This window comes from Sphingobium fontiphilum (assembly GCF_014196635.1).
In the GTDB taxonomy this organism is placed as follows: Bacteria; Pseudomonadota; Alphaproteobacteria; order Sphingomonadales; family Sphingomonadaceae; genus Sphingobium; species Sphingobium fontiphilum.
On sequence record NZ_JACIEB010000001.1, the window covers coordinates 513,323 to 570,993 of the forward strand.

Below are 57,671 nucleotides of genomic sequence, written 5' to 3' on the forward strand. Positions count from 1 at the left end.
TGTTCTATACGCGCGCGAACAGGCCGGAGCCAAGGGTCGCACCATCGGGTTCAGCCTGACCACCAACGCCACCCTGCTCACCGATGAAATTATCGCCTTCCTGTCGGAACAGGAAATCGGCGTCACCGTCAGCATGGACGGGCCGCCGGACCTTCAGGACAAGAGGCGCGTCTACAAATCGGGCAAGGGCAGCTATGCGGTCATCGAACCGCGCCTGCGCAAGCTGATCGCGCAGCACCGCACCCGCGCCATCACCGCGCGCGTGACGCTGACCGACGGCGTGACCGACGTCATCCGCATCTATCGCCATCTGAAGGACGATCTGGGCTTTCACGAAGTCGGCTTCGCCCCGGTCACCAATTCGGGCGAGCGCGACTATATGATCGACGACAGCGGCATGGATGACGTGCTGGCCCAGTTTCATGAATTGGCCGACGAATGGCTGGAACATGCGCTGCGCGGCCAGATGCACGGTTTTTCCAATGTCAGCGAAACCATCGGCGAACTGATCCAGGGCGTCAACAAATCGCACCCCTGCGGCGCGGGCCTCGGCCTGCTGGGCGTCAGTCCTTCGGGCGACCTGTCGCCCTGTCACCGTTTCACCGACGCCGACACCCACACGCTCGGCCATATTTCGATCGGCATCGATCAAGACAAGCGGCAGGATTTCCTCTCCCGCGGCCATGTCAGCGCCAAATATGAATGCCAAAGCTGCTGGGCGCGGCCGCTCTGCGCGGGCGGATGCCACCATGAAGCGTTCGTGCGCTATGGCGACACCGGCCACGCCAATCTCCATTATTGCGACTGGATCCGCCAATGGACCGACACCTGCCTGCGCATCTATGGCGCGGTCAGCGTGCAGAACCCCGAATTTCTGGAACGCTTCGCAGCACGAAAGGGCCTGTCATGAAGCATCTTCGCCCCGTCAACAAAAAGGCGGACCGCATCGTCCAGACCGCCGCGCTCATGGAAGAAGATGTCGTCGCGCTGCAGCAGCAGCCACGCCCCCATGTGCCCATGGGCTGCACCCTGTCCTTCTCGCCCGGTTGGGAAGTCGATGCGGGCGGCGGCACGGCGGGCCTGTGCCAGCCGGTCGAACGCGACATTTACGACTGTTACGTCACCTGCTTCTGGCCGGTTCAGGTCGCCGACCATGTGAACTATTCGTCCGACTGGGCCGCCAATTGCGCCGTCGCGACCAAGGACTGGCGCAATCTGGACCTGGTATTCCCCTGATCCATCTCTCCGCGCCACGCCCGATGCCCCTCTTGCGAAAAGAGACCGCCGCATGAAGCCGTTCCGCCTTGCCCTTGCCGCTCTCCTGTCCGCTTGCGCAGCGGCGGCCTCCGCCTCCACCATCGTTCTGGGCGGCTATCCCGACCAGATCCAGTTTGTCGACGATACCGATGGTTCGGTCGACGAGCGGGTCACGCTGGCCAGCGGTCTGCCCACCAACCTGCAAATGTCGGCCGACGGCAAGCGCATCTATGTCACCACCCTGACCCAGAGCGGCATAGAGGTGCTGGATGCGGCCACGCGCAAGGTCATCAACAGCATCAGCCTGAACAGCGGGACAACGCGCTACCGCTTCACAGGCGGCGTCCCCGATCCCACCGGCCGTTATTTCTACATCATGGGCATCCGGATGGACAAGGAGATCGACAGCTACCGTATCAGCAAGCCGCGCTTCATGGTCGTCGACCTCAAGACCAAACAGATCGTCCGCTCCGTCGACGTCGACCCGCAGGATGAAGGGCCGGGCTATCGCACCCGCATGGCCATCTCCCCCGATGGCAAAACGCTCTATATCTTCCAGAAGAAGGTGCTGATCGTCGACACGAGCAATTTCAAGGTGGTCGATCGCATTGACCTCGCCAAACCCGACTTTCCGGGCATGATGGATGTCGGCATCGGCGGCAGCCTGGAAACGCTGCACACGCCCGGGCAATATATCTCGCTGTTCAACTCGCAAGACCCCTATGTCCATAACAAGGTGTTCGGCATCGCGCGTTTCGACCTGTCCGCGCGCAGCTTCACCTTCGCGCCCATCGGCCCCGCGCCCGCCAACATGGCCGGGTTGCAGGTGACGCCGGACGGGAAGGACGGTTACACCGTTGCGGTCAATGGCGACCTGGGCAGCCAGCGTTGCGAATTCTGGCATTTCGACCTCACCACCAACGCCGCGCTGGACAAGGCCGAGTTTCCGTGTCGCCGCCGCTTCTATTTCAGCATGTCGCGCGACGGCAAGAAGCTCTATATCTACGGCGCCGGTTTCGATATCGCCGTTTACGACGCCAAGACTCTGAAGTTGGAGCAGGATTGGGAACTGACCAACGACATCACCATGGCGGGCCTGCTGACCCTTCCATGACCTTGCCCTGGGGCGTAACGATCACCGGCGGTGGGGTGGCCGCCGCCTGTTGCGCCCACCGCCTGCGCATGGCGGGCATGAAGGCGCATTTTGTCGCCCGATCCGCGCCCGGCGTTCCCGCGATCATGCTGAGCGACGCGGCGCGGGCGCTGCTGCGCGATTGCCTCGATCAGCCCTTGCTGTTTGCGGACAATGCCCGCATCGCCCGGCGGATCGTCGCCTGGGGCGGGCAACCGCCGGTAACGCTCGCCCATCATGCCGTCATGCTCGGGCGCAACGACCTCGCCTTCGCGCGCCGGGACGATGATGATGGCGGCCCTGCGCCCTTCTTCACCATCCATGCCGCCCGTCCGGCGCCTGAAATGCAACCCCGGCGGTTCGGCGACCGCACGGGCCATACCGCGCCCGCCCGGCTGCTGATCGCGCAGGATGCCGACGCCTGCTGGGTCGAATCGGTCGAACAGGGCTGGCTGTTCCTGATCCCGGCGGGCGAGGCCACAGCCTGGCTGCTGGGCGTCGGCCAGCCGCTTGAAACGCTGCTCGACCAAAGCCGGCATATCCGGCCCCGCATGGCACTGACAGGCCCTGCGACCAGCTTTGACACCACCCCCCGCATGCTCCGCGCGATGACCGGCCCGGACTGGATCGCCTGCGGGTCGTCCGCCATGGCGTTCGACCCGATTTGCGGCGACGGCACGGCGCTGGCGGCGCGTCAGGCGATATTGGCGTCCGCCATCCTCGTCGCCATGGCGCAGGGCGAGGATGCGGAACCGCTGCTCGCCCATTATCGGGCGATGATGGTCGCCGCCATGCGCCGGCACCTGCGCCTGTCGTCGCAATTTTACGAAAGCGGCGGCGATGGCCCATGGTGGCGGGCGCAACAGGCGGCGATTGCGGATGGCTTTGCCGCCTGCACCGCCCGGCTGGAACGCGAACCGCCGCCCCGCTATGCGCTGGAGGGCTTCCGCCTCGTCCCCCGCGACCTGGCCGCCTGACGCCATGACGCCGCCGCCTCCCGCGCCGCCCGCCCCGATTGCCGACTGGCGCAGCTATCGCCGCCTGCTGCCCTATCTGCGCCCCTATTACCGGCCGCTGGCGCTGGTTCTGCTTATCAGCCTGACCGCCACGGCGCTCAGCCTGACGCAGCCCTATCTGTCGAAACTGATGATCGACCACGCCCTGCTGCGCGGCGACATGGGGGCGTTGGTGGAGATTGCCGGTGCGATGATCCTCGTTTCGCTCGGCGGCTTCGCGCTCAACATGCTCGCCAGCTATCGCTATGTCGCAACTTCGGCGGCGATGCTGTTCGATATTCGCGCATCCCTGCTGCGTCACCTCCAGACGCTCTCGCCCCGTTTCTACGCCGGTTTCCGGCTGGGCGACCTGATGTCGCGGCTGAACAGCGACGTCAGCGACATTCAGCGTGTGACCGCCGATTCCCTGCTGTCGGTGCTCAGCAACGTGCTGATGCTGGCGGGGTGCGTGGTCATGATGTTGTGGCTCGATCCGCTGATGTTCCTGATCGGGGTCGTCGTCATACCCCTGTGCATCCTGCTGTTCCTGCATTTCCAGCGGCGGCTGACGCTGCTCACCCGGGACATGCGCGAACGGGGCGCTGACCTCGGCAGCCTGCTGGTCGATACCGTCATGGGAATGCGCACTGTCGCCTCGCTGCGCGCCGAAACCCATGAACTGAGCCGCTTCCGCACGCGCAACGACGCCTTCGTGTCCTCCATGCTGAAGATGCAGTTGACCTCCTTCATGGCGGGCGCCCTGCCCGGCACATTGCTGACCGCCTCCTCCTCCGCCGTCATCCTCTATGGCGGCGCACAGATTTTCGCGGGCAAGATGACGATCGGCACCCTGGTCGCCTTCATGACCTATCAGTCGCGGCTGTTTTCGCCTATTCAGGTGCTGATGGGGCTGGTCTCCGGCCTTGCTTCCGCCCGCGTGTCGCTGGCGCGAATCTTCGCCCTGTTCGACACCCCGCCGGATGTGGCCGAGCGCGCCGACGCCCTGCCGATTGGCCCGGTCGGACATGGGCTGCGCTTTGAGCGCGTGTCTTTCAGCCATGATCGCCGACCGCTGCTGGTCGACGCAGACCTGTTCATTCCGGCGGGCGCCTTTTGCGCGATATTGGGGCCGAGCGGCATCGGCAAATCGAGCATGGCCGACCTGATCGTCCGTTATCTGGACCCTGACGCCGGCCATATTCTGATCGACGGCATCGACCTGCGCGACATCCGCCTGGACGCTTTGCGGCGCGAGGTCATTCTGGTCGATCAGACGCCCCATTTGTTCAACGACAGCCTGGCCGCCAACATCGCCTTTGCATGGCCCGGCGCCACGGACGGGGACATTGCGCGCGCCGCAGCGTTGGCGGGCCTGCAACCGCTGATCGACCGCCTGCCCGAAGGATTGAACACCCCCACCGGCGAACGCGGCCTCGCCCTCTCCGTCGGGGAACGCCACCGAGTCGCGCTGGCCCGCGCATTGCTGCGACACCCTTCTGTCATCATCCTGGACGAACCGACCGCCGCACTGGACAGCGACACCGAAAGGCTGGTCGCATATGGGCTGCGGCAGGCGCTGCCCGACGCCACCATCATCGTCATCACCCACAAGCCTGCGCTCGCCGACATGGCGGATATGGTCATCACGCTGGGCGAAGGGGCGCTCGCCGTCACTCACCCCCGCAAACCGGCTCTACCCGCCTGATGCGGGACGAGGATAATGGGCCATTACCCGGCCTGACCGGCAAGGGCGCGCGCATCGCGATCATCGACAGCGGCGTGCATGTCGGCCACGACCATATCCGGGCCGAACGGATCGCAGACGGCGTCGCCATCGCCGGCGACGGCAGCATTGAGGGAGGCGGCGAGGCCAGCATCGACCGGCTGGGTCATGGCACGGCCGTGACCGCCGCCATTCAGGAGATAGCGCCCGATGCGCTCTGCCTGCCGGTGCGGGTATTCCATGCCAGCCTGAAAACCACCGGCCTTGCGCTGATCCGCGCGATCGAATGGGCGGTGGATCAACGGGTGGACATCATCAACCTCAGCCTCGGCAGCACCAATGCGGCGCACCGCGATGCCTTTGCACAGGCGGCGCAGCGCGCGCTTCAGGCGGGCGTCGCCATTGTCGCCGCCCATGACGTCGATGGCGCGCCCTGCCTGCCGGGCGCGATTCCCGGGGTGATCGGCGTGGGGCTTGACTGGGATCGTCCCCGCGCGACCTTTGGCCTGTCGGGCGATGGCGAACATTTTCTCGCGTCCGGCTATCCCCGCCCCATCCCCGGCGTGCCGCCGCGCCGCAACCTTTACGGGATCAGCTTCGCGACCGCACAAATGTCGGGCTTTGCCGCCCGCGCGCTGGAGGCGATGGTCGACGACGCAACCGGTCCCGCCCGGGTCGAAGCCCTGCGCGCGATCCTTCTCGCCGCCCTTTCCCGCTGATCGCAACGCCCGAAGGAAAACGCCCGCCACGCAAGGGACGTGGCGGGCGCAGTCGGCATGCTCAGCTTCGGATCAGAATTTCTGGCCGAAACGCATACCGAAAAATTGCGGCTTGATCGTGAAAGTGCGTGACGAACCCGAACAGAAATCGATCGAGCAGAAGGTGTTCCTGGTCAGTTGCCCACGCTTGTCGAACGCGTTCTGGATGAATAAGCTCAGGCTCCAGCTATCCTTCTTCAGTCCGCCGGAAAAATCGAAGCTGACAAAGCCCTTCGTGCTGCCCAGCAGCGCATTGTTGTCGACGTTCAGGTCTTGCGTGGCCCCGGTCTGGTAAAGCGCCGCGCCCTGCAGGAAAGCATCGAGGCTGCCAAGTTCCGTATCGTAACGGATCGAGGTTGTCCCCTTGAACCGGGGCTGGCGCGGCAGCCGGGTGCCGTTCGCGGCGGCGACCTGCGGCGTCGGCGGGCTGGACCCTTCGACATCCTCGCCCAGGGTACAGCTCGACAATTGGGAAATTGTCGACGTCGTCCTGTCCAGCGCGAAGTTGCAGAAATTGCCCTTCAGCTTGCCGTCATTAAAGGCGCCGGAGGAGGATATCGTGATTTTGCCCAGCTTGAGCTTGGCGTCATATTCGATGCCCTTGACCTCGGCCTTGCCCGCATTGCCCGTCATGCCCGCGCCCTGCGCACCGGACACGACCACGCCATATTGGATGTTGTTCCATTTCTCGAGATAGACGGAGGCGTTGAAGCGGAAGATGCCGCCCCAGGTCGTTTTCATGCCCAGTTCGAAGTTGGTCAGCGTCTCCGACTGGAACGGCGCCACGTCCACAGGGCCGAAGTTGCGGATGCGCAGCGGTCGGTTGAACCCGCCGGGGCGGAAACCGGTCGAATAATTGGCATAGACCATCTTGTCGGGCGTGATCTGCCAATCGAGCGCAATCTTGTGCGTTTCACCATCTTCCTTGTAGCGGCCGGTCTGGTCCGCGGCGCGGAAGTTGGTGTTGAGGCACTGGAGCCGTTCTGCGGGCAGTGGCGTCGGGCATCCCATGGTGCCGGTCGGGACATAATAGGATGTGACCTGATTGGCCGCCGATGCCGCCACGCCGGCAAAGCCCTTCACCGCATAATCGGTCCAGAAATAACGGATGCCACCGGTGATCTTGATGCTTGGCGTGATATTATAGTGGCCCTCGGCAAAGATCGCCTTGTCATGGTAGAGCTGGTTCTGCTCGACGAAGTAGAATGCGTCGCCCTTCACCGCCGGGGTTCCATAGATCATCGTACCCAGCGGGTTGCCGTTGGGATTGATGACGTCGCCGGTGTCGAAATAGGGGTTGCCTTCATCGTCATAGGCAATGCCGTACATGGCCGGCACGCCGATCAAGCCATCGGGAACATCGCCCCCGCCCGTCGCCGTGTAGCCGGTGATCGTATCCAGACCACGAATGGCGTAGCTGGTGTTGCTCTCATTCTTCTGGCGTTGATAGAAGCCGCCGACCGTCACGTCGAACGGCCATTCACTGGGCGTTTTGATCCGCAATTCCTGCGTGAATTTGTTGCGGTGCCAATCGGCATGATAAAATTGGGTCGGGTCGATCATTTCACATTGCTGGCTGGCGCCCGAACCCGTGCAATTGTCGAAGAACTGCAGATAGCTCTCATAACCGGCGCCGAAGCCGTCATAGGTCACCGTGTAATAGGTGTAGTCGTTCAGCGTCTTCGTGCGCCGCTTGAAATAGCCGGTCGCGGAAACGACCTCCCAGTCGCCGATATGGCCATGAATGCTCAGCGCCGCCTGATACCAGCGGTCGTCATTCCGGGTCTTGTCATAATCATGGACCTCCAGGTCGCCAACGCGATGATCATAACCGAAATAACCATTGGCGATCTGACGCTGGCCGGTGAATTGCGGCGTGATTTCCCAGCCATCCGCAGGCTGCCACAAAATCTGGATGCGACCGCCAAATTCCTTGATGCTGTTATAGTCGTCCTTTGCGATGTCGCTATTGTCCAGCGCGAAACTGGTGTTGGGATTGTTATCGCCCAGAGTGTAAACGGCCGGAGCACCATTGTTCAGCAGGCCGTTATTGGGCACATTGTCGATATAACCGCCATCGCGCCTGTAATAGCCCATGACGCGCAGCGCCAGCGTGTCGCCCTGCGGTATGTTGATATAGGATTCGAGCTGGCCGCCAAAATCGCCCTTGCCATATTTATTGGCCTCGACGTCATAACCGAATTCGAACGCATCCAGCTTGGGCTTGTTGGTGATGAGGCGAATGGTGCCCGCCAGCGACCCCGCGCCATAGAGCGTCCCCTGCGGCCCGGAGAGCGCCTCGATGCGCTCCAGGTCATAGGCGTGAATATCGGGCACTTCGGTGCCGGTGATCGGGATGTCATCAAGATAAAAGCCGACCGAGGCATAGGCGCCGCCAGCCGGAACGATGCCGCGGAAGAAGGCGGTGTTGCGGCCGGGGCCGATCCCCTCGAACGAGACAGACGGCAGCAGGGCGGCGAAATCGCTCAGCCCCTTGACCTGACGTTCGCCCAGCGTCTCCGCGCCCAGCGCCAGCATCGAAATCGGCACATTCTGGATGCTTTCGGGGCGGCGTGTGGCGGTCACGACGATGTCGCCAAGCCCCTCTTCCGCGCCGGCCTCCTCCGCTGGAGCCGCCGCGCTGGCGGGCTCGGCCGCGCGGGCCGGGCCGGTGGCGCCCAGACCGGCGATGATGGTCGATGAGCTTAGCAGAATGAGAGATCGCCTTGCGAGCGAACGGTGCGACAATTTCATCAATAACCCCCCTTGTTCTGATGCCGAAGCGGCCTTTCCGAACGCCCTCCCCCGAAGGCTGGGATGGTCGTTGCTCTTTATTTTGCGGGCGCGACAAAGGGCTTACCCGCACAAGGCCATGCGCGTGGCTCGCGCTTGCTGGCCGGGCAATCGACACAAACGCAATATGACCTGAATCGGTCATTTATATTCATAAAAACAAGGGCTTATGAAGGATAAGCCGAATCTAGAACATATGTCCGAATTCGGATCATGCCAGCGAATCAACGGTTGTCAATATCATTGTTGCAGTGCAGAACATGACCAACCCTGTCGTGGAGCCCAAGGTTGAAGAACAGCGCCTTTCGCCTGCTTTCCATTCCCGGAAATACCGGCGCCTCGCACCATGGATAATCATGGCATGGCGACCGGCGCTTCCCTCGCCCAATCCCTGATGAAGGCGGCGGGATTGCTGGAATCCGATGCGCCCGCCGCCCTGCGACTGGCCCGCACCATCCTGAAAACGGCGCCCGGCCACCCCCATGCCCGAATGATCGAAGGGCAGGCCTTGCGCAGGACCGGCGACCTTGGCGCCGCGCTTGCGCTGCTGGCCGGACTGGCGCGGGATCAGCCGCGCGTGCCCGCCGTCTGGTGGGAACTGGCTCAGGTGGCGAGCGAGGCGGGCGACTGCCAGCAGGCCGCCAACGCCCTCATCCACCTGACCCGGCAACAGCCGGCCGTCGCTGACGGCTGGTTTCTGCTGGGCCGCGAACTGCGCAGGCTCGGGCGCGAGGAAGAGGCATGGCGCGCCGACCTGTCCGGCGTCCACGCCTCGTCCCGCGATCCCGATCTGCTGAAGGCGGCGGTCGAAATGAACGAAGGCCGGATGGACGAGGCCGAAGCGCTGCTGTCCGCGCGATTGCATCGCAAGCCCGACGACCCGCCCGCCATCCGCCTGCTTGGCGAAATTTACTGGCGTCGCGGCGACATTTCGGACGCGCTCACCCTGGTCGAGCAGGCGGTGGACCTGGCCCCGGGTTTCGACATGGCCCGCGATTTTCTGGTCCGGCTGCTTTTGCAGAGCGGCAAACTGCCCGAAGCCATGCGCCATGCGGACATTCTGTCGCATTCGCCCGTCGGCAATCCCGGCCACGCCCTGTTGCGCGCTTCCGTCCTCGTGCGCCTGGGCGACCAGCAGCAGGCCAGCGACATTTATCGCCGGTTGCTCGATCAACAGCCCGCGCAACCGCAGATCTGGCAAAATCTCGGCCATGCGCTCAAGACCCTGGGCAAACAGGCCGACGCCGTCCACGCCTATCGGCAGGCGGTGCATTATCAGCCGACCATGGGCGAGGCATGGTGGAGCCTCGCCAACCTGAAAACCGTCAGGCTCGACAGCGCCGATATCGCCACGATGGAACAGGCGCTGACGTCGCTGACCGCCAACGCGCCCGACCGGCAGGAGGATATTTTCCACCTGCATTTCTCGCTGGGCAAGGCGCTGGAGGACGCAAGGGACTATGCCGCATCCTTCCGGCATTACGACCTTGGCAATCGCCTGCGCCGGGCCATGGTGCGACACGACGCCGACGTTTTTTCCGCCGAGGTCAGGGCGACCGCCGCCTGTTTCACCGCGCCGTTCATCGCCAGCATGGGCGATGGCGGGTGCCCGGCGCCCGACCCCATCTTCATCGTCGGCCTGCCGCGCGCCGGCTCGACCCTCATCGAACAGATACTGGCCAGCCATAGTCAGGTGGAAGGCACGATGGAACTGCCCGACATGATGATGATCGCCAGCCGCCTTCAGGCGCGGGTGGACGATGGCGAATTTGCCGATTTCGCCGCCATCATAGCCTCACTGACACCGGCGGACCGGCTGCGGCTGGGCGAGGAGTATCTGGAGCGCACCCGCATCCATCGACATAGCGACCGCCCCCGCTTTGTCGACAAAATGCCCAACAACTGGCAGCATGTCGGCCTGATCCGGCTGATCCTGCCCAATGCGAAAATCGTCGATGCCCGGCGGCATCCCCTGTCCTGCTGTTTTTCGGGCTGGAAACAGCATTTTGCGCGGGGCCAGACCTTTTCCTACGACCTTGCCGACATCGGACGCTATTACAGCGACTATGCCGCCCTGATGGCCGCCTATGACGCGGCCGCGCCCGGCGCCGTGCACCGCATATTTTATGAAGCCATGGTCAGCGATACCGAGCGGGAGGTGCGCCGGCTTCTCGATTATCTCGGCCTGCCCTTCGAACCGGCATGTCTGGAATTCTACAAAAATGACCGGGCCGTGCGCACCGCCAGCTCCGAACAGGTGCGCCAGCCCATCTTCACCCAGGGCATGGACCAGTGGCGCCATTATGATCCATGGCTGATGCCGCTACGGCAGGCTTTGGGGGGCCTTGTTTCCACCTATCCGGGCCGCGAGCGGGATGACCCCATTTGACCGCGTGCCGACCCATCGCGCGTGACGATCCCGCGATCGGCTCTCTCCCGCCGATAGTCGGCTGTCGCGAAAATGGGGCGGATTACCGAACCGGGACAGTTCAGCCCCTCGGGCCCAGCCATCTGCGCATCGCCGCGCGCCACCGGGCCGCGCCAGGGAGGCTTCCTTATTCATTTGAAATTATTGTGCATTTGCCGGTTGGGGCTGCGATCGATAATGGCCCGATCACGGCATGGCGCAACCAATAGGTTTCGTTTCGCTACCGCACAAATATTCCATCACGCGCGGTTGAACTGCCCGACGAGATATGCTTGTTACAAAGCATTGGAGATTCGAACGAATAGTGAAAAATCTTCGATGCGGGGATGATGCAAGCCAGGGGGAATGTGACAGTTTTGATGCTGCCAATCACTTGGCTGGAATGTCGCCTTGCTGACCGGCGAAAGTTGCAGGCGGTTTCGGCCGCTGCGCCTTGCGCATCGCGTATATTTATCGGCTCGCCTGCGGCTATTGACCCACTCGAAACATATCGGCGACTGAAATTGGCGGCGCACTGGCTTGCCGCCCTCACCAGATCAACATCGTTCGGGACTATTCGATGAATTCGATGAAGAAAATCACGCTGGTTACCGACATTGCTTTCTGGAGCAATTCATATGGCAGCCATATGCGCATTCAGAATCTGGTGCGGTTTCTGGCGCAACATAATGATCTGACCGTTTTCTTCCTGAAGTCCCTGCCCGGCAACATCAGGGTGCAATTGAACCAGGTCGCGCTGGGCCATATCAAAATGGTCAGTTACAAGCAATATTCAGGTCGCCGGATCCGGTTCCACAAGCGCGTTTCCAACCGCGAATTCTTCAAGAAATTTCCAGCGCCCGACGATTTCGTCTCTTCGTTCAAGGCTTTTTTAAGCGAGAATAAGAGCGAGGCGGTGATCCTCGAATATATTCGCCTGGCTTATCTGCTCGATGGCTGCCCGTCGTCGGTCACCACCATTCTCGACATGCACGATGTCATGTCGGCCCGCACCGTCAGCCTGCGCCGCGCGGGGCTGAAGGCCGGGATCGAGATCAGCCATTCCGACGAACGCGACCTGCTCAACCGCTTCGATCGCGTGATGGCGATCAGCCGGGCGGACGTCAGCACGCTCAAAAGCTATGTGCACGACAACAAGGTCATCTACACCCCGCACTCGGTTCATGTCACCGCCAAGGATGGCAAGCCGATCGGCGACGGCAAGCGGCTGCTGTTTGTCGGCGCCAATTCAGCCCCGAATATCGAGGGACTGCGCTGGTTCCTGGACCAGGTGTGGCCAATGCTGATCGAGGACGGCTACATCCTCGATGTCGTAGGGCATGTCGGCAGTTCCTTCCCGAAAGTGCCCGACGGTGTGGTCAAACATGGCCAGCAGGACGATATGGGCTGGTTCCTGCGCCACGCGGACATCGCCATCAACCCGGTGTTCGTGGGCGGCGGCATCAAGATCAAATGCATCGACACATTGGCGGCAGGCCTGCCCTGCATCACCACGGTGGAAGGCGCAGCCGGCCTGGAAGGGGCGCTCGGCGCCGGTCTGGTCGTCGCCAACAGCCGGCTGGAATTTCTGGGCGCCATCCGCCATTTCGCGGCCAGCGCGGACGCCCGCAGGGTCGCCGCCCGTCTGGCTCCCCGGTTCATCGACAATGAACTGGGCGAGAACGCGGCCTATTCGCCGCTTCAGCGATTTATCGAAACCGGAACGCAGGCGGCGGCATGGGCATGACCTATGCCGGATATGCGCCCGACGCCGCGATTCAAGCTTCAAGAGCAGGTTGATTGACCGTGACAAAGCCAAACATCAAAAGGGTCGTGTTTTCCGGCGACTTCCTGAGGCCAAATGCCGCAGGAACGCGGCCGACCCAGCATAACAATATCCGCTGGCTCCAGAACCTGCTGTCAGCGCCTTTGGCCATGGCCACGGGCCTCCCGCAATCGGTCATCTCCTGGGGCGTCGATTCCGTCGCTGATGGCGGACTGACCACTGCCGACGTGCGCGCTTATTACCGCCATTTCGGCCTTGACCTGTCGTTGCAGAGCTGGGCGCGCATCCACGACCTCCCTTCCCTGCCGCCGCACATAGAGGCGTTGATCGACAGCATGTTCGGCGACAGTCTGGTGGTCGGCTTCGAAATTCCCCCGTCGATCGAAAATTATCTGACGCGGCGCGGCATTCCGCTCATTTCGGCGACCATCCACCCGGTGCGCTTTCTCGACGATATTTTCCTGGCGATTCGGTCGAATATTCCGGCCATTCAGGAAAAGCTGTTCGGCTATCGCATCGACCAGAATTATATCCGCCTGATGGCCGGCATCCAGAGCGCGAGCGCCGCCCGCGCCCAGACTCTGGAGCTCAAGCCCAATTCGGCTCTGCTCATCATGCAGACCTGGTATGACCAGACCCAGATCCGCAACGGCGAATTCGTGTCGTGCGAATATTATCTCGATGAAATCGCCAGGATCGCCAGCGACCATAGCGAGCTGCTGGTGAAGGAGCACCCGCTTGCGCCCAATCCGGCGACGATGCTGATCCAAAGCGTTGTGCCCAATTTGCGGATGGTGACCGGCAACGCCTATGGCTTCCTGGCTTCGCCGGAAGTCACGAAGCTCGTCACCATGAGTTCGTCGGTGGGCGTCGAATCCCCCTATTTCGGCATTCCCAGCCATTTCCTGCTGCGCCAACCAATGGAGCAGCGCATAACCGAAACCGACCCGGTAGAGGGCTTCATTGGTATCGAGGATGCGTTCATGGCGCCGGATTTCTGGCGCAGCACGCTCGCCCCGATTGTCAGTGTCAGCGCCAAGGACAAGCTGACCGTGCCGCGCAAGCCCAATCGTCTGCGCATTGCGTTGCGCAGCTTCTGGAATTTCAATCAGATTGACACCGATATTCCCGTCGCGGAAAAGAAGTAGAGAGGCGTTATGATACCCGAAGACTCCGTCGACCAGAACACAGCCGACATCGAGTCCAGCGCAATGCTTGCCGCTGTGGCCGATGCATGGATCGATTTGAACCGTCCGACATCGGAAAGCGAATATCTTATGACCAATCTTGCCGAGCGTTATGAGAATATGCTGTTGCCGTTTGTGCCGCTCTATCTGGCGCAGGCTGACGGCCAGGGCATTTTCCTGCAACTGCTCATCAAGCAACTGGCGCGGGCGCAGGCTGATATTTTCGCTCTGAAATCGGCGGTTCTGGGCCGCGACCAACTGGTCCTGACCAAGGATTGGGATTATCGCGATCCGCTGCAGGCTTATTCGATCGCGCTGGGCGAAACGACGGAAATTTTCCGCGAATTCAGCTATGACAGCTTCATCCTGCCCATCGACGACAGCGTTCTCAGCCTTGGCTGGTACGACCTTGAAGAGTCGGGCGATACCAGCTGGCGCTGGTCGGGGCCCGGGATCAACAGTTCCCTACTGCTGCCGCGCATGTTTGATTGCAAGGTCCGCATCGATGCAAAGCTGGCCATTTTTGATCGGTCCTGCCTGCCCGAATCAGGGCTGATCTCCGTCAATAACGTGCCGGTCGACTATAGTTTCACGCTGGACGAAGGCAGCGACACCATCGGCGTCGTCAGCTTCGAAGTCGACCTGACCGGCAGCAATTCCGCCTTCTTCATGCTTGGCTTCCATGTAAAGGGCACCATGTCGCCGCAGGAGCGCGGCGACAATGACGACGCCCGGAAATTGGGCATCTGCCTGTTCAAGCTGGCTTTCTCGACGCTCGACGGCGATGCCGCCAAGCCCGTCCTTGGCAAGCTGGTCAAGCCTGCCGAGCCCGAAGCGCCGGTTGAAGAAGATGCGGCGGAAGCATCCGCGGCGGAAGAATCCGCGGGCGAATGACGCCATAAGGCGGGACGGCGCCGGCCGGGCGTCGTCGTTGCTTTGCGGCTGAACCATGGGCCATGCCATCAAAAGACCCGGCTTCCACAAGGAGCCGGGTCTTTTGATATTGGGCATGACTCCCGTCTTGCCCGCTATTTCCGGAAAATGCCCGCCAGTTCGACCGTCAGCGGCGGTTCATCGCGCAAAGTCGCTTCGCGGATCGCGCTGTTCTGCTCGTCGGGTTCAAAACGGGTCCAGCCGCCCCGGCCCAGCTTTTCGAGCGGGCGATAGCGGACTTTATATTGCATCCGCGGCGACCCCTCGACCCAGTAGCCCAGATAGACATAAGGCAGGCCCGCATCCCGCGCCCGCAGGATATGGTCCATGATGATATAGTTGCCCAGCCCCTTGCGCTCGGGCGATTCCGTATCGAAAAAGCTGTAGATCATCGACAGCCCGTCACCCTGCCGGTCGGTCAGGCAGGCGCCGACCAGACGGCCGGGGCGACCGCCCTCGCCACGCTCGCGATATTCGATCACGTTGGTTTCGACCGGGGTCTGCTCGACCATGTCGGCAAAATCCATCTCGTCCATTTCGGTCATGCCGCCGCCGGGGTGGCGCGCGCGCAGATAGCGTTGCAGCAGCGCGAACTGCTCCTCGGTCGACCAGGGTTTGCACGATGTGACGAGCAGATCCTCGTTCCGGCGGATCAGCCTGCGCTGCGTCGCATTGGGACGAAATTCGTCGGCCACCACGCGCACCGAAACACAGGCGGTGCATTCCATGCAGCTTGGACGGTAGGCGACATTCTGGCTGCGACGAAAACCGATACGACCCAGCGCATCGTTCAGTTCAGTCGCGTTGCCGCTCGACAATTCGGTGAACACCTTGCGCTCGCTGCGCCCGGGCAGATAGGGGCATGGCGATGGATTGGTGACGAAGAAACGGGGAAACCGAAAGGGTGCCGTCACGCGCCTGTCTCCCCGATAAAGGCTGAATCCCGCTGCATCATCGCGCGACTATGCCGCCCGCTCGCGCCCGTGAAAAGACCGTTTACCACGAAAGGTAACGCGACAGCAGAAAAGTCCGACCGGACGAGTCGCTGCCGCGTTTAATTTCAGGCCGATTCGATCAGCGACGTTTCATATCCTCCGTCGATCAGCGCGTCGATCAGGCGGGTGAGGTGCGCGCGATCGCGGGTTTCGCACTCGATCTCCGCCACCAGCCCCTTGGCGGGCAGCGATGTGAAAACGCGCTGGTGATAGACTTCGATGATGTTCACCTGCTGCTCGTCAAATATGCGCGCCACATGGAACAGCGACCCCGGCCGATCCTGCAACCGGATGCGCAGCCGCGCCAGCCGCCCCGACCGCGCCAGATCGCGCAGCAGCACATTGGCCAGCAGGCGCGTGTCGATATTGCCGCCGGTCAGCACCAGCCCGACATTGCGCCCGGCAAATTGCTCGCGATGGCTGAGCAGCGCGGCAAGCCCGGCCGCGCCCGCGCCCTCCACAACCGTCTTTTCGATTTGCAGCAGCAGGCTGACCGATTCCTCCAGCCGCCGCTCGCTGACCAGCAGCACATCGTCGGCCAGCCGCTCGACAAAGCGTCGGGTATGTTCGCCCGGCTGCTTGACCGCGATGCCCTCGGCCAGCGTATCGCCGTCGCACGCCAGGGTCTCGCCCTTGATATAATCATACATGGACGGATAAAGTTCGGCCTGCACGCCGATCAGGCGGATGTCGGGCTTCATCGCCCGCGCCGCCGTCGCCATGCCCGAAAACAGGCCGCCGCCACCGATCGGGATGATCAGCGTGTCGATGGCGGGCGCATCCTCCAGCATTTCGATGGCGACCGTGCCCTGCCCCGCCATGATCGCCGGTTCGTCGAACGGGTGGACGAAGGTCAGCCCCTGCTCGACCTCCAGCTCGCGGGCGCGGGCATAGGCATCGTCGAATTTCTCGCCATATTGCACCACGGTCGCGCCATGACCCTCGGTCTGCATGACCTTCACCGTGGGGGTGGTCGTGGGCATCACGATGGTCACGGGCACGCCCAGACGCTTGCCATGATAGGCCAGGCCCTGGGCATGGTTGCCCGCCGACGCGGCGATCACGCCCTTGGCCTTCGCCGCCTCGTCCAGTTGCAACAGCCGGTTGAGCGCGCCACGCTCCTTGTAGGCGGCGGTGAACTGAAGGTTTTCGAACTTCAGCCACACGTTACAGCCCAGCATAGTCGACAGCGTCTGGCTGATCAGCGTCGGCGTATGGACGATGGCGCCCGCAATGCGCAGCCGCGCCGCCAATATGTCGTCGACGGATATGGGCAGCGGCAGGCTGCTCTCGATCTTGCTGAGCGTGTTCATGGCGGCGGCACCTAGCGTAAATTTGGCGACGAAGAAACTGGCACTGGCGGAAAAGTGGCCCTATGGCGAAGGCTCACCTCCTATCCATGCGGGACATATGGCTAATATCGCGTTTATCGGCCTTGGCATCATGGGCGGCCCCGTCGCGGGCCATCTGGCGAAGGCTGGCCACAGCCTGACCGTCTATAACCGTTCCATCGGCAAGGCGAAGGCCTGGATCGAAACCTATGGCGGCATGGTCGCGACCAGCCCGGCCAAGGCGGCGGAGGAGGCCGACATCGTCATCAGTTGCGTCGGCACCGACGACGACCTGTCCGCCGTGACGCTGGGCCGCGACGGCGCCTTTCGCGCGATGAAGCCGGGCAGCCTGTTCATCGACCACACCACCGTGTCGGCGCGCATCGCCCGGCAATTGTTCGTGGAGGGCGAAAGTCGCGGCATCCACAGCGTCGACGCGCCGGTTTCCGGGGGTCAGGCGGGCGCGCAGAACGGCAGGCTGTCGATCATGTGCGGCGGCACGCAGCCGGCGGTGACGGCGGCAAAGATCGTCATGCAGGCCTATGCCGCGCGCATCGTCCATGTCGGCGGCGCGGGCGCGGGCCAGACGACCAAGATGGTGAACCAGATCGCCATCGCCGGCGTGCTTCAGGGCCTGTCCGAAGCGCTGCGCTTCGCCCAGGCGGCCGAGCTTGATCTCGACAAGGTGTTCGAAGCCATATCGGGCGGCGCCGCGCAAAGCTGGCAGATGGACAATCGCTGGAAGACAATGGCCGCCGACCAGTTCGATTTCGGTTTCGCCGTCGACTGGATGCGCAAGGATCTGGGCCTCGCGCTCGAAGAAGCGCGGGCCAACGGATCGACCCTGCCCGTCACCGCCATGGTCGACCAATTCTATGCCGATGTGCAGGCGCTGGGCGGCAACCGGCAGGACACCAGCGCGCTCGTCCGCCGGATCACCCGCGCATGAGGGCCGCGGTGCTGGCGGCCATCTCCGCACTCGCCCTGCCTGTCCCCGCGTTCGCCACGGGCCTCGTGGACAATGTCAACGGCATCACCGTCGGCGCCGACGGCAAGCTGCAACATTTCAACGCCATGCTCATCAGCGACGATGGCAAGGTGGAAAAGCTGGTGCAGGGCAAGGTCGAGGAGCCCGCCCCGCCCAAACGCGCGAAGAAACGGCGCAAGGGCGATCCCGAAGCGCCGCCCGCGCCGCTCTACAGCTTCCGCCTCGACGGTCTGGGCAAAACGCTGATTCCCGGCCTGATCGACGCGCATGGCCATGTCATGGGCCTTGGCCTGTCGCTCATCACGCTCGACCTGTCCGACACGACGTCGCTGGCGCAGGCGCAGGAAAAGATCCGCGCCTATGCGCGGGCCAATTCCGGCCGCAAATGGATTGTCGGCACGGGCTGGAACCAGGAAGTCTGGGGCCTTGGCCGCTTCCCCACCGCCGCCGAACTCGACGCCGCCGTGGGCGACATTCCGGTCTGGCTGGAGCGCGTCGACGGCCATGCCGGCTGGGCGAACAGCGCGGCGCTGAAGGCCGCCGGGATCACCGCCGCCAGCAAGGCGCCAGCGGGCGGCCGCATCGAAATGGCGGGCGGCCAGCCCAGCGGCATCTTCGTCGACAAGGCGATGGACCTCGTCACCCGCGTGGTTCCCCCGCCCGCGCCCAAGGATCGCGACATCGCACTGGAAAAGGCGCAACAGGCGCTGCTCGCCACCGGCATCACCGCCATCGCCGACATGGGGACCAGCATCGACGACTGGCAGGCGTTCCGCCGTTCGGCCGATCGCGGCGCGCTGCGCGTGCGGATCATGGCCTATGCGGCTGGCCTCGACAATCTCATCACCATCGGCGGGCCGGGGCCGACGCCATGGCTTTACGACGATCATCTGCGCCTCAACGGCATGAAGCTGCTGCTCGACGGCGCACTGGGGTCGCGCGGGGCCTGGCTCAAGGCCGATTATGCCGACGCGCCGGGCCAGCGCGGCCTGCCGATGATCGGCGACACCCAGCTTCGCAACCTGATGAGCCGGGCGGCGATGGACAATTTCCAGATCGCCGTCCATGCCATCGGCGACGCGGCCAATGCCGAATTGCTCGGCGCGATCGAGGAACTGGCCGAAACATACGGCGGCGACCGCCGCTGGCGCATCGAACATGCGCAGATCATCGACCCGGCCGACCTGCCCCGCCTCGCCCGCAACGGCATCATCGCCTCCATGCAGCCCGTGCATGAAGCGTCGGACTGGCGCATGGCCACCGCCCGCATGGGCGAGGCGCGGCTGAAGGGCGCCTATGCCTGGCGCTCGATGCTCGACAATCGGGTGCCGCTCGCCTTCGGCTCCGACACTCCGGTGGAAAGCCCCAACCCCTTCCCCGGCATCGCCGTCGCAATGACGCGCGAGGACGCAAAGGGCGAGCCCCTTGGCGGCTGGATGCCGCAGCAGCGGATCAGCTTCACCGAAGCGCTGGCCGCGTTCACGCGCGGCGCATCCTATGCCGGTTTTGCCGAAAAGCGGTTCGGATCATTGGAACCGGGCCAGCGCGCCGATTTCCTGCTCATCGACCGCGACATTTCCAACACCCGACCCGCCGACATTCGCGGCACGCAGGTGCTAGAAACCTGGATCGGCGGCAAGCGCGTCTATGTGAAGGGGCAGGCGGCGAAAGAGTAATTCGCCGTCAGAAAGGCCGCTTCTCGCACCCCAGCCGCGCCATGCGGTGGCGCAGCGCATCGGGGCGGCCATAGCTCCAGCGCGCCAGCGGCACGCCCAGCGGGCGGAACTCGGCCCGGTCGAACAACGCCACCGAATAATTGGCGCACAGCATCTCGACCTGCTCCATCCGCAACATGCCAAGGTTCATCACAATGGGCAGCCCCGGCTGGCCATCGTCCCCGCGCACCAGATCGGTGACGAACAGGCCGCCGCGCGGGTCGATCAGCACCACGTCATAGCCTGAATCGCGGATCATCCGGTGGCTGGCGGCATAGGGCGCGACGAAATCATGCGCCCGCATCGTCAGGAACGCCGCCATGCCCAGCGCGATCAGGCACCCCGCCCATAATGTCCGCGCCGCCCGGTCCGGCCGCAACCGCGTCCAGCCCATGGCGGCGAGCAGGCACAGCGGCCCGATAAAGCCATGGGCGTAGCGGAACCCCCAGCCATAGCCCTGCGCCAGCGACAGCCCCAGCCCCGCCATCCCGCCCAAGGCCAGCGGCAGGGCGATGTCCCGCCCCCGCAACGCCTTGCGCCAGTCGATGCCGGCGACGCCGACCACCGCCAGCGGCAACAGCAACAGATTGTTCCACGCAACAAAACGGCTGATATTCACCAGCGGCTGCCATTTGGCGGCCAGCCGGTCGAACAGGCTGCCGACCTTGTCCGCCACGCCCGCGCTCGGCCGCACATCGGTCGCCGGGCCAAGCTGGTCGATCAGGAAGGCGGGCCAGATTTTCGCCCACAGGATGACGATCGCCGCCAGCACCGCGACATGAAACGCCGCCTGCCCCCATTTGCGGCCCAGCAGCATCCACAGGATGAAGGGCGCGATGAAGATCGGCGGGAAATGCCATTGATGCAGCCCCGCCGCGACCAGCGCGACCAGCCCCGCCGCGCCATGGCTCCACCAGCGCCCGTGCAGCACCAGCGCCAGCCAGACCATGTTGAGCGCGAAATGGCCGGTCATCGCATAGGGCGTCATCGCCGTGACGAACAACTGGCTGGATGTGAACGCCATCATCAGCGCCGCCCACACCGCGCCCGGCTGAGCGGGAAACAGCCGCAGCGCCACCCGCCACAGCGCGCCCAACCCCACCGCCAGCATAACGGGAGAGGCGACATCCGGGTCGCCCAGCCGCCAGAAAATCGCCTGCACCGCGCTGTTCACCGGCAGATAGGCCGCCGTCCAGTAACGCCCCGCGCCAAAGGGCGAGAAGAACTCCGGCATGATCGCGCGGCGATACAACTGCCATTCGGGCGGGATCGGCCGCCCGATCATCCCGTCCTTCATGTAAGCGGCGGCGAAACGCGCGACTTCCTCGTCGCGCGACAGGATATAATCCTGAAAGACCAGATAATGGCCCGCCCATGCCGCCAGCGCCATCAACGCGATCAACGGCAGCACGGTGCGCGCGTTGGGCGCGGGGAACGCCAGCGCCGCGCCGCCGCGCCGCCCGATCACGAACGGCGCCGCCAGCGCCAGCGCCATCGCGCCCGCCAGCAACGCCGGAAAATCCTGCCCCAGGAACAGGATCACCGCCAGCGACAGCCCGCGCCCGAACGTCAGGTGCCACAAAAATGCGCCGCCCGCCCACAGGATGATGGCCAGCGCCCCCGCCAGCATCACCCGGCGCGGATCGACACCCCGTGCGCTCATTCGCCCGCCAGCAGCGCGCGATTGACGAAGATGCCGTCCATCTCGACCAGCCGGGGGAAATGCCCCTTGTTATTGGCGAAAAAGGCGGATGGCGCGAAATTCCGCGCCTCCAACCATTCGATCATCGCCCGATATCCGGTCCCGCCCTCATAGATCGGCCGCACGGCCAGTTCGGTCTGCACGCCCGCCATCTGCCCGATCATCGCGCCCGCGCCTTCGCAGACGGACAGGTCATGGCCCTGCGTGTCCATCTTCAGGAATGGCCGCCTGAACCCGTGCGCCGCCGCCAGTTCGGGGATCAGCGTGTCGATACGGCGGCAGGCCATGTCGACGCTGCGCGTCACCACATTGCGTTCAGCGAAGATCGCGTCCTGCCCTTGCGCGGGCTTTTCCAGCGAGCTGAACTGGTCGGCCGCCATGATGTTGAAGCTCGCCGTCCCGTCGAAATCGGACAGCGCGATATTGAACAGATGCCAGCGCGCATCCCCCGCCGCCCGCTTTGCCAGCCCGCCGAAAATCTCCGGGTTCGGCTCGAACGACAATATCGCGCCCGCAAAGCCGACATCGCGGCGCAGCATGGTGGCATATTGGCCATGGTTCGCGCCGACGTCGATCACGCAGTCGACGGCAAAGGCCGACAGGAAGCGCCGCAGCGACAGGATTTCGGGATATTGATGGACGCGGCCTGCCACCGCCAGCCGAACCGCCAGCCAGCGTTGCGCCAGTTCCCGCGCATAACGATTGTCGCTCATCGGCCCAATATGCTCCGATACACCGTCATCGTCTTCAGGGCCGTGTCCTTCCAGTTGCTCAGGGCCTCGCCATATAGCCGCGCGCTCGCCCCGACCGCCAGCCTGATCGCGGGGCTTTCGATCATGGGCAGCATCGCCTCCGCCAGCGCGGGCGCATTGCCCGCCGGCACGCGCGCCGCCACCCCCTCTGGCAGGGCGGCGAACATGCCCGCGTCCGACGTCACCATCGCCTTGCCATAATGGAGCGCCGACAGGAACGCCCCGCTCGAATCGATATGGCGATAGGGGAAGGCGAGCAGGTCGGCCTTGCGGATATGGGCGTCCAGCCGCTGCTCGCGCAGGAACCCGAAATCGGTCAGCAGATTATGGCCGAACCCCGCCGCCTCGACGCTGGCGATGATGGGCGCGACATCCATGAACGGCTTGCCCGCCAGCATCAGTTCGAACCGGTGCCCCCGCCGCCACAGGTCGATGCAGGCCGCGACCAGCAGATCGACGCCCTTATAGGGGCGCATAGTGCCGAAAAAGAGCAGCCGGGGCGCCAGCGGATCGGGCGCCGCCTCCATGTCCGCCGCCGCCGCCCGCGCCAGCCGCATCGGCGGGTGCGGCACGACATGCAGCCGCGCCTCGTCCACGCCCCGCGCCAGCAGCGCCTCGCGCGTCGTGTCGCCATGGACGATCAGCGCGTCGAACCGGTCGAGCAACGCCGCATAGCCCCGCCCCTGCACCCCGGCATCGGCATGATAGGCGTCGGCATTGTGGACCGTATGGACCAGCCGCGTGCGCCCCGACAGGCGGCGCAGCAAATGCTTGTCGGCCGGGGCCAGCGGCAGCCACTGAAAATGGGCGACATCCGCGTCCGCCATGCCGCGCAGCGATCCGGCGAGGCAGGTCGCGCCATATTCCGCCGCCTTGGCGATGCGAAAGGCCGCCCCCTCGCCCAGCAACCCGCGCGCCCGTTCCGACCAGCGGAAAAAGCGCGGGCGATAGCGATAGCCCTGCGGCTCTATCGCATCGGTCGCGCGCATCGGGCGACCCAGCAGCGTCACCGCCGCCCCCTGCGCCGCCAGCGCCGCGCACAGGCTGTCGTCATAGCGCCCGGTGAACAGCGACGGGTCGACCATCGCCACCTTCATCGCGCAACGCTCCGCACCAGCGCGCGCAGCGAGACCGCATGGATGGCCGCCGCGATCAGCAGCGCGAGCGCGTAAAAGGCCAGGAATGCGTCGTCAAAGCGCCCGCCGACCATCGCCGCCAGCGGCACCGCCAGCAACGAGCCCGCCAGGAATGGCAACGACCGGACCAGCAAATGCCCGAACCGCCCCAGCGCCGATTGCAGATAGACGGAGACGCACATCACCGCCAGCGCAGCGAGGCCGACGACGATCAGCGCGATCTCGCCCATGCCGATCGCCGCCTTGCCGTCGAACAGTTCGAAAAACAGCCATGGCCCAAAAAGGAACAGGCCCGCGCCAGCCCCCGCCGCCATCACCCCCGCGCCGGCCAGCGCCCGCGCGACGATCTGGCGAAACCGCAAGGCATCCCCCGCCTGATAGGCCCGCGTCGCGCGGGGCAAGGCCGCCTCCACCAATGCCCGCACCGTCATCGACAGCGCCCGCGACATCTTGAAGAAAAAATCGAACAGCAACAGCGGCCGGGCGGCGTCGCTCGCCAAGGTGATGAGGAAATAGGGGCCGTTATAGGCGATGATTTCCGACAGGGTGAAGGCCGCCGACAACGCAATGTCGCGCAGATAGCGGTCGCGCACATGGCCGCCGCCGACATGCCACGCCATCCAGTGCCGCCCGCTCATCGCCAGCCGCCGGTGCAATATCGCCAGCGCCAGCGCCAGCGCGATCAGCGCCACCGCGATCTGCAACGCCACCGACAATGTGATGTCCAGCCCGCCCAGCGCCGCCATCAGCAGGCTGATCGTCGCCATCCGCCGCGCGCAGTCGATCCCCTCCCACGCCAGATTGGCGTCCACCGCCGCCATCGCCCGCTTGGCGAGCAGGCCCGGCAGGTTGAGGCAGGCCGACAGGAAAAAAAGCCCAAAGAGCAGCGGCATCCCCGTCGTCAGCCATCCGCCCGCCAGCGCCATCCCCACGGCCAGGCCGCCCAGCACAATCAACGCCAGCAGCATCAGCATCAGCACGCCCAGCTCTTCCGGCCGGAAATCATCGTCCGCACCCTTCAGCCAGTGCCGCCGCAGCCGCGCATAAAGGATGCTGGTCAGCCCGAACTCGGCCGACACGGTGAAATTGCCGAACGCGACCAGCAACAGGAAGGCGCGAAATTCGTCGAGCGGCAACACCCGCACGAACACATAGGTGACGGCAAAGCCCCAGATCAGCACCAGCGCGACATTGGCCAGCTTCACGCCCGCCAATATGCGCGCCGATCCCTCCATCCGGGCCAGCAGGCTCATGCGCCGATGGGCCGCCGCGCGCGATAGACGCGCTCGTCCAGCGCATGATGGTGGCGCATCACCGGCTCCACCCCGCCCGCATCCAGTTCCTCCAGCTCAAATCCCGCCGCGCGAATGCGGTCGGCGAAATCGGGGCCATATTGGCGGACATGGTCCCACTGGCCAAAGCGCCGCTCACGCTCGCGCGGGGGCATGGCGTAGCTGCCATCCTCGGTCGGCTTCGCCCATAGCGGCACGATCAGCCATGCCTCGCCGCCCGGTTTCAGCGCGCGCCGGATATTGCGCAGCACGGCCATGTCGTCGGGCACATGCTCCATCACATGGCTGGCGTAGAACAGGTCGAACCGCGCCTCGTCGGCCAGCGCCATCAGGTCGACCTTCGCCATGCCGGGCACGCTGTAACGCGCCGGGTCGAGGTCAGCGGGCGCATAGTCGCCCGCAGCGGCGGCGAAACGGCGCACCAGGCTCGCTTCATTGGGGGCCATGTGCAATATCGCCCCGCCCTGCGGCACGACCAGCCGGCCGCTGTCGATCAGGTGGTTCATCAACCGCTCGCGCGGCGACGCGCCGCATTTGGGGCAACCCCATTCCGCATTGTCGCCATAGCGGAAAAAGCCGACGACATCGGCGCCACAGGCCGGGCAGGCGCGCGTCGCCTTCGCGCCCAGCGCCGCCCGCAGTTTGAGGCCGGTTCGCGACACATGCTTGCCGACGGCCTTGGCCGCCCGCTGAAAGGTAATCACGCGCTTCTCCCGCACCGCAGGTCCAAAGCGCGGCCTATACTATAAGCGCCGCGCATTGCGAGGGGGGATCAACGCGACTTGGCCGGGTTCCACACGGCGAACGTATTGCCGCGCATCGCCCGCGCCACGCCTTGCAGGGTGGCGACATAGGCGATCACGATGTCGACGATCGCCGCCAGCGGCCCGCGCCGCATCAGGACTCCGGCCAGCACCGCCCCGCCGCCAGCCGCCAGCAAGGCTAGCGCCAGCCAGGGCGCAATCCGCCAGGCCAGCGCCATCGCCGCCAGCCCGCCGCTCAACAGGAACAGCGCGCCGAACCAGCGCACCATCTTGCGCGAGGCGTATTTGAACCGGTCGAGCGCCCCCATGCGCCGCAATTGCGGGCGCAAATGGCCATGGGTGTGCCATGCGCGCGCGGCGATCCGCACTTTGCGCCGATATTCGTCGCCCCGCGCCGCCACCAGCCTCTCGCGCGCGATCACGTCCTTGGCCTTCACCAGCCGCCTGCCGGCAAAGACCACCGCCATCGACACGGTCAAATCGTCCAGCACCGTGTCGGGGAAATCGGGATAAAGGTCGCGCCGGATGGAAAAGATGGAACCGTCCGCCCCCAGAACATTGCCGGTGCGCGATTCCTCGTCCTTCAGCATTTCCTCGATCCGCCAGTAAAGCGAACCCACCGCCGCCGTCGCGCTTTCGCCATCGCCCAGATAATGGAGCGACCCCAGCACGCCGCCGACCGCCGGGTCGGCATAGCGGGCGAGCAGCCGCTCCACCGCCTCGCCATCCAGCAGCACATTGGCGTCGGTGAAGATCAGCACGTCGCCCCGCGCCCGCGCCGCCAGTTGCTTCATGCCATGCGCCTTGCCGCTGCGCCCCGGCCCGCGCACCAGGCTGACCAGATCGCCGCGCGCCATGATCTGCGCGGCGGTGTCGTCGCTCGACCCGTCGTCGAACGCCCATATCTCCAGACCGGGATAGCGCCCCTTCAGCATCGCCAAATTGTCGAGCTTCTCGGGCATCGCCGCGCCTTCATTATAGGCGCAGAACAGCAGCGAGGCGGTGGGCGTCGGCCCCGCGACCGGATGCTCGCCCTTCGTCGGCAGCGCGCGCAGGATCAGCGGATAGAGCAGAAACGGCCACGCCAGCCCGATCAACGAACCCAGCAGGATCAGGCTAAGTATGATGTCCGCCATCATCCGCTCAATAGGCCTTGTCGTGCACCAGCACGCGCAACGTCGCCAGGATGATGCGAATGTCGCGCAGGATCGACCAGTGGGTCACATATTCCAGGTCCGACTGGAGCCGGTCGATCAGGTCCTGATGATCGTCGGTCGCGCCGCGATGCCCGCGCACCTGCGCCAGCCCCGTCATCCCCGGCTTGATGCAATGCCGCTCCCAATACCGCGCATCGACCTCCCAATAGAGGCTTTCCCCCGCCCGCGCGGCGGCGGCGTGGGGGCGCGGGCCGACAATGCTCATGTCCCCGCGCAGCACGTTCAGCAATTGCGGCAGTTCATCGATGCTGGTCCTGCGCAGGAACGCGCCGACCGCGGTCACCCGGTCATCGTCGCGGCGGGTGAGTTTATCGGCCTTCACATCGCTGCGGTCGGCGCGCATCGACCGGAACTTGTAGATCTGGAACGGGCGGGCGTCGCGGCCCAGACGCGGCTGGCGGAACAGCACAGGGCCGGGGCTGGTCAGCTTCACCGCCAGCGCGGCGGCGATCAGCACCGGCGACAAGGCCAGCGTGGCGGCGCCGGCAAACACCACGTCGAACAATCGCTTGATGATGCGGTCGCGGAAATGCAGCGGCCCGCCTGCCACGACAATGGTCGGCTGCCGCTCGAACTCGTCCACCCGCGCCGGGGCGAAGCGCAGCAATTCGGGCACGATGATCTCGCCCCGCGCCGACAATGACTTGAGCGCCACCGACCAGTCGTCCATCCGCTCGAGCGGACAGGCGACGACCACCCGCTCCGCCATGCCGACGGCTGCGGCCAGCCGCGCCGCCATGTCGGCGTCATGGCCATAAGGGCGCAGCCCCGCCTGCTCGGCATGGATCAGATCGACATGCGGCCCGACGCTGATGTCCACGCCGTCCAGGATCACGGCGGTCAGATGCGGCACCTCGCCCAGCACCCGCACCGCCAGCCGCGCGACCACCAGCCGGACGACCGCGATGCCCCCCGCCGACAGCAGGAAACCGACCGCAAAGGTCAGACGCGACAGCCGCTCGGCGATCTTGCCGAAATAGACGATCAGCAGCATCAGCAACGCCGCCTGAATGAGCGCCCACAAAGCCCGCCGCACGCCCGCGCGCACATTGTCCAGCGTGCTGATGCCATAAGCGCCGCCCTGCACCGCCAGCAGCGCATAGAGCGGCGCGAGCATCGCGAACATGATGACGCCATGGGGCTTGCCCGGCTCGCCCGCAAAATCGCCCAGAACCGCCAGGTTGGCGGCGGTGAAAGCCGCCAGCAGCACCGCCATGTCGCCCAGCAGGCACAGCAGATACAGCCGCAGCCGCACGATTTCCTTGGACACTGTCACGACGCGCTATCTTTATGGGGAACCCGGCCCCCGCGTTGGCACCGCGCGCGGGCGCTGGCAAGGGGATTTAGCGTTCCGCCCCGCCGGGAGCAGCAGGCGGTTTCAACCCGCCGCGCGGCTGGGCGCCAGCATCGGCGCGGGCGCGGGCTGGTCGGGCCAGATGCCGCGCGTATCGTAAACCAGCTTGTCGCCGCGCTCGTCGAGCGGCACCGATTTGAACATGTCATGGTCGACCAGAATGACGAACACGCCACAGCTTTCGAGCGCGCTGTCGAGGTCGATCAGTTCCGCGCCGGTGCCCGCAAATTCCATCGGCAGCGCGGAGGCATAGGGTTCGACCAGCTTGATCCGGCGGCCATAGCGGCGGGCGAGCCGCGCGGCGACCTTCACCGCCGGGCTTTCACGGAAATCGTCGATATTCGCCTTGAAGGCGAGGCCCAGGCAGGCAATGTCCTGCCCGGCATATTCGTCGATCAGGTCGGACGCCTTCGCCACCACATAATCGGTCTTGCCGTCGTTCACCTCGCGCGCGGTGCGAATGAGGCGGCTGTTCTGCGGGTCGCCATGGACGATGAACCACGGGTCGACGGCGATGCAATGGCCGCCAACGCCGGGGCCGGGCGACAATATGTTGACGCGCGGGTGGCGATTGGCCAGCCGGATCACCTCCCACACGTCGATGCCCATATTCTCGGCGATCACCGACAATTCATTGGCAAAGGCGATGTTGACGTCGCGGAAGCTGTTTTCGACCAGCTTCACCATCTCGGCCGCGCGGGCGGTCGTTGTAATGCACTGGCCGCGCACGAACTGGCGGTAAAAGCCCAGCGCCTTGCGCGCACAGCGGGGCGTGATGCCGCCGATGCAGCGATCATTGTCGATCAGCTCGACAAGGATGCGGCCGGGCAGCACGCGCTCCGGGCAATAGGCGATGGCGATGTCGCCCTGAACGCCCCTGGCGGGCATTTTCAGGTCCGGGCGCAACTGCGCGAACAGGTCGCGCATCGCCTCCGTCGTGCCCACGGGCGAGGTGGATTCGAGGATCACCGTGTCCCCCGCCTTCAGCACCGGGGCGACCGTGCGCGCGGCGTTCAGCACATAGGAAATGTCGGGCGCGCGATCCTCCGCCACCGGCGTCGGCACCGCGATGATGAAGACGTCGCTCTCCTCGACGGTCAGGCTGGCGCGCAGATTGCCGCGCGCGACCACGCCCTGCACCAGCCCGTCGAGATCGACCTCCTCGATATGGACGCGGCCTTCATTCACCGTCTCGACGACATGGGCGGAAACATCCACCCCCACCACCTTCGCCCCGCCCCGCGCGATCAGCGCGGCGGTCGGCAGGCCGATATAGCCCAGACCGATGACGGAAACCTTCTGATGCGTGTCGACGGGCATGGATTGGTCCTGATATTGCCGATGTTTTCGGCCCTTTTCCTGCCCGGAAAAGCTGAAGATTTCGGTAACGCTGGCGAGCTGGGCCGTCATCCCTGCGAAGGCAGCGATCGCACTTCTCTTTGTTGCGTCAGAAGCGAGATGCCAGCCTTCGCTGGCATGACGGAGATGGGTGGGAAGCGGAATGTCCGCTGTTGAGTAGCTTTCAGTAGAAAGCTGCCTATTAGACCCGAAAGAATCCCCAACCGTCCGCCCGCCCTTCGTATGCTTGGGCGAGAGTATCGAAGCGTTCCTCCCATGATGTGACGTTAGCGGCTGAAGGCTCGATTTCTACCGTAACCGTGACATCCCATGGGCATTCAACTCGATCGGTCTCAATCACGTCGATCTTGAACCCATCCCTTTCACACTGGGCGGCAAAATCTTTTGCGGATGCCTGATTGGGGAAAATATGCGAGAAATCGACTGGGCGCGAGGCGCCAAGGTCACGGCCATCCCGTTGCATCCCTGCAAGGATTTCGGCATTTTCTTCGAGCAGTGACATAGGCACCTCTAATGGACGGCCCTATGTGGAGGAATGCCTGTTTGGGCAAGCGAACTACTCGCACCAACGGCGACACGTCGCCGAACTTGATCAGTCTGCTTTCTTAGCCACTTTATCGGCATCGCGCCTTTGCATCTCAGCGATTTTTAGCCGCCCTTTTTCAACCCACTCCATCGCGTCGTGATCACCCTCAGCGAACATGGCATCAACCTCGCTTTTGGACTGATTGCCTGAGATGCTCTTGAGAGTTTGATGCTTGCTTCTGCTCATTGCGGCTGATCGTGCCATAGCGGGAGCATGGCCGCAATCAGTATGCTCTTGAGCCGTCTGGGACGGCAATTTTTGGTCGTCAGCAGCCTGCCGCCGCCACCTCCGCAATCCGCTCCGCCGCCTTCCCATCGCCGAACGGATTATGCGCCCGCGCCATCGCGCCATAGGCGTCTTCGTCGTCCAGCAGCGCCAGCACCTCGCGCACGATGGTCGCGCGGTCCGTCCCGACCAGCTTGGCCGTGCCCGCCGCCACGCCTTCGGGCCGCTCGGTCGTCTCGCGCATCACCAGCACCGGCTTGCCCAGCGACGGCGCTTCCTCCTGCACCCCGCCGCTGTCGGTCAGCACCAGATGGCACATGTCCAGCAGCCGCACGAAATGCGGATAATCCAGCGGTTCGATCATCGCGACATTGTCATGTCCCGCCAGCGCCGCATCCATGACCGAACGGACATTGGGGTTGGGATGGACGGGGAAGATCACCGCCACATCGGGCCGCGCCGCTATGTCGGCCACGGCGCGGGCGATATTTTCCATGCCGCCGCCGAAATTCTCGCGCCGATGGCTCGTCACCGCCACGATCCGCTTGCCCGCAAAGCGCGCCGCCAATCCATCCAGCCCGCTCGCCAGCGCCGGATTCGCCACCACCCGGTCGCGCGTCGCCAGCAGCGCGTCGATCACCGTATTGCCGGTGATATGGATGCTGGCGGCGGCGCGGCTTTCGGCCAGCAGCGCATCGGCCGCCGCCTGTGTCGGCGCGAAATTCATGTCGGCGATGCAGGCGACCACGCGCCGGTTCACCTCCTCGGGCCAGGGGTGATGAATGTCGCCGCTGCGCAGCCCCGCCTCGACATGGCCGACCGGAATCTTGCGATAATAGGCGGCCAGGCTCGCCACCATCGTCGTCAGCGTGTCGCCATGCACCAAAATGCGGTCGGGCTTTTCCGCGTCGAACGCATGGCCCAGTTCGACGATCAGCTTCGCCGTCAGCCCGTCCAGCGTCTGGTTGGGCGTCATCACGTCCAGGTCGATGTCGGGCGCGATACCCGCCATGTCGAGCACCTGATCCAGCAGGCCGCGATGCTGCGCCGTCACGATGACGCGCGTTTCCACCCCCGGCCGCGCGCGCAGGGCATGGACCACCGGAAACATCTTGATCGCTTCGGGCCGCGTCCCGAACACCAGTGCAACCTTCATCGCCTTCCTTCGCGCATCGCCCGTCTCGCGCCCTTCCCTGCCAGACAAATGTAACCATCGGCTGAACGCATCACCGCCACGAAAAGATGAGCGGCGCGAAGCGCACATGGTTTTGCAATGTCTGGCCCCTATGCTAGGGGGCTTTCAACCCCATCATCCTGCCAGGGACGTCAAATATCATATGAAGATCACGATGATCGGCACCGGTTATGTCGGCCTGGTGTCGGGAGCCTGTTTCGCGGATTTCGGCCATGACGTGGTCTGCGTCGACAAGGACGCGGGCAAGATCGCGGCCATCGAATCCGGCCGGATGCCCATTTACGAACCCGGCCTCGACCAGTTGGTCGGGTCCAACGCGGCCGCCGGGCGGCTGACCTTCACCACCGATGTCGCCGCCGGGGTGAAGGGCGCGGACGCCATCTTCATCGCCGTCGGCACGCCATCGCGCCGGGGCGACGGCCATGCCGACCTGTCCTATGTCTACGCCGCCGCGCGCGAGATTGTGGAGGCGCTGGACGCGCCCGCCGTCATCGTCACCAAATCGACCGTGCCCGTGGGCACCGGCGACGAAGTGGAGCGGATCGCGCGTGAACTGCGCCCCGACCTTGACATTCAGGTCGTGTCCAACCCCGAATTTCTGCGCGAGGGCGCGGCCATCGGCGACTTCAAGCGGCCCGACCGCGTCGTCGTCGGCACCACGGGCAGCGAACGGGCGATCGCGGTGATGAGCCAGATCTATCGCCCGCTCAGCCTCAACCAGGCGCCGTTGATGTTCACCGGACGGCGCACCGCCGAACTCATCAAATATGCCGCCAACGCCTTCCTCGCGACCAAGATCACCTTCATCAACGAAATGGCCGACCTGTGCGAAGCGGTCGGCGCGCAGGTGCAGGATGTCGCGCGCGGCATCGGCCTTGATAACCGCATCGGCAGCAAATTCCTGCACGCCGGGCCCGGCTATGGCGGCTCCTGCTTCCCCAAGGACACGCTGGCCCTCGTCAAGACGGGCCAGGATTATGACACGCCCGTCCGCATCGTCGAAACCGTGGTGCAGGTGAACGACCTGCGCAAGCGCGCCATGGGCCGCAAGATCGTGAAGGCGCTGGGCGGCGACGCGCGGGGCAGGACGGTCGCGCTGCTCGGCCTCACCTTCAAGCCCAATACCGACGATATGCGCGACGCGCCCAGCATCGCCATCGTCCAGGCGCTGGAGGACGCCGGCGCAAAGGTCGTCGCCTATGATCCCGAAGGTATGGCGGTGGCCGCGCCGATGATGCCCGGCGTGACGATGGTCGGCGACGCCTATGAGGCGGCGCAGGGCGCCGACGCGCTCGTGCTGGTGACCGAATGGGATATTTTCCGCGCGCTTGACCTTAAACGCCTTGCCGCGTCGATGGCGCAGAAGGTGCTGGTCGACCTGCGCAACATCTACCCCGCCGCCGAAGCGGCCGAGGCCGGCTTTGCGCTGACCCGCGTGGGCAGCCAGGTCGCATGACCGGCACCCCCCGCCTGCGCCACTGGCTGCTGGCGGGGGCGCTTGTCATCGGAGCGATGCTGGTCGTGCCGGTTGTCGCGGGGCTGGTCTGACAGGGCGCTTTACGCCTTGATCTTCCATCCCCGGCGCAGCAACGCATAACAGACCACCGCCAGCGCGATATTGAGCGCCAGCAGCACGATGCTGCCCGCCAGCACGTCGCCATCGGTCGCCGACACAAAGCCATAGCGAAAGCCGCTGATCGCGTAGAAGAAGGGGTTGGCGTGGCTGATCGCCCGGAACAGCGGCGACAGGCTGTCGATCGAATAAAATGTGCCAGACAGCAGCGTCATCGGCCCGATCACGAAATTGTTGATCGCGGCGGCATGGTCGAACTTGTCGGCCCAGATCGACGTCAGCACGCCGATCAACGCGGTCAGCGCCGCGCCCATCAGCCCGAACCACAATATCGCCCACAGATGCGCGGGCGCCACATGCACGCCGGGCCACAGCGCCATGGCGATCCAAAGCGCTCCGCCCACCATGAACGCGCGGGTGATCGCGGCCGCCACCAGCGAAAACAGCAGCTCGCCGGTGGACAGCGGCGGCATCAGATAATCGACCAGCGTCCCCTGCATCTTGCCCGCCAGCAGGGAAAAACTGCTGTTGGCGAAGCTGTTGTTCATCATGCCCATGATCATCAGGCCCGGCGCGATGAAGTCGGGAAAGGGCACGCCCAGCACCGTTCGCCCCGCGCCGCCCAGCGCCAGCGTGAAGATGATGAGGAACATCAGCGTCGTGACGGCGGGCGCCCACACCGTCTGCAACTGCACCTTCATGAAACGGCGCACTTCCTTCAGGTAGAGCGCGCGCGCGCCCGGCCAGTTGACCGACCGGATCACCGGGACGCCCGGTTCGGGAAAGGGGTGCGGATTCGCCGCGCGCGCGGCATTTTGGGGCTGGTCGTTCATGTCTGGATCGACTATCGGCTGCGGGCTGAGGCTGCAAGGGCCTGCGTTCGGCATATTTGCATCGCGCCCGCCCGCTTCCCATATGGGGGGCCAGTCACCCGATTGTTAGGAGTTTAGCTTTTGTCCTGGACCGACGAGCGCATCGAACAGCTCAAGGGCATGTGGGAAAAGGGCCTGACGGCCAGCCAGATTGCCGAGGAACTGGGCGGCGTCAGCCGCAACGCCGTGATCGGCAAGGCGCACCGCCTGGGTCTGCAATCGCGCCCGTCGCCGGTGAAGGCCGCCGACGCCCCGCGCAAGGCCGCGGCCGCCCCGCGCAAGCCCGCGCCCGAACCGGCCGCGCCCGCCGCCCCCGTCGCCGCGCAGCCTGCGCCGCAACCGACGGCGGCGCCGCAACCCGCTCCGGTCGCCGCACCGGCCGCGCCCGTCGCTGCCGAGCCTGCGCCGGCACAGCCCGCTGCTGATGTCGAACCGCCCCGTCCGCGCATCGTTTCGGTCGGCCCCGGCGGCTTCCTGCGTCAGGGCCCCGGCGATCAGCAGGCGCCGATTCCGCCCGCCCCGCCCCGCCGTCTGGTGCCCGCCAAGCCCAGCCCGGAAATCGCGGGCAAGACCAGCCTGCTCGACCTGACGGAACGGATCTGCAAATGGCCGATGGGCCATCCGGGCGAACCGGATTTCCATTTCTGCGGCGAACCGGTGAACCCCGGCTTCCCCTATTGCGTCGAACATTGCGGCCGCGCCTATCAGGCGCAATTGCCGCGCGGCACCCGCCGCCCGCCCCCGCCGCTGCCCTTTGGCGGCCCGCGCGTCCGCTGATCCGCACAAACATGAGAAAGGGCCGGTTTTCCCCGTGAAAACCGGCCCTTTCTCCTTCGGACTCCCGGCCTAGAAGCGGAAGCTGGTCGTCACCATCACGCTCTGCGTATCGAACTTGTCGCCCCGGTTCATGCTGGTGCCGCCCGACGGCGTAATCAGGAAGGGGTTGGTCGCCGGCGCGGTGCCGGGGCCGACATCGACGCGATAATCGCCGACATTATAGCGCGTCCACAGGTAACGCGCGCCGATCGAGAAATTGTCGGACACCTTGGCCTCGACGCCGCCGCCCATGGTCCAGCCCCATCCATCTTCCTTGCGGTTGACCTCCGTAAAGCTGTTCGCGCCATTGCTCGTCGTGAAACCATTCTTCACCTTGGCATAGGCAAGGCCGCCGGTGATGTAGGGCATGATCCCGCCCGGCGTGGTATAGCCCAGCCGCGCGCGCAGATTGCCGTTCCAGTCGATGCTGCGGCGCATGGTGTAAAAGGCCGGGGTGGTGGAAAATTCCGTCACCTTGTCGTCGACATAGGCCCTGCCCGCTTCCGCCACGACGCCCACCACGATGCTGCCGAACTGCCTGTCGTAACCGACATGCCCCATCCAGCCGATGGCGTCCTTGTCGTCCTTGCAACCCGAAGCGGGCGTGCGGCCCAGCGCCCCGCCGCCGCAGGTGCCGGGCGAAAAGGCGTTGGCGCCGCTGGTCGTCGTCACGACATCGTGGAAATCGCCGTCGCCATCGGTGTCGAAGCGGATATGTTCCTGGCCATCGCCCTTCTGGAAATTATAGCCAAAGGAACCGCCGACATAGGGGCCGGTCCAGTCCACCGGAGCGCCGCCATCCTGCGCCATGGCGGGGGCCGCCAGGACAAACGCCAGGGTGGCGCCAAGCGGCGCGATCAAGTTGCTCTTCATCGGGAAATCTCCTCACCTGGGGGCCTTGCCCCATTGCGCCGGTCATAACGTCGCCCGCCACCGCTTTGTTTCATTCGCCATTGTAACATTTCATTGCTGCGCCGCCCGTGTCGCAACGCTTGCGCCCGCCGCGCGCCTGCCTATAGCTTCATGGCCATGTCCGACGACCTCTTCGACAGCGCCTCCACCCCCTCCACCGGCTATGACGCCTCCGCCATCGAGGTGCTCGAAGGGCTGGAGCCGGTGCGCCGCCGCCCCGGCATGTATATCGGCGGCACCGACGAACGCGCCTTCCACCATCTCGCCGCCGAAGTGCTCGACAATTGCATGGACGAAGCCGTCGCGGGCCATGCCAGCCGGATCGAAGTGACGCTGGAGCCGGGCAACCGCCTGACCATCACCGACAATGGCCGGGGCATCCCGGTCGATCCGCATCCCAAATTCCCCGGCAAATCGGCGCTGGAGGTGATCCTCACCACCCTCCATTCGGGCGGCAAGTTCGAGGGCAAGGCTTACGCCACCTCCGGCGGCCTGCATGGCGTCGGCATTTCGGTGGTCAACGCCCTGTCCTCCGAAACCGTGGTGGAGGTCGCCCGCAACAAGGAACTGTTCCGTCAGACCTTCTCGAAGGGCCTGCCGCAGAGCGACCTCATCAAGGTCGGCGGCGCCCCCAACCGCCGGGGCACGTCGGTCGCCTTCGTCCCCGACACCCAGATTTTCGGCGAACAAAAATTCAAGCCCGCCCGCCTCTATCGCCTCGCCCGGTCAAAGGCCTATCTGTTCGCGGGCGTCGAGATACGCTGGAAATGCGCGCCCGAACTCATTTCGGACGACACGCCCGCCGAAGCCGTGTTCCAGTTTCCCGGCGGCCTGGCCGATCATCTCCAGGAACAACTGGGCGACCGCGAATGCGCCACCACCCAATTCTTCTCGGGGCGACAGGATTTTCCCGGCGAAGCGGGTCGCGTCGAATGGGCCGTCGCCTGGCCGCTCTGGTCGGACGGCAGCTATAGCTGGTATTGCAACACCATCCCCACCCCCGATGGCGGCACCCATGAAGCGGGCCTGCGCACCGCACTGGTCAAGGGCATCCGCGCCTTTGCCGACCTCATCGGGCAAAAGAAGGCGAAGGACATCACCGCTGACGACGTGATGACCTCATCGGAAATCATGTTGTCGGTCTTCGTCCGCGATCCCCAGTTCCAGAGCCAGACCAAGGATCGGCTGACCAGCCCGGAGGCCGCCCGGCTGGTCGAAAACGCCGTCCGCGACCATTTCGACCATTTCCTCTCCGACAATATGGACCGGGGCAAGGCGCTGCTCGCCTATGTGCTCGACCGCATGGACGAGCGCCTCAAGCGCAAGCAGGAGAAGGAGGTCAAGCGCAAGACCGCGACCAGCGCGCGCAAGCTGCGCCTGCCCGGCAAGCTGACCGACTGTTCCACCGACGATCCCGAAGGCACCGAAATCTTCCTCGTTGAAGGGGATTCGGCCGGCGGCTCGGCCAAACAGGCGCGCGACCGCAAGACGCAGGCGATCCTGCCCCTGCGCGGCAAGATTTTGAACGTGGCGTCGGCCAATGCGGCGAAGATCCTCGCCAATCAGGAAATCGCCGACATGATCCTGGCGCTGGGCTGCGGCACGCGCAAGGATTGCAACCCCGACAATCTGCGGTATCAGCGCATCGTCATCATGACCGACGCCGATGTCGACGGCGCCCATATCGCCACCCTGCTGATGACCTTCTTCTTTCAGGAAATGCCCGAACTGGTGCGGCGCGGCCATCTCTACCTCGCCCAGCCGCCGCTCTACCGCCTCGTCGCCGGGGGCAAGAGCCTCTATGCCATGGACGACGCCCATCGCGAAGAGATCATGCGCAAGGAGTTCAAGGGCAAGAAGGTGGACGTCAGCCGCTTCAAGGGTCTGGGCGAAATGAACCCGATGCAGCTGCGCGAAACCACCATGGACCCCAAGACCCGCAGCCTCATCCGCATCACCCTGCCCCCCGACATAGAGGACCGGCAGGCCGTGCGCGATCTCGTCGACCGCCTCATGGGCAACAACCCCGCCCACCGCTTCGCCTTCATCCAGGAAAACGCCGCAGCGGTGGACGAAGAAGCCATCGACGCCTGACGCGCGCGAGGCGCAGGCCGCGCCCACAAAGCTCGTCACCCCAGCGAAGGTCGACGCGAGGCGAGTGACTCTCGTCGAGGTCTTGGGCGGCGTGGACAAAACTGGCGGTCTGCAAACGACCAGAACCGGTCGATCACCAGCGCAACGGCCAACCCCGGAACCGACATCTCTCAATCGTCATCCCGGACTTGATCCGGGATGACGGCGCGACGCGACCAAAATAAGTCATTCCTTCTCCCTTGGGGGGAGAAGGATATGGAGCCTTACCGCGCAGCGGTTAGGCGGAGTTGGATGAGGGGGATTGGCGCAACGATAGCCTGTCGCCCCCCTCACCCAGCTACGACCAGGCAGCAAGCCGCCAAGTCTCCGCAGCCCTCTCCCCGAGGAGAGAGGGGTAAATTGGCGGCAGTTCCCCAACCATCGCACTCTATCCTGCGGTCAGAAGAAGGGCGACCAGAAGCGCAAGCAGAACCAATGGGCCTAGGAAGACGACAGCGGCAGCGATCAACCCATAACGTCGATATGCTGCAACGATGACGCCGGTCCAAATCCAATCGACCGCAATTTCGACGATCCATCCCATCGGGAAAGGGTATTGGCAAAGCAGACATTCCGCAATCCGATGGCTTGAGTTCAAAAGCCGCCATTACGCAAACCTCCCACCCCAGCACGAAATTTACCCGCATCGCCCAACCCGACAAATACTTGCCGGGCCAGTCGGATGCTGAAACAAGTTCGGCATGACGAAGGAGGAATGGACGTTGAAACAGCTTCGGAGCCATCGCGGACGCCGCATCGCCGCCGCCCTCTGGCCCCTCCTCCTGCTCCTCCTCGCCGTCCTCCTGCCCCATCCCGCCGAAGCGCAACCCGCGCCCGATTACCCCGCCCGCGCCGCCCAACTGGTCGAACGCCTGCGCGCGCCCGGCGGGGAGGAGGATTTCTTCTCCCCCGTCTTCCTCAACGCCGTGCCGGTCGCGCAGTGGCGGGCGCTCACCGAAGGCTGGCGCAAGGATCATGGGCCGCTCACGGCATTGGGCGCGGTCACGCCCGATGGCCCGACCAGCGGGTCGGTGGAGGTCCGCTATGCCCGCGCGACGCTGGGTTTTCAGCTTGTCCTCGCGCCCGCCGCGCCGCACCGGGTCATCGGTCTGCGCCTGACCGGCGTCAAACAGGCGGGCGACACGCTGGCCAAGGTCGCGGCCGATCTTGCCGCCCTGCCCGGAAATGTCGCCTTCGCCGCCGCCCGGCTGGGCGATGGCGCGCCGACCGTCATCCTCGCTCGCGACGCTGAGCGCCCCATGGCCGTCGCCTCCTCCTTCAAACTCTATGTGCTGGCCGAACTCGCCCGCGCGACCGCCGCCGGAGAACGGCGCTGGAGCGACATCGCCCCGCTCGCCCACAGGAGCTTTTCCGGCCGCCTCAGCCGCTATCCCGACAATGCCCCGATGACGCTCCACAGCCTCGCCGCCGCGATGATCGCGGAAAGCGACAATGGCGCCAGCGACACGCTGATGCTGGCGCTGGGGCGAGGCAAGGTCGACGCGATGCTCGCCCTCACCGGCCACGCCGCGCCCGACCGCGCCCTGCCGCTGCTCACCACCACCGAAGCCTTCGCGCTGAAAATGCCAGCCCATCGCGACCTGCGCGACCGCTGGGCCAGCGCCGACGCCAGCCAGCGCGCCGCATTGCTGGCCGAATCCGCCGGGCGCTTCTCCGCCAGCAGCATCGACGTCGGACAGGTCGCCGAAAAGCCCGTCGCCATCGACAGCATCGAATGGTTCGCCGCGCCCATGGACATGGTCCGCCTGCTCGACTGGCTGCGCGCCCATGGCGACGACGCGCTGCCGATCATGGCGATCAACCCCGCTATCGGCCCCGCCGACGCCGCGCGCTGGGCATGGCTGGGCTACAAGGGCGGATCGGAACCCGGCGTCATCGCCATGAATTTCCTCGGCCAACGGCGCGACGGCCAGTGGGTCGCGTTGACGGCCAGTTGGAACAACCCTGCCGCGCTGGTCGACGAAGCCGCCTTTCACGCGCTCATGGTGCGCGCGCTCACCCTCCTGTCCAATACGGCGCTTTGAACGGCGGCGGGCCTGCCCCTCAAGGGAAGCGGAACTTCGGACTGGTTTCGCGGGTTTATCATCGCATCATCCCTTCCAGGATAAAGGCCCCCTCCCATGCTGAAACTCGCCCTGCTCTCCCTCGTCATTGCCGCCGTTCTCGCCCTTTTGGGCTTTGGCGGCGCGGCCGGCGCCTTTGTCGGCATCGCCAAGATATTGTTCTTTATCGCCATCGCCGTGTTCGTGCTGTTCCTCGTGCTCGGCATCCTCGCTGGCAAGGGTGTGAAAAACGCTCTAGACTGACGCGAATGACCGCAATTGGCGCCCATATTGACGAAACCGGGCGGCTCCAACGCGACGCCGCCGGTTTCTATCTGAGCCGCGACCATGGCGGCATATTCCGCCTCGTCCTGCTGCGCGTGCCCGTCGACCATGTCGAAAAACGGGTGCGCGTTCAGGGTGTCTATGCGGGCGACGATGTGGTCGAGGCGGAGGGCGTCGCCGCCGCCTGATCGACGGTCGCGTCATCGCCTCAGACAGCCATGTCGCGACCTGACACCGCGCCTATGCGAAGCAGGCTCCCGGTCGAAAGATCAGCGCTTCGTCGCGCAGATTCGCACCCGCTTGTCATACCAGCAGGCGCCGTCGCGCTTCAGCGTCTCCGACAGCGGCGCCTGGGCATGGGTCGCGCCCTTTTCCTCGTTCCAGCTCGCGCTGGCCGTGCCGTCGCCATTGGGCTGGAGATAGGCGAAATAATCGCCCAGCAGTTCCTCGCCGTCGGAATTGACGATCAGGCCGCCCTTCCCGTCGTTCAGCGGGAACATCGGGCAATCCTTCTTGATGTCGATATACACCTTGCCATCGACCTTCAGATAGCAATCGCCATACATCGCCGACTCCGGGTCGCTGCCACTGGCCTCCCCGGGGGCGGCGGCGTTGGCGGCGTTGTCGCCCTCCGGCGCAGCGACCGGCGCCGCTTCATTCGCCGGGCTCGCATTGGCGGCGGCTGTATTGGAGGGCGCGGCGGCGTTGCCGTCCTTGTCGTCCTTGGCGCAACCCACCACCGCCAGCGCCAGCATCGCGGCCGCCATAGTCCTGACCAACGTCATTGATATTCCCCCGCTTTCGATGAAAAGCTCAGGCCATCAGCGCCTCGACCAGCGCCTTGACCTTTTTTTGCCGCCATTGCGGCAAGGGCGCGATCAGCCAGTAGGACTGGCCCACCGCCACCGGATCGCCCACGGCCCGCACCCGCCCGGCGGCGATGTCGGCCTGCGCCAGCAACAAGGGCACGGTCGCGCGGCCGAAGCCCGCCGCCGCCGCGTCGATCGCCAGCCCTGCGTCCGCGACGCGGATGATCGCATCATCATCCTCGCGCTGGCATCCCGGCCACTCGATCCGCGACGACAGGCCGCCGCCCGGCGCCTCCACCGTCACGAACAGCGCGTCGCCCACGGCCACGCCTTCATGCTCGCCCGGCCCGTCGGCCAGGCGCAGCGCGATGTCCAGATTGGCTTCGGTAAAGTCCAGCGCATCGTCGGCGGGAACGAGCGAGAATTTGAGGTCCGGCACCCGCGCGGCATAGGCGGCAAGGCGCGGTTGCAGCCATTTGGCGGATATGTCGCGCGGCGCGGCGATGGTCAGCGACAGGCTGGACTGGCCCGCCTGCATCGCCCGCACGGCCTCTTCAAATTGCAGGAAACCGGCGCGCAACGCTTCCAGCCCCGCCTCCGTTTCCGGCGTCAGTTCCAGCCCCTTGGGCGTGCGGCGGAACAGCACCACGCCCAGCATGTCCTCCAGCGCGCGGATCTGCTGCCCCACGGCGGCGGGCGTCACCGCCAGTTCGTCGGCGGCGCGGGTGAAGGACAGGTGGCGCGCGGCCGCATCCAGCACGCGCAGGCCGTTGAGCGGCAAATGCGTGCGCTTCATTCGGCCACCGCCGGGGCGATCAGCGCGAAACGGGGGATGGCGACGTCGAACGTCTCGCCATTGGCGCCGATCATGTGATAGCTGCCCTGCATCGCGCCGGTCGGCGTCGCCAGCGGGCATCCTGAAACATAGTCATAGCTTTTGCCCGGCTGCACCACCGGCTGCTCGCCCACCACGCCCTCGCCCTGCACCCGGCTCTGCACGCCGCGCCCGTCGGTGATGGTCCAGCTTCGGGTCAGCAACTGCACCGGCTGGGCGCCCTGATTTTCAATGCGGATATGATAGGCCCAGAACCAGCGTCCCCGGTCCGGCTCCGACTGTTCGGGCAGGAATGTCACCGCCACATGAACGGTGATGTCGCGGGTTACCGCGTGGAAGGGGAAGAGCGGATTCACGATCGCAGGAATGCGCCCTAAACCCCTTGTCCGTCAACGCCCTATCGACGCCAGCGCCTGATCCAGATCGGCGATCACGTCGTCGGCATCCTCCAGCCCGACGTTCAGGCGCAACATGTCCTCGGTGATCCCGACCTCCAGCCGCGCCGCTTCCGCCATGCCATAATGGGTGGTGGAGGCCGGATGCGTCATCAACGACCGCGAATCGCCGATATTGTTGGAAATATCCACCAGTTGCAGGCCGTTGAGCAGGCCATGCGCCTCCGCCCGGCCGCCGCCGACATAGAGGGAGAAAATCGGCCCGGCCATCGCCATCTGCTTCATCGCCAGGCCGTGCTGCGGATGGCTCTCCAGCCCCGGATACAGCACCTTCGCCACCCGCCCCTCAAGGAATTGCGCGACCTTCAGCGCATTCTCGCTCTGGCGGCGGATGCGCAGATCCAGCGTCTCCAGCCCTTTCAGCACGACCCAGGCGTTGAACGCGGACAGCGTCGGCCCGGTGTTGCGGTGGAACGGCAACAGCGTGTTGACGATGAACTCTTCCGTCCCGCAAATGGCGCCGGCCAGCACCCGGCCCTGCCCGTCCATCATCTTGGTCGCGCTATAGGCGACGACATCCGCGCCAAAATCCATCGGCCGCTGCAGCGCCGGCGTGGCGAATGCGTTGTCGACCACGCTGACGATGCCATGCGCCTTGGCGATCGCACAGATCGCCGCCAGATCAGCGACATCCATGGTGGGGTTGGCAGGCGTTTCGAAGAAGAAAACCTTGGTGTTGGGGCGGATCGCCGCTTCCCATGCCGCGTTGTCGGTGGCGTCCACCGTTGTCGTCTCGATCCCGAATTTGGGCAGCAGCGTGTCGGTCAACCAGCGGCAGGAACCGAACAGCGCCTTGCCCGCGACCACATGGTCGCCCGCCGACAACTGGCACAGCAAAGCCGCCGTCATCGCCGCCATGCCGGTCGCCGTGGCGCGACAGGCTTCGGCCCCTTCCAGCAGGGCGATGCGCTGCTCCAGCATTTCGACCGTCGGGTTCTGAAGCCGGGAATAGGTCATGCCGACCTGCTCCCCGGCAAAGCGCGCGGCGGCGTCCTCGGCCCGGTCATAGCTATAGCCGCTGGTCAGGAACAGGGCTTCCGACGTCTCGCCATATTCGGTGCGCGCGGTGCCGCCCCGCACCGCCAGCGTGGCGGGTTTCCAGTTCTGGGTGATCGACCGGTCCTGACCCGTTTTCTTCTTCATATCGCTTTCCGCACGTCCTGATTAACCCGCGGCGTCGCGCCGCCCAAAATTTCCGCCATCTGGCTCATGTCGCCATTACCGCCCGACAGGATAACCGCAACCTTCTTGCCCGCCATCGCGTCCTTTTCCTTGAGCAGCGCGGCCAGCGCAACCGCGCCGGCCCCTTCGGCGGCGTTATGCGTGTCCTGCCAGTAAATGCGGATGGCTTCGGCGACCTCATCGTCGGTGACCGCCACGAAGCGGTCGGCGCGCGGCCCGAAATAGTCGAGCGCCCCCTGCACCGGGGTGCACACCGCCACGCCATCGGCAAAAGTGTTGGCGCTGTCGCTGGCGATCAGCCGCCCGGCCTCGAAAGACCGTTTGGCCGCATCGACATGCGCCGATACGACGCCCACGACCCTGGTCTTCAGCCCCAGCGCATCGCGTGCGGCGATGGTGCCGCACAGGCCCGAACCGCACCCCACGGGCACATAAACCGTATCAAGGTCGGGAACCGCGTCGAACAGTTCCAGCCCATAGCTGGCGACCCCGCGCACCAGTTCGCCGTGCCAGGCCGGGACCATGAACAGCCCCTGCTCGGCCGCCATCCGCGCGGCTTCCACCTTGGCGCTGTCGAAATCATGGCCATGTTCGATCAGGTTCGCGCCGAATGCGCGCATCGCCGCATTCTTTTCCCGCGCATTGCCACGCGGCACGACGATGGTGACCGACAGGCCCGCCGCCTTCGCCGCCCGCGCCTGCGCCTGGCCATGGTTGCCGCGCGTTGCGGTGATGATGCCCTTTACCTCCGGGTGGGTGCGGCGCAGCCAGTCGATATAGGTGATCGCCCCGCGCACCTTGAAAGCGCCGGTCGGCGTATGATTCTCATGCTTGACCCACAATTGGCACCCCGCCCGCTCGCCCAGCAGCGGCCAGGCATATTGCGGCGTCGGCGGCATCTGCGCGCGGATCATGGCTTGCGCGGCGCGCAGGGATGCCAGCGAAAGGTCGGTCAAGGGCCATACTCCGTCACAGCCGGAGGGCGGGGCTCATCGCCCCCCGCGCCGGTCACAATGCCGAAAGGACCGCGTCGCCCATTTCCACCGTGGACATGGTCCCGCCCAGATCGGCGCTGCGCGCGCCATTGGCCAGCGCCCTGGCCACGGCGGCCTCGATGCGATCCGCCTCGGCGGAAAGGCCGAGCGAGTAACGCAGCATCATCGCCGCCGACAGGACCGTTGCCAGCGGATTGGCCTTGCCCTGCCCGGCAATGTCGGGGGCGGAACCATGGATCGGTTCATACAGGCCCTGCCTGCCCTCGTTCATCGTCGCCGACGCCAACATGCCGATGGAGCCGACGCACATGCTCGCCTGATCCGACAATATGTCGCCGAACAGGTTCCCCGTCACGATGACGTCGAACTGGCCGGGGTTGCGGACCAGCTGCATCGCGGCATTGTCGACATACATGTGCGACAGTTGGACATCGGGATAGTCGGCCGACACCTCGATCACCACGTCGCGCCAGAGCTGGCTGGTCTCCAGCACATTGGCCTTGTCCACCGAACACAGCTTGCCCCGGCGCGCGCGCGCCGCCAGGAACCCGGCATGGGCGATCCGGCGGACCTCCGCCTCATTATAGGACATGATGTCATAACCTTCGCGCAGGCCGTCGGCGGTGGTGCGGAAACCCTTTTCGCCGAAATAGACGTCGCCGTTCGTCTCCCGCACGATCAGAAGGTCGATGGCGCTCGCCACCTCCTTCTTCAGCGCCGAAGCGTCGGCCAGTTCCGGGAAAACCTTGGCCGGGCGCAGGTTGGAAAACAGGCCCAATTCCTTGCGCAGGCCCAAAATCGCCTGTTCCGGGCGCAGATGCCGTTCCAGGGCGTCGCAATCCGGGTCGCCCACCGCGCCGAACAATATGGCGTCGGCGCGCTTCGCCAGCGCCAGCGTCTCGGGCGGCAGCGGATGGCCGACCGCCTTGTAGGCCGCGCCGCCGACCAGCCCTTCCTCATAGCTGATGCCCGGGATCGCCAGCGCATCGAGCACGCGCTTGGCCTGCGCGACGATTTCGGGGCCGATGCCGTCTCCGGCGAACAGGGCGATCAACATGGGGCGGAACTCCTTATATTGCGTGGCTGCCCCTTATGGAGACAGGCGGTTTCACGCAACCGCCCTTTTCAGCCGATCGACCAGCCTTTCGCGCGCGGCCAGCACATCGGCGCGCCGCTCGGTCAGCACCGACCGTTCCAGAAAAAAGCCGGTCAGCCGCATCCCGTCCATGATCTGCGGCCAGTCGCCCGCTCCCCCCTCGATCAGGAAAGCGGGCAAGGGCAGCAGCAAATGCGCATATCCCACCGCCCCCGCCCGGCTGACCGCCGCCGCGCTGCGCGGCGACACATAGGCGAGGTCGTCGGCGTCGCCCGTCGCCGCACAGCGCGTCAGGTCCAGCCCGAACCCCAGTTCGGCGAGCAGCAACAGCTCATATCGCACCAGCGCCGCCGCCCATCCGCGCGCGGCGGGCGCCGCCTCCACCGCGCCCAGCACGCCGCCCAGCGCCTCATGCAGCGCCGGATAGGGCGTCCCTTCGGGGAGCGCGGCGGCGGTCAGCGCACAGGTCCAGTCGATGGCGGCGGCGGGCAGAGGCTCGGCCAGCAGCGGCGCGCGGCTGTGCGCCAGTTCGACGGTCAGCGACGCAAGCTGATCGGCCGTGCGCGCGCGGAACTCCGCCCGCACCAAATTGCCCGGCATCAGCACCGGCCGCATCGCCCGCGACCGGCCGCCGCGCACATAGCCCGCGATCAGCCCATGGTCCGCCGTCATCCCCCGCGCGATCGCGCCATGCTCGCCATGGTGGCGAACCGCACAGATGATCGCGTCGGTGGTCAGGGATGCCATGCCGCATCCCTAACCCGCCGGGCCGCGCGCCGCCAGTCGCACCCTCAGGCCGATGCCGGCGTCGGCGCGTCGCCCCGCGTCTTCCACATCGACCAGCCGATGCCGCCGGCCAGCAGCACGGCGGTCACCCCCAGCGAGATCGAGGGCGGCACCTTGCCGATGCCCAGCGCGTCGGCGACCAATATCTTGCCGCCGATGAACACCAGCAGGGCGCCCAGCGCATATTTCAGGTAATGGAAGCGATGCACCATCGCCGCCAGCGCGAAATAGAGCGCGCGCAGGCCCAGTATCGCAAAGATGTTGGACGTGTAGACCAGATAGGGATCGGTGGTGATGGCGAAGATGGCGGGCACCGAATCCACCGCAAAGATGACGTCGGCAATCTCGATCATCACCAGCGCCAGGAACAGCGGCGTCACATAAAGCAGGCTCCGCCCCGTCGCCTTGTCCGCCCGGCGCACGAAGAAATGATGGCCCTCCACCCTTTCCGTCACGCGCAGATGACGGCGCAGGAAGCGCAGCAGCGCGCTGTTGGCCACATCCTGCTCCTCGTTCACCGTCATCAACATCTTGATGCCGGTGAAGATCAGGATCGCGGAGAACAGATACATGGTCCAGCTGATATGCTCGACCATCGCCGCGCCCAGCCCGATCATCACCGCGCGCAGCACGATCACGCCCAATATGCCCCAGAACAGCACCCGGTGCTGATATTCTCGCGGCACGCCAAAGGCGGCGAAAATCATCGCGATGACGAACACATTGTCGAGCGCGAGCGATTTTTCGACGACGAAACCGGTCAGATAGGCGACGCCCGCCTCCCGCCCCATTTCCCACGCGACCCAGCCGCCAAAGGCGAGGCCGACGAAGATATAGAAAGCCGACAGCTTCAGGCTTTCCCTGACGCCGATCTCATGGTCCTTGCGGTTCACCACGCCCAGGTCGAGCACCAGCAATGTGATGATGACGGCGATGAAGGCCAGCCACATCCAGGCGGGCTTGCCCAGCCACAACAGGTCCAGAAATTCCATAAAGTCCCCTTTTCATGCGCACGGCAGGACCGGTTTCGTTCGGTATAACCGCCCAAAACCGGTCCTGTTCCGGCCTCAGCCGAAGGCCTGATGGCGGGTGGAAGGGGTGGACGACCCGCCGAGCAGCGCGGTCAGCCGCGCCTTGACGCGGGCGCGCAGCGCGGCCAGCCGCAACAGCCGCCAGCCATCGGGCCGCGCCTTGCGGCGTTCGGTGCGGATATGCTCGTCCACGGCGCGGTGGACATTGCTCAAACGATGAAAACGGGCGTTGATCGCCATCGGTAAAGCTCCTCAATCGAAACAATTTCGATCGGGCCTGAACCGGTGGCGGGGATTTCGAACCGTTTGTCCCCATGACTGCACCGGGCCTTGCCCGATGCGGTCCGACATCACGATGCCTGAAGGTCAGGCGCCGCCAGAGGGGCCCGGTCCGCAGTCTTCAAAATAGCGCGCCCAAGGCCGACGTCAAGGGGAGCGAGAATGGAAACCGCGCCCGCCGCTTCAATCGGCGCGCAGCACGGTCTTCTGGTTCATGAACGCATGCAGCCCCGCCGCGCCCAGTTCGCGTCCATGGCCCGATCGCTTGATCCCGCCAAAGGGCGCTTCGGGCGCTGACGCCATGACCTGGTTGATCGCGGTCATGCCCGCCGCGATGTCGCGCACGAAGCGCTCCTGCTCGGCAACGTCGCGCGTCCATACCGAAGACCCCAGGCCAAAGGGGATGGCGTTGGCGACGCGGATCGCATCGTCGATGTCCGTCACCCTGAACAACATGGCGATGGGGCCGAAAATCTCCTCCGCCATCAGGTCGCCGTCCACCGGCACGTCCTCCAGCACCCCGGCGGTCATATAGGCGCCCGGTCCCGCCAGCGCCTCGCCCCCGGTCAGGGTCGCGCCCGCCGCCTTCATCTTCCAAAGCTGGGCCTGCACCGTGCGCCGCTGCTCCTCGCTTGACAACGGCCCGATGTCGCTCGCCGGGTCCAGCGGATCGCCCGCCTTCACCGCCGCCATCGCCGCGACGAAACGGTCGCGAAAATCGTCATGGATCGCCTCATGCACGATCATCCGCTTGCCGCAGATGCAGGACTGCCCCGTATTCTGGATACGCGCGGTCACCGCCTTGCTCACCGCATCGTCCAGATCGGCCGATGGCATGACGATGAACGGGTCCGACCCGCCCAGTTCCAGCACGACCTTCTTCAGCGCCCGCCCCGCCTGCTCCGCCACCGCCTGCCCTGCCGCCTCGCTCCCCGTCAGCGTCACCGCAGCGACCCGGTCGTCGGCGATGATCGCGCCGACCGGCCCGGACCGGATGGGCAGGTTCTGGAACACGCCCGCCGGCGCGCCGGCTTCCTTGACCATGCGCTCGATCAACGCGGCCGCGCCCTGCACATTGCTCGCATGTTTGAGCAGGCCGACATTGCCCGCCAAAATCGTCGGAGCAAGGAACCGGGCGACCTGCCAATAGGGGAAGTTCCACGGCATCACCGCCAGCACCGGCCCCAGCGGCAACCAGCGCGTTTCCGCCCGGCCGCCCGCCGCCAGCGGAATGGACGACGGCGCCAGCATGTCCGGCCCGGCCTGCGCCAGATGGCGGAACAGGGCCGCGCATTTGTCGACCTCCGCCAGCGCCGATTTCAGCGTCTTGCCCATTTCCGCCGTCGCCATCGCCGCCAGTTCGTCGCGATGGGCGGCAAAGCCATCCGCCAGCCGCGCCAGCAACGCCGTCCGCTCGTCCAGGCCGCTCAACCGCCAGCGCGCAAATCCGGCCGCCGCGCGCGACAGGCGCGCCTCGATCCCCGCCGCGTCCAGTTCCTCATGGGTGGCGATGATTTCGCCGGTGGCGGGGTTGACGCTCTTCATCCTGTCATCCTTCCAGTCAGGTGGCGGGCATGAAGCGCGCAGGGCCGCGCAACGATCCCCTCACCCATGAAAATAATCATGGACCTGCTGCGCCACCGCCTTCGACACGCCGGGCGCGCGTTGCAGATCCTCCAGCGCCGCGTCGCGCACCGCCCGCGCCGTGCCGAAATGCATCAGCAGCGCCTTTTTCCGCGCCGGGCCAATGCCCGGCACCTCGTCCAGCGACGATACGGTGATCGCCTTGCTCCGCTTCGCCCGATGCGCGCCGATGGCGTAGCGGTGCGCCTCGTCGCGCAGGCGCTGAAGATAGAAGAGCACCGGATGATTGAGCGGAAAGGTCACTTCCCGCCCGTCCATCAGGTGAAAGACCTCGCGCCCCTCGCGGCCATGGTGCGGCCCCTTGGCGACGCCGATCATGGTGACATCCTCTATCCCCATTTCCTCCAGCATCGTCCGCGCCGCCGACAACTGCCCCTTGCCGCCGTCGATCAGCACCAGGTCGGGCCATTCGCCGCTGTCGCGATCCGGGTCTTCCTTCGCCGCGCGCCCGAAGCGCCGCTCGAACATTGCGCGCATCATCGCGAAATCGTCGTTGCTGATCTCCGGGTTCTTCATGTTGAACTTGCGATAGGCGCTCTTGCGGAAGCCCTCCGGCCCCGCCACCACCATCGCGCCCAGCGCATGGGCGCCCTGAATATGGCTGTTGTCGTAAATCTCGATCCGGTCGGGCACGCCCTCCAGCCCGAAGGTCTCGACCATCTCGTCCAATATCCGCCCCTGCGCCGTGCTTTCGGCCAGCCGCCGGTCCAGCGCCTCGACCGCGTTGCGCTGCGCCTGCTTGATGAGCCGCACCCGGTCGCCCCGCTGCGGCACGTCGATCCGCACCTTGCCGCCCGCCCTTTCGGTCAGCGCCTGCGCGATCAACTCGCTCTCGGTCGGCGCGCGGTCGGCCAGGATCAGCTTGGGCGGCGGCACCTCCTCGTAAAATTGCGCCATGAAATTCGCCAGCACCTCCTCTTCCGCCACATCGGCGGTGTGGACCGGGAAAAAGCTGCGATGCCCCCAATTCTGCCCGCCGCGAATGAAGAAGGCCTGAATGCACATCGCCCCGCCCTTCGCCGCCAGCGCGAAGATGTCGGCGTCACCCAGCCCTTCGGCATTGATCGCCTGGCTCCCCTGAATGAAGGTCAGCGCCTTCAGCCGGTCGCGGATCACCGCCGCCTGCTCGAAATCCAGCGCCTCCGCCGCCTGCTCCATCGCCGCGCCCAGCTTCTGCTGCACCTGCGTCGACTTGCCGCCCAGAAAATCCTGCGCGTCGCGCACCAGTTCGGCATAGGCGTCCGCGTCGATCCGCCCGACACAGGGCGCCGAACATCGCTTGATCTGATAGAGCAGGCAGGGCCGCGAGCGGTTGGCGAAGAAACTGTCGGTGCACGACCGCAGCAGGAACAACTTCTGCAAGGCGTTGATCGTCCGCGTCACCGAACCCGCGCTGGCGAAGGGGCCATAATAGCGCCCCTGATATTTGCGCGCGCCGCGATGCTTCTGCACCCGCGCGAACGCATGATCCTCGCGCAGCAGGATGAAGGGGAAACTTTTGTCGTCGCGCAGCAGCACATTGTATGGCGGCCGAAACCGCTTGATGAGCTGCGCCTCCAGCAACAGCGCCTCGGCCTCGCTGTTGGTGGTGACGATGGTCATGCTGCGCGTCTGCGCGACCATCCGCTGGAGCCTTTTGGGCAGCCGGTCGACCTGGGTGTAATTGGCGACCCGGTTTTTCAGCGCCCGCGCCTTGCCCACATAGAGCACATCGCCGCGCGCATCCTGCATCCGATAGACGCCCGGCCGCACCGGCAGGGTTTTCAGCGTGGTGCGGATCGCCTCCACCCCCGCGTCGATATCGGGCGCGCCCGCGCCGCGCACGGTGAAGCTGGCCTTGTCCTCGTTGAAACGGTCGGGGGATTGCGGAGACGACATGGCAGGGATTTAGGCGGAGCCGTCGCCCATCACAAGCGCATGACAAAAAGGGCGCCGACGGAGAGGTCGGCGCCCTTGAAATTCCGTCCGGGACGGATCGGGATGGCGGCTCAGTTGCCGACGACCGCGCGGGTCTTCGCATCCGTGCCGGCTTCGGCATAACGCTCGCCGGTTTCAGCGCGGGCGATGGCGGCGGCGACCGGAGCCTGGACATTGGCGACCGCCAGCTTGCGGCAGGTCATGCGGTCCTCCAGAGTGCCGACGGCGCAGACGCGGCTGGCGGCGGCGCGGATGCGACGATCCAGTTCCTTCTGGCCCGAAGCGGTGTTCAGCTTCAGGTCGCCGTGGCGAACCTCGCTGGTCTGGCCGTTGGAAACGAACTCGGCGGCATTGGCGGCGCCCGCAACGGCGATCATCGAAAGGGCGGCGATGGTGGTCTTGATGAACATGGCGAAATCTCCTCAAACTCTTGAAACCCTGTGGAGCCGGCATGCCCCGTTGGGGGGGGCTGAAGATCGGGGCCTGCCGGCGCGGACTTCCAGGGTTGGCATCCTGTTGGGGGGCGATGCCTGCCTTTCCGTCCTGCCCCTTCCTTCTACGCGGGGGCCGCCGGCGAAGCCCGCGCCGTTCGACGGGCGGCCGATGGCGTCGGCCAACCGCCGCGCCGTCGACAAAGCGTCAACCGCCTTGGACGAACGACGCGACGAACGACATGGACCTGTCGTTCGTCCGCCTTTCCGCTACGGCAAGCAGCGAATCAGACATGCATGGATGGCGCGAAAACGAAAAACGCCCCCGGCGCAAGGGAAGGCCGGGGGCGTATCCTGGATGCTGTCGGGCACTGCAGGATCTCGAAACTCTTTTCACGGGGTTAGACGAACAAAGACCGTCATTCCCGTATCGGCGACCGTTCAAAACCGTCGTTTCCGATGCGCCCACCATAGCCGATTTGCTGCGCCGCGGCAGCGCGCTTCGACCACGGGCCCACATGATCGGGCGAACAGCATCCCCCGCCGACGAACGGCCCATAGCAGCCGACGAACGGCATGGGCACAGCTTTACGCTACGGCAACCGATAGTTTTTCTTCATGCGCGGAAAGATGATGTCGGCGGGCAGGCGGCGGGCGACATGCAATGTCGCACCCACCGTCGCCCCGGTTCGATTGTTACAGCAAACTGCCTTGCCATCCTCGTGCGCCGCTGCCGACGCCGCCAATCACACCACGAAAAAGTCCGCGTTGGTCAGCACCAGGCCAGTGCCGATCACCGCGAACAATTGGGCCGCGCCGGCACCGCTGCCATCGGCATCGTAAAGGAGATGGCCCGAAATGCTGTTGTAGATGATGCGGTCGTCGGCGTCGGCGGCACCGGCGCCGATGCGGAAAGCGCCCACCGCGAGAGCACCCGCCGGGCCGATCGCGCCGAACACGGCGTCATCGAGCATGATGCTGTCGTCGATCACGCTGAAATCGGTGATCCGGTCGACATTCTTCGCGGCTGAAAGGGCGGTTTCGAACCAGAACTGGTCCGCCCCGCCGCGCCCCGTCATCACGTCGTTGCCGGCCATGCCGCGCAGGATGTTGGCGCCGGCATTACCGGTGATGCTGTTATCGAGCGCGTTGCCGGTGCCGTTGATCGCGCCACTGCCCAAAAGGTTCAGCTTTTCCAGATAGGCGCCGAGCGTGTAGTCCACGCCCGCATTGACCTGATCGACGCCGCCGTCCTTGGCTTCGACCACAACGTCCCCGACATTGTCGACATAATAGATATCGTTACCCGCGCCGCCGCTCATCACGTCGGCGCCACGGCCGCCGTTGATGACATCGCTGCCGCCGGCCGCCAGAATGCGGTTGGCGCCGGCGTTGCCGGTCAGCGCCTGACCAGCCGTATTTGTCCCGGTCAACCGTTCGACGTTGGCGGAAAGGGCATAGACGAGAAGGTCGGTGCGCACTTCATCGATGCCGCCGGTCACGACTTCGATCACGGTGTCGCCGGCATCCTCCACCTCATAAACATCGGCGCCATGCCCGCCCTTCATCACATCGCTGCCCAGCCCGCCGACCAGCAAGTCCGCGCCAGCGCCGCCATCCATCAGGTCGTCGCCCGCACCGCCTTCCAGAACGTCGTTGCCCTGACCTCCAAGCAGCCTGTTGGCGCTATCGTCACCGGTCAGGCGATCGGCAAACCCAGAGCCTTCGACGATCTCGATTTCGGCAATGACGATCCTGAGTGCGCCATCCTCGAGCAACCCGCCCTGCGAAAGATCGACGGTAACGCCGGCTTCAGCGCCCGCGAAGGTCACCCGGTCGATACCCAGACCGCCAATGTAGCGATCATGCCCAGCCCCCGCCAGGAACAGATCGTCGCCGCCGCGGCCTATGAAAAAGTCATGGTTCGATGTGCTGACGAAACGGTCACCTTCAGTATCGGAACCCACAATCCGATTGCCAATGATACCCAGAGAGGTCGTGTCTTCCGCGACATCATTGATCAATTCGGCGATACCGACCACATAGTCCGTCTCACCGCCGGTGACTTCCAAATAATAAGTACCCGATGCCGAGACAGAGACATGCTGGTCCCACCAGCCGTCACTGTTTAGTGTTTGCCCTTGCGCATCGCGGATCGTGATCCGCACGCCGCCATCCTCGCTGGAAAAGGTATAGCTTTTGTGCGCCGTGAGATCGATCGCGAACCAGTCCTTGTCGCCTTGGCCCTCCAGCCTGCCCGCAACGATTCCACCAACCTCGAGACGACCGGTAGTAAGGCTGCTCGCGAGATAATCGTCCGGCAAGGCTTGGCTGCTCAAAGTATAGCCCGCATCGCCATCCACGATCAGATAATAGGTCCCGGTCTGGCCGACGCCGACATTGAAGATAGTGCTGGTCGTCCCGAAATCCGTCTCTGACGATAGAAAATTGCCATTGGCGTCCAGCAGGGTGAAGCGGGGACCGTTCGGTCCGACGCCGCCGGATGCCATGAAGCTATATGATTGGCCATCCTCCAGCGTGACTCGATAGCGATCGCTTCCGACCGTTCCCGGCGCGGGAACAACGACCGTCCCCCCAATCGCCAACAATGTGGAGGGCGGCTCTGGCGTTACCGGCAAGACCGTAGCTGTCAGATTATAATGCCAGTTGCCGAACGGGTTATAATATTCAGTGCCCGTATTGACCGCTACATAATAGGTCCCGTCCGAAATAGCCTCGAAATCCACGGACGGGAAACCATCGGCACCGCTTGCCAACAGGTTGCCGGCCGCATCAAAAATCTGCGCAATGCCGGAATGACCCGCTTCTCCGGGAACGGTTGCCCTGAATCGATAGCCGACGCCCCCCACCAGATTGACTGCGAACCAGTCACAGTCCGCACCTGTTTCCCATACCCCGGCCACGGTTTGGCCGACCGTCAACATACCCGCAGCGGCCGCTGACGTGCCATAATCATCCGCCACCGCGTCCAGCGAAAGCGAATAGCGGCTGTTACTAAAAGAATGGTGGCCGACATAATAGCGGCCGCTTGCAGCGGGCGTGAAATGCAACTGATACGATGATACGTCACCGATCATGTTGCCCTGCGCGTCCACAATGTAAAGATCGTCAACTAATTCCGTTGTCATAAAATAGGATTGGCCGGCCGTCAGATCGACCGCATACCAATCATCCGCGACGACATTATTCATCGTCACCGTTTCGCCCACGGCCAGGGTCAGGGCCGTTGCCAGCGACGCCGGATTGGCATCCGCGATTTCATAGGCATTGATGGAATAGAAATTCATACCAAAATAACTATCCGATACTGCCAGCCAATAGTCCCCGCTCACCGGCGCAACAAAGGTGATCTCGTTGGCATAGGCCACAGGCGGGCTATATTCCGTGCCATCCGGCAACATCAACTTCAGAAAAGGACCGTCATTACCCGATTGAATCTGGTAGGTCTTGCCCGCCTCAAACTGAACCCGATACCAGTCGCTGTCACCACGCACATCGATGCGGCCTTGCACGCTACCAGTCATTCCAATCCTCCAAAATCGAACAGATGCGATGATTTCATGCCATGAATCACCGCGCCCCCCATAATGATCAGCACTATTGTCGACCGATTATCTGAGCAAGCTCAATCCATTGGGCCATGCACGGTTCGTCGAACTGCTTGCCCCTTGCACAATTGCCGCGACGCTCCATTTCCTCCTCGGCCAATTGCCCCAACACCCTTGCCTCCCCCCTCCCGAACAAATAAAGAACGATGCCATGAGTCTGACCCACATTAGCGTCCGTGGCGCGCGCGAGCATAACCTCAAGGGCGTCGACGTCGATCTGCCGCGCGACTCCCTCATCGTCATCACCGGCCTGTCGGGCTCGGGCAAATCCTCCCTCGCCTTCGACACCATCTATGCCGAGGGGCAGCGGCGCTATGTCGAATCGCTCTCCGCCTATGCGCGCCAGTTTCTGGAAATGATGCAGAAGCCCGATGTCGAGCATATCGAGGGGCTCTCGCCCGCGATCAGCATCGAGCAGAAGACGACCAGCCGCAACCCGCGCTCCACCGTCGCCACGGTCACCGAAATCTACGACTATATGCGGCTCTTGTGGGCGCGCGTCGGCGTCCCCTATTCGCCCGCCACGGGCCTTCCCATCAGCGCCCAGACCGTCAGCCAGATGGTCGACCGGGTGATGCAGTTGCCGGAGGGCACCCGCTTCTACCTGCTCGCCCCCGTGGTGCGCGGCCGCAAGGGCGAATATCGCAAGGAACTGGCCGAGTGGCAGAAGGCGGGCTACACCCGCGTGCGCATCGACGGCGAAATGATGCTGATCGAGGACGCCCCCGCGCTCGACAAGAAATACAAGCATGACATCGAAGTCGTGGTCGACCGCCTGGCCGTCAACGCCGACATGGCCACGCGCCTGGCCGACAGTTTCGAACAGGCGCTGAAACTGGCCGACGGCCTCGCCTATGTCGACCTCGCGGATTCCGATCTCCCTCTCCCCCACGGGGAGAGGGTCGGGGTGAGGGGGAGCGAGGCGCAGCCGAGCGTCCCACCTCTCGCTTCGGACACCCTCACCCAACCCTCTCCCTCAAGGGAGAGGGCCAAGAGCGGCATGAAAAACGTCGGAATCCCCGCCAACCGCATCGTCTTTTCCGAAAAATTCGCCTGTCCGGTCAGCGGCTTCACCATCCCCGAAATCGAACCGCGCCTCTTCTCCTTCAACGCCCCCATGGGCGCCTGCCCCGCCTGCGATGGTCTGGGCGAAAAGCAGTTGTTCGATCCCGAACTGGTCGTCCCCAACGAAGCCCTGTCCCTGAAAAAAGGCGCCATCGTCCCCTGGGCCAAATCCAACCCGCCCAGCCCCTATTATATGCAGGTGCTCGGCTCCCTCGCGAAGGAGTTCGGCTTCTCGCTCGACACCCCCTGGGCCGACCTGCCCGGCGAGGTGAAGCTCATCATCCTCCACGGCACCGGCGGCAAGCCCGTCACCCTGCGCTTTCAGGACGGCAAGAAAAGCTATGAGGTGAAGAAGGCGTTCGAGGGCGTCATCGGCAACCTCAACCGCCGCCTGATGCAGACCGAAAGCGCCTGGATGCGCGAGGAACTGTCCAAATATCAGACCGCCATGCCCTGCGAAACCTGCGGCGGCGCGCGCCTGAAACCCGAAGCCCTCGCCGTCAAGATCGCGGGCGAGGACATCGCCGTCTCCACCCGCCGCTCGGTGGTCGACGCCCTCGCCTTCTTCTCCACCCTCCCCGACCATCTCAACGACCAGCAGAACCAGATCGCCCGCGCCATTCTCAAGGAGATCGTCGAGCGCCTCGGCTTCCTCAACAATGTCGGCCTCGACTATCTCAACCTCGACCGCACCAGCGGCACATTGTCGGGCGGCGAGAGCCAGCGCATCCGCCTCGCCTCGCAGATCGGCAGCGGCCTGTCGGGCGTCCTCTACGTCCTCGACGAGCCCAGCATCGGGCTTCACCAGCGCGACAACGACCGGCTGCTCGTCACCCTCAAGCGCCTGCGCGACCTTGGCAACAGCGTCATCGTTGTCGAGCATGACGAGGATGCCATCCGCGCCGCCGACTATATTGTCGACATGGGGCCGGGGGCCGGCGTGCATGGCGGAACCATCGTGGCGCAGGGCACGCTCCCCGAACTGCTGACGCACAAGGACAGCCTCACCGCCGACTATCTCAACGGCGTCCGCCGCATCGAAGTGCCCGCCAAACGCCGCAAGGGCAATGGCAAGAAGCTCACCGTCCACAACGCCCGCGCCAACAACCTGCGCGGCGTCACCGCGTCGATCCCGCTCGGCACATTCACCTGCATCACCGGCGTCAGCGGCTCCGGCAAGTCCAGCTTCACCATCGACACCCTCTACGCCGCGTCCGCCCGTGCGCTGAACGGCGCCCGCATCGTCGCCGGCCCGCATGACAAGGTCACCGGCCTTGAACA

The 57,671-nt window shown here is 64.9% G+C and carries 49 protein-coding genes (2 of these 49 running past the window's edge); 19 read left to right on the forward strand and 30 right to left on the reverse strand.

The window, feature by feature from the left end; all coding sequences use genetic code 11:
- The 6 genes in view from peaB to qhpE are tightly spaced (at most 52 nt apart) and all read left to right on the forward strand, a layout consistent with a single transcriptional unit that may run on beyond the window.
- A protein-coding gene (gene peaB / locus GGR44_RS02355; protein ID WP_246344273.1) for a quinohemoprotein amine dehydrogenase maturation protein crosses the window boundary here: on the forward strand, window positions 1-910 show its 3' portion. Its footprint begins 557 nt before the window's first position; only the last 910 of its 1,467 coding nucleotides appear in the window; its start codon lies beyond the left edge, outside the window; its stop codon occupies window positions 908-910.
- Window positions 907-1,236, forward strand: a complete 330-nt coding sequence (gene qhpC, locus GGR44_RS02360; protein WP_183953816.1) for a quinohemoprotein amine dehydrogenase subunit gamma — start codon at window positions 907-909, stop codon at window positions 1,234-1,236. The genes peaB and qhpC overlap by 4 nt, the downstream gene beginning before the upstream one ends.
- Window positions 1,237-1,288: 52 nt before the next feature.
- Window positions 1,289-2,371, forward strand: coding sequence for a YncE family protein (locus GGR44_RS02365; RefSeq protein WP_183953817.1), 1,083 nt, complete (start codon window positions 1,289-1,291; stop codon window positions 2,369-2,371).
- A complete protein-coding gene (locus tag GGR44_RS02370; RefSeq protein ID WP_183953818.1) occupies window positions 2,368-3,366 on the forward strand; it encodes an FAD-dependent monooxygenase family protein in 999 nt (332 codons plus the stop codon). The genes GGR44_RS02365 and GGR44_RS02370 overlap by 4 nt, the downstream gene beginning before the upstream one ends.
- Before the next feature lie 4 nt (window positions 3,367-3,370).
- A complete protein-coding gene (locus GGR44_RS02375; RefSeq protein ID WP_183953819.1) occupies window positions 3,371-5,089 on the forward strand; it encodes an ABC transporter ATP-binding protein in 1,719 nt (572 codons plus the stop codon).
- Window positions 5,089-5,826, forward strand: a complete 738-nt coding sequence (gene qhpE / locus GGR44_RS02380; RefSeq protein WP_183953820.1) for a subtilisin-like serine protease QhpE — start codon at window positions 5,089-5,091, stop codon at window positions 5,824-5,826. The genes GGR44_RS02375 and qhpE overlap by 1 nt, the downstream gene beginning before the upstream one ends.
- 72 nt (window positions 5,827-5,898) lie before the next feature.
- Here qhpE and GGR44_RS02385 read toward each other — a convergent pair whose 3' ends face one another.
- Complete coding sequence (locus GGR44_RS02385; protein WP_183953821.1) at window positions 5,899-8,619, reverse strand: TonB-dependent receptor; 2,721 nt, start codon at window positions 8,617-8,619, stop codon at window positions 5,899-5,901.
- Window positions 8,620-9,004: 385 nt separating this feature from the next.
- On the opposite strand from GGR44_RS02385, the gene GGR44_RS02390 reads away from it, so the two are divergent.
- The 4 genes from GGR44_RS02390 (at window position 9,005) to GGR44_RS02405 (ending at window position 14,932) form a co-directional block, all read left to right on the forward strand.
- Window positions 9,005-11,047, forward strand: a complete 2,043-nt coding sequence (locus GGR44_RS02390) for a tetratricopeptide repeat-containing sulfotransferase family protein (RefSeq protein WP_183953822.1) — start codon at window positions 9,005-9,007, stop codon at window positions 11,045-11,047.
- 607 nt (window positions 11,048-11,654) lie between these two features.
- The gene (locus tag GGR44_RS02395) at window positions 11,655-12,812 is read left to right on the forward strand and encodes a glycosyltransferase (RefSeq protein ID WP_183953823.1); all 1,158 of its coding nucleotides are present in this window, start codon (window positions 11,655-11,657) and stop codon (window positions 12,810-12,812) included.
- 188 nt (window positions 12,813-13,000) lie between these two features.
- Window positions 13,001-13,999 (forward strand): hypothetical protein, encoded by a 999-nt coding sequence (locus GGR44_RS02400; protein ID WP_183953824.1) that lies wholly within the window; start codon window positions 13,001-13,003, stop codon window positions 13,997-13,999.
- A gap of 9 nt (window positions 14,000-14,008) precedes the next feature.
- Window positions 14,009-14,932 carry a hypothetical protein gene (locus GGR44_RS02405; protein WP_183953825.1) on the forward strand — a complete coding sequence of 308 codons (924 nt, stop codon included), beginning with the start codon at window positions 14,009-14,011 and terminating at the stop codon, window positions 14,930-14,932.
- A 134-nt stretch (window positions 14,933-15,066) separates the two neighbouring features.
- Here the strand turns inward: GGR44_RS02405 and GGR44_RS02410 are convergent, their stop codons facing one another.
- Both GGR44_RS02410 and GGR44_RS02415 read right to left on the reverse strand, forming a co-directional pair.
- Window positions 15,067-15,885, reverse strand: coding sequence for an arginyltransferase (locus GGR44_RS02410; RefSeq protein ID WP_183953826.1), 819 nt, complete (start codon window positions 15,883-15,885; stop codon window positions 15,067-15,069).
- 146 nt (window positions 15,886-16,031) lie between these two features.
- On the reverse strand, window positions 16,032-17,279 hold the full coding sequence (locus GGR44_RS02415; RefSeq protein ID WP_183953827.1) for a threonine ammonia-lyase: 1,248 nt from the start codon (window positions 17,277-17,279) through the stop codon (window positions 16,032-16,034).
- A 97-nt stretch (window positions 17,280-17,376) separates the two neighbouring features.
- Between GGR44_RS02415 and GGR44_RS02420 the strand changes: the two genes are divergently transcribed.
- Window positions 17,377-18,246, forward strand: a complete 870-nt coding sequence (locus GGR44_RS02420) for an NAD(P)-dependent oxidoreductase (protein ID WP_183953828.1) — start codon at window positions 17,377-17,379, stop codon at window positions 18,244-18,246.
- Entirely contained in the window at window positions 18,243-19,961 is a 1,719-nt protein-coding gene (locus GGR44_RS02425; RefSeq protein ID WP_183953829.1) for an amidohydrolase, read from the forward strand. Before GGR44_RS02420 ends, GGR44_RS02425 begins: the two co-directional genes overlap by 4 nt.
- Before the next feature lie 7 nt (window positions 19,962-19,968).
- On the opposite strand, the gene GGR44_RS02430 is transcribed toward GGR44_RS02425, so the two are convergent.
- The 11 genes from GGR44_RS02430 to wecB form a co-directional block, all read right to left on the reverse strand.
- Window positions 19,969-21,663, reverse strand: a complete 1,695-nt coding sequence (locus GGR44_RS02430; RefSeq protein ID WP_183953830.1) for an MFS transporter — start codon at window positions 21,661-21,663, stop codon at window positions 19,969-19,971.
- Window positions 21,660-22,415: an FkbM family methyltransferase gene (locus tag GGR44_RS02435; RefSeq protein WP_183953831.1), complete on the reverse strand. Its 756-nt coding sequence runs from the start codon at window positions 22,413-22,415 to the stop codon at window positions 21,660-21,662. Before GGR44_RS02435 ends, GGR44_RS02430 begins: the two co-directional genes overlap by 4 nt.
- Window positions 22,412-23,551 (reverse strand): glycosyltransferase family 4 protein, encoded by a 1,140-nt coding sequence (locus GGR44_RS02440; RefSeq protein WP_183953832.1) that lies wholly within the window; start codon window positions 23,549-23,551, stop codon window positions 22,412-22,414. Before GGR44_RS02440 ends, GGR44_RS02435 begins: the two co-directional genes overlap by 4 nt.
- Window positions 23,548-24,843, reverse strand: a complete 1,296-nt coding sequence (locus GGR44_RS02445; RefSeq protein WP_183953833.1) for a hypothetical protein — start codon at window positions 24,841-24,843, stop codon at window positions 23,548-23,550. The genes GGR44_RS02440 and GGR44_RS02445 overlap by 4 nt, the downstream gene beginning before the upstream one ends.
- The gene (locus tag GGR44_RS02450; protein WP_183953834.1) at window positions 24,840-25,586 is read right to left on the reverse strand and encodes a methyltransferase domain-containing protein; all 747 of its coding nucleotides are present in this window, start codon (window positions 25,584-25,586) and stop codon (window positions 24,840-24,842) included. Before GGR44_RS02450 ends, GGR44_RS02445 begins: the two co-directional genes overlap by 4 nt.
- A gap of 68 nt (window positions 25,587-25,654) precedes the next feature.
- Window positions 25,655-26,782 carry a glycosyltransferase gene (locus tag GGR44_RS02455; RefSeq protein ID WP_183954218.1) on the reverse strand — a complete coding sequence of 376 codons (1,128 nt, stop codon included), beginning with the start codon at window positions 26,780-26,782 and terminating at the stop codon, window positions 25,655-25,657.
- 7 nt (window positions 26,783-26,789) lie between these two features.
- A complete protein-coding gene (locus GGR44_RS02460; RefSeq protein WP_183954219.1) occupies window positions 26,790-28,079 on the reverse strand; it encodes an exopolysaccharide biosynthesis polyprenyl glycosylphosphotransferase in 1,290 nt (429 codons plus the stop codon).
- A 162-nt stretch (window positions 28,080-28,241) separates the two neighbouring features.
- Window positions 28,242-29,537, reverse strand: a complete 1,296-nt coding sequence (gene wecC, locus GGR44_RS02465) for a UDP-N-acetyl-D-mannosamine dehydrogenase (RefSeq protein ID WP_183954220.1) — start codon at window positions 29,535-29,537, stop codon at window positions 28,242-28,244.
- 220 nt (window positions 29,538-29,757) lie between these two features.
- Window positions 29,758-30,078 (reverse strand): ribonuclease E inhibitor RraB, encoded by a 321-nt coding sequence (locus GGR44_RS02470; protein ID WP_183953835.1) that lies wholly within the window; start codon window positions 30,076-30,078, stop codon window positions 29,758-29,760.
- Window positions 30,079-30,168: 90 nt separating this feature from the next.
- Entirely contained in the window at window positions 30,169-30,348 is a 180-nt protein-coding gene (locus GGR44_RS02475; protein ID WP_183953836.1) for a hypothetical protein, read from the reverse strand.
- Between the two features lie 79 nt (window positions 30,349-30,427).
- Window positions 30,428-31,543: a non-hydrolyzing UDP-N-acetylglucosamine 2-epimerase gene (wecB, locus tag GGR44_RS02480; RefSeq protein WP_183953837.1), complete on the reverse strand. Its 1,116-nt coding sequence runs from the start codon at window positions 31,541-31,543 to the stop codon at window positions 30,428-30,430.
- 181 nt (window positions 31,544-31,724) lie between these two features.
- Between wecB and GGR44_RS02485 the strand changes: the two genes are divergently transcribed.
- Window positions 31,725-33,038 (forward strand): UDP-glucose dehydrogenase family protein, encoded by a 1,314-nt coding sequence (locus tag GGR44_RS02485; RefSeq protein WP_183953838.1) that lies wholly within the window; start codon window positions 31,725-31,727, stop codon window positions 33,036-33,038.
- 101 nt (window positions 33,039-33,139) lie between these two features.
- Here GGR44_RS02485 and GGR44_RS02490 read toward each other — a convergent pair whose 3' ends face one another.
- Window positions 33,140-33,988 carry an ABC transporter permease gene (locus tag GGR44_RS02490; RefSeq protein WP_183953839.1) on the reverse strand — a complete coding sequence of 283 codons (849 nt, stop codon included), beginning with the start codon at window positions 33,986-33,988 and terminating at the stop codon, window positions 33,140-33,142.
- A 120-nt stretch (window positions 33,989-34,108) separates the two neighbouring features.
- Between GGR44_RS02490 and GGR44_RS02495 the strand changes: the two genes are divergently transcribed.
- Window positions 34,109-34,804, forward strand: coding sequence for a GcrA family cell cycle regulator (locus tag GGR44_RS02495; protein ID WP_183953840.1), 696 nt, complete (start codon window positions 34,109-34,111; stop codon window positions 34,802-34,804).
- A 69-nt stretch (window positions 34,805-34,873) separates the two neighbouring features.
- Here GGR44_RS02495 and GGR44_RS02500 read toward each other — a convergent pair whose 3' ends face one another.
- On the reverse strand, window positions 34,874-35,716 hold the full coding sequence (locus tag GGR44_RS02500; RefSeq protein ID WP_183953841.1) for an outer membrane protein: 843 nt from the start codon (window positions 35,714-35,716) through the stop codon (window positions 34,874-34,876).
- 156 nt (window positions 35,717-35,872) lie between these two features.
- Between GGR44_RS02500 and parE the strand changes: the two genes are divergently transcribed.
- Window positions 35,873-37,849, forward strand: coding sequence for a DNA topoisomerase IV subunit B (gene parE / locus GGR44_RS02505; RefSeq protein ID WP_183953842.1), 1,977 nt, complete (start codon window positions 35,873-35,875; stop codon window positions 37,847-37,849).
- Between the two features lie 427 nt (window positions 37,850-38,276).
- Here the strand turns inward: parE and GGR44_RS02510 are convergent, their stop codons facing one another.
- On the reverse strand, window positions 38,277-38,432 hold the full coding sequence (locus tag GGR44_RS02510; protein WP_183953843.1) for a hypothetical protein: 156 nt from the start codon (window positions 38,430-38,432) through the stop codon (window positions 38,277-38,279).
- Window positions 38,433-38,589: 157 nt separating this feature from the next.
- On the opposite strand from GGR44_RS02510, the gene GGR44_RS02515 reads away from it, so the two are divergent.
- The 3 genes from GGR44_RS02515 to GGR44_RS02525 all read left to right on the forward strand — a co-directional run bounded on the left by GGR44_RS02515 (window position 38,590) and on the right by GGR44_RS02525 (window position 40,424).
- Window positions 38,590-39,933 carry a serine hydrolase gene (locus GGR44_RS02515; protein ID WP_183953844.1) on the forward strand — a complete coding sequence of 448 codons (1,344 nt, stop codon included), beginning with the start codon at window positions 38,590-38,592 and terminating at the stop codon, window positions 39,931-39,933.
- A 96-nt stretch (window positions 39,934-40,029) separates the two neighbouring features.
- Window positions 40,030-40,215, forward strand: a complete 186-nt coding sequence (locus tag GGR44_RS02520; protein ID WP_183953845.1) for a DUF1328 domain-containing protein — start codon at window positions 40,030-40,032, stop codon at window positions 40,213-40,215.
- A 5-nt stretch (window positions 40,216-40,220) separates the two neighbouring features.
- The gene (locus GGR44_RS02525) at window positions 40,221-40,424 is read left to right on the forward strand and encodes a DUF5818 domain-containing protein (RefSeq protein ID WP_183953846.1); all 204 of its coding nucleotides are present in this window, start codon (window positions 40,221-40,223) and stop codon (window positions 40,422-40,424) included.
- Window positions 40,425-40,505: 81 nt separating this feature from the next.
- Here the strand turns inward: GGR44_RS02525 and GGR44_RS02530 are convergent, their stop codons facing one another.
- The 13 genes from GGR44_RS02530 to GGR44_RS02590 form a co-directional block, all read right to left on the reverse strand.
- Window positions 40,506-41,021: a hypothetical protein gene (locus tag GGR44_RS02530; protein ID WP_221214235.1), complete on the reverse strand. Its 516-nt coding sequence runs from the start codon at window positions 41,019-41,021 to the stop codon at window positions 40,506-40,508.
- Between the two features lie 28 nt (window positions 41,022-41,049).
- Window positions 41,050-41,841, reverse strand: coding sequence for a LysR family transcriptional regulator (locus GGR44_RS02535; protein WP_183953847.1), 792 nt, complete (start codon window positions 41,839-41,841; stop codon window positions 41,050-41,052).
- Complete coding sequence (gene apaG, locus GGR44_RS02540; RefSeq protein ID WP_183953848.1) at window positions 41,838-42,236, reverse strand: Co2+/Mg2+ efflux protein ApaG; 399 nt, start codon at window positions 42,234-42,236, stop codon at window positions 41,838-41,840. The genes GGR44_RS02535 and apaG overlap by 4 nt, the downstream gene beginning before the upstream one ends.
- Window positions 42,237-42,269: 33 nt before the next feature.
- Complete coding sequence (metZ, locus tag GGR44_RS02545; RefSeq protein WP_183953849.1) at window positions 42,270-43,478, reverse strand: O-succinylhomoserine sulfhydrylase; 1,209 nt, start codon at window positions 43,476-43,478, stop codon at window positions 42,270-42,272.
- Window positions 43,475-44,473, reverse strand: a complete 999-nt coding sequence (locus GGR44_RS02550; protein ID WP_183953850.1) for a threonine dehydratase — start codon at window positions 44,471-44,473, stop codon at window positions 43,475-43,477. Before GGR44_RS02550 ends, metZ begins: the two co-directional genes overlap by 4 nt.
- 52 nt (window positions 44,474-44,525) lie before the next feature.
- A complete protein-coding gene (leuB, locus tag GGR44_RS02555) occupies window positions 44,526-45,569 on the reverse strand; it encodes a 3-isopropylmalate dehydrogenase (protein ID WP_183953851.1) in 1,044 nt (347 codons plus the stop codon).
- A 51-nt stretch (window positions 45,570-45,620) separates the two neighbouring features.
- Window positions 45,621-46,355, reverse strand: coding sequence for a DNA repair protein RecO (gene recO / locus GGR44_RS02560; RefSeq protein ID WP_183953852.1), 735 nt, complete (start codon window positions 46,353-46,355; stop codon window positions 45,621-45,623).
- 44 nt (window positions 46,356-46,399) lie between these two features.
- On the reverse strand, window positions 46,400-47,386 hold the full coding sequence (locus GGR44_RS02565) for a TerC family protein (RefSeq protein ID WP_183953853.1): 987 nt from the start codon (window positions 47,384-47,386) through the stop codon (window positions 46,400-46,402).
- Window positions 47,387-47,461: 75 nt separating this feature from the next.
- Window positions 47,462-47,665, reverse strand: a complete 204-nt coding sequence (locus GGR44_RS02570; RefSeq protein WP_183953854.1) for a hypothetical protein — start codon at window positions 47,663-47,665, stop codon at window positions 47,462-47,464.
- A 222-nt stretch (window positions 47,666-47,887) separates the two neighbouring features.
- Window positions 47,888-49,249 carry an NAD-dependent succinate-semialdehyde dehydrogenase gene (locus tag GGR44_RS02575; RefSeq protein WP_183953855.1) on the reverse strand — a complete coding sequence of 454 codons (1,362 nt, stop codon included), beginning with the start codon at window positions 49,247-49,249 and terminating at the stop codon, window positions 47,888-47,890.
- A 60-nt stretch (window positions 49,250-49,309) separates the two neighbouring features.
- Complete coding sequence (gene uvrC / locus GGR44_RS02580; RefSeq protein ID WP_183953856.1) at window positions 49,310-51,226, reverse strand: excinuclease ABC subunit UvrC; 1,917 nt, start codon at window positions 51,224-51,226, stop codon at window positions 49,310-49,312.
- Between the two features lie 110 nt (window positions 51,227-51,336).
- Window positions 51,337-51,675: a UrcA family protein gene (locus GGR44_RS02585; RefSeq protein WP_183953857.1), complete on the reverse strand. Its 339-nt coding sequence runs from the start codon at window positions 51,673-51,675 to the stop codon at window positions 51,337-51,339.
- Between the two features lie 767 nt (window positions 51,676-52,442).
- Window positions 52,443-55,241, reverse strand: coding sequence for a calcium-binding protein (locus GGR44_RS02590; protein WP_183953858.1), 2,799 nt, complete (start codon window positions 55,239-55,241; stop codon window positions 52,443-52,445).
- Window positions 55,242-55,476: 235 nt separating this feature from the next.
- Between GGR44_RS02590 and uvrA the strand changes: the two genes are divergently transcribed.
- A protein-coding gene (uvrA, locus tag GGR44_RS02595; RefSeq protein WP_183953859.1) for an excinuclease ABC subunit UvrA crosses the window boundary here: on the forward strand, window positions 55,477-57,671 show its 5' portion. 808 nt of this gene lie beyond the right edge of the window; 2,195 of the gene's 3,003 nt are visible here — the first part of the coding sequence; the start codon lies at window positions 55,477-55,479; its stop codon lies beyond the right edge, outside the window.

Excerpts from the sequence above, each read along its gene's own strand:
- qhpC (WP_183953816.1), top strand. The coding sequence starts at position 907 with ATGAAGCATCTTCGCCCCGTCAACAAAAAGGCGGACCGCATCGTCCAG.
- GGR44_RS02365 (WP_183953817.1), top strand. The coding sequence starts at position 1,289 with ATGAAGCCGTTCCGCCTTGCCCTTGCCGCTCTCCTGTCCGCTTGCGCA.
- GGR44_RS02370 (WP_183953818.1), top strand. The coding sequence starts at position 2,368 with ATGACCTTGCCCTGGGGCGTAACGATCACCGGCGGTGGGGTGGCCGCC.
- GGR44_RS02375 (WP_183953819.1), top strand. The coding sequence starts at position 3,371 with ATGACGCCGCCGCCTCCCGCGCCGCCCGCCCCGATTGCCGACTGGCGC.
- qhpE (WP_183953820.1), top strand. The coding sequence starts at position 5,089 with ATGCGGGACGAGGATAATGGGCCATTACCCGGCCTGACCGGCAAGGGC.
- GGR44_RS02385 (WP_183953821.1), bottom strand. The coding sequence starts at position 8,619 with ATGAAATTGTCGCACCGTTCGCTCGCAAGGCGATCTCTCATTCTGCTA.
- GGR44_RS02390 (WP_183953822.1), top strand. The coding sequence starts at position 9,005 with ATGGATAATCATGGCATGGCGACCGGCGCTTCCCTCGCCCAATCCCTG.
- GGR44_RS02395 (WP_183953823.1), top strand. The coding sequence starts at position 11,655 with ATGAAGAAAATCACGCTGGTTACCGACATTGCTTTCTGGAGCAATTCA.
- GGR44_RS02400 (WP_183953824.1), top strand. The coding sequence starts at position 13,001 with ATGGCCACGGGCCTCCCGCAATCGGTCATCTCCTGGGGCGTCGATTCC.
- GGR44_RS02405 (WP_183953825.1), top strand. The coding sequence starts at position 14,009 with ATGATACCCGAAGACTCCGTCGACCAGAACACAGCCGACATCGAGTCC.
- GGR44_RS02415 (WP_183953827.1), bottom strand. The coding sequence starts at position 17,279 with ATGAACACGCTCAGCAAGATCGAGAGCAGCCTGCCGCTGCCCATATCC.
- GGR44_RS02420 (WP_183953828.1), top strand. The coding sequence starts at position 17,377 with ATGGCTAATATCGCGTTTATCGGCCTTGGCATCATGGGCGGCCCCGTC.
- GGR44_RS02425 (WP_183953829.1), top strand. The coding sequence starts at position 18,243 with ATGAGGGCCGCGGTGCTGGCGGCCATCTCCGCACTCGCCCTGCCTGTC.
- GGR44_RS02430 (WP_183953830.1), bottom strand. The coding sequence starts at position 21,663 with ATGAGCGCACGGGGTGTCGATCCGCGCCGGGTGATGCTGGCGGGGGCG.
- GGR44_RS02435 (WP_183953831.1), bottom strand. The coding sequence starts at position 22,415 with ATGAGCGACAATCGTTATGCGCGGGAACTGGCGCAACGCTGGCTGGCG.
- GGR44_RS02440 (WP_183953832.1), bottom strand. The coding sequence starts at position 23,551 with ATGAAGGTGGCGATGGTCGACCCGTCGCTGTTCACCGGGCGCTATGAC.
- GGR44_RS02445 (WP_183953833.1), bottom strand. The coding sequence starts at position 24,843 with ATGAGCCTGCTGGCCCGGATGGAGGGATCGGCGCGCATATTGGCGGGC.
- GGR44_RS02455 (WP_183954218.1), bottom strand. The coding sequence starts at position 26,782 with ATGGCGGACATCATACTTAGCCTGATCCTGCTGGGTTCGTTGATCGGG.
- GGR44_RS02460 (WP_183954219.1), bottom strand. The coding sequence starts at position 28,079 with ATGGCGGTGCTGCTGGCGGCTTTCACCGCCGCCAACCTGGCGGTTCTG.
- wecC (WP_183954220.1), bottom strand. The coding sequence starts at position 29,537 with ATGCCCGTCGACACGCATCAGAAGGTTTCCGTCATCGGTCTGGGCTAT.
- GGR44_RS02470 (WP_183953835.1), bottom strand. The coding sequence starts at position 30,078 with ATGTCACTGCTCGAAGAAAATGCCGAAATCCTTGCAGGGATGCAACGG.
- GGR44_RS02475 (WP_183953836.1), bottom strand. The coding sequence starts at position 30,348 with ATGAGCAGAAGCAAGCATCAAACTCTCAAGAGCATCTCAGGCAATCAG.
- wecB (WP_183953837.1), bottom strand. The coding sequence starts at position 31,543 with ATGAAGGTTGCACTGGTGTTCGGGACGCGGCCCGAAGCGATCAAGATG.
- GGR44_RS02485 (WP_183953838.1), top strand. The coding sequence starts at position 31,725 with ATGAAGATCACGATGATCGGCACCGGTTATGTCGGCCTGGTGTCGGGA.
- GGR44_RS02490 (WP_183953839.1), bottom strand. The coding sequence starts at position 33,988 with ATGAACGACCAGCCCCAAAATGCCGCGCGCGCGGCGAATCCGCACCCC.
- GGR44_RS02500 (WP_183953841.1), bottom strand. The coding sequence starts at position 35,716 with ATGAAGAGCAACTTGATCGCGCCGCTTGGCGCCACCCTGGCGTTTGTC.
- parE (WP_183953842.1), top strand. The coding sequence starts at position 35,873 with ATGTCCGACGACCTCTTCGACAGCGCCTCCACCCCCTCCACCGGCTAT.
- GGR44_RS02510 (WP_183953843.1), bottom strand. The coding sequence starts at position 38,432 with ATGGGATGGATCGTCGAAATTGCGGTCGATTGGATTTGGACCGGCGTC.
- GGR44_RS02515 (WP_183953844.1), top strand. The coding sequence starts at position 38,590 with ATGACGAAGGAGGAATGGACGTTGAAACAGCTTCGGAGCCATCGCGGA.
- GGR44_RS02520 (WP_183953845.1), top strand. The coding sequence starts at position 40,030 with ATGCTGAAACTCGCCCTGCTCTCCCTCGTCATTGCCGCCGTTCTCGCC.
- GGR44_RS02525 (WP_183953846.1), top strand. The coding sequence starts at position 40,221 with ATGACCGCAATTGGCGCCCATATTGACGAAACCGGGCGGCTCCAACGC.
- GGR44_RS02530 (WP_221214235.1), bottom strand. The coding sequence starts at position 41,021 with ATGACGTTGGTCAGGACTATGGCGGCCGCGATGCTGGCGCTGGCGGTG.
- GGR44_RS02535 (WP_183953847.1), bottom strand. The coding sequence starts at position 41,841 with ATGAAGCGCACGCATTTGCCGCTCAACGGCCTGCGCGTGCTGGATGCG.
- metZ (WP_183953849.1), bottom strand. The coding sequence starts at position 43,478 with ATGAAGAAGAAAACGGGTCAGGACCGGTCGATCACCCAGAACTGGAAA.
- leuB (WP_183953851.1), bottom strand. The coding sequence starts at position 45,569 with ATGTTGATCGCCCTGTTCGCCGGAGACGGCATCGGCCCCGAAATCGTC.
- recO (WP_183953852.1), bottom strand. The coding sequence starts at position 46,355 with ATGGCATCCCTGACCACCGACGCGATCATCTGTGCGGTTCGCCACCAT.
- GGR44_RS02565 (WP_183953853.1), bottom strand. The coding sequence starts at position 47,386 with ATGGAATTTCTGGACCTGTTGTGGCTGGGCAAGCCCGCCTGGATGTGG.
- GGR44_RS02570 (WP_183953854.1), bottom strand. The coding sequence starts at position 47,665 with ATGGCGATCAACGCCCGTTTTCATCGTTTGAGCAATGTCCACCGCGCC.
- GGR44_RS02575 (WP_183953855.1), bottom strand. The coding sequence starts at position 49,249 with ATGAAGAGCGTCAACCCCGCCACCGGCGAAATCATCGCCACCCATGAG.
- uvrC (WP_183953856.1), bottom strand. The coding sequence starts at position 51,226 with ATGTCGTCTCCGCAATCCCCCGACCGTTTCAACGAGGACAAGGCCAGC.
- GGR44_RS02585 (WP_183953857.1), bottom strand. The coding sequence starts at position 51,675 with ATGTTCATCAAGACCACCATCGCCGCCCTTTCGATGATCGCCGTTGCG.
- GGR44_RS02590 (WP_183953858.1), bottom strand. The coding sequence starts at position 55,241 with ATGACTGGTAGCGTGCAAGGCCGCATCGATGTGCGTGGTGACAGCGAC.